Source organism: Pseudonocardia nigra (genome assembly GCF_019396355.1).
In the GTDB taxonomy this organism is placed as follows: Bacteria; Actinomycetota; Actinomycetes; order Mycobacteriales; family Pseudonocardiaceae; genus Pseudonocardia; species Pseudonocardia nigra.
The window spans coordinates 1-56,653 of record NZ_JAHKRK010000026.1; the positions used below are offsets into that span (position 1 = coordinate 1).

Annotated in this window: 54 protein-coding genes and 5 pseudogenes (1 of these 59 cut by a window edge); 12 read left to right on the forward strand and 47 right to left on the reverse strand. The window is 72.3% G+C overall.

All coding sequences use genetic code 11. From position 1 onward, the window contains the following. The 5 genes from KME75_RS09485 to KME75_RS09505 all read left to right on the forward strand — a co-directional run. Nucleotides 1-221: transposase (locus KME75_RS09485; RefSeq protein WP_219414211.1), on the forward strand; the 221-nt coding region annotated here is incomplete at its 5' end. Beyond that, complete coding sequence (locus KME75_RS09490; RefSeq protein ID WP_219414212.1) at nt 221-400, forward strand: hypothetical protein; 180 nt, start codon at nt 221-223, stop codon at nt 398-400. The genes KME75_RS09485 and KME75_RS09490, both read left to right, overlap by 1 nt. An 836-nt stretch (nt 401-1,236) precedes the next feature. Continuing rightward, nucleotides 1,237-1,521: an SH3-like domain-containing protein gene (locus KME75_RS46660; protein WP_219414213.1), complete on the forward strand. Its 285-nt coding sequence runs from the start codon at nt 1,237-1,239 to the stop codon at nt 1,519-1,521. Next, nucleotides 1,514-1,810: an SH3-like domain-containing protein gene (locus KME75_RS46665; RefSeq protein WP_219414214.1), complete on the forward strand. Its 297-nt coding sequence runs from the start codon at nt 1,514-1,516 to the stop codon at nt 1,808-1,810. The genes KME75_RS46660 and KME75_RS46665 overlap by 8 nt, the downstream gene beginning before the upstream one ends. Continuing rightward, nucleotides 1,807-2,397, forward strand: a complete 591-nt coding sequence (locus KME75_RS09505; RefSeq protein WP_219414215.1) for a nitrile hydratase subunit alpha — start codon at nt 1,807-1,809, stop codon at nt 2,395-2,397. Before KME75_RS46665 ends, KME75_RS09505 begins: the two co-directional genes overlap by 4 nt. 220 nt (nt 2,398-2,617) lie before the next feature. Here the strand turns inward: KME75_RS09505 and KME75_RS09510 are convergent. The 22 genes and pseudogenes from KME75_RS09510 to KME75_RS09605 all read right to left on the reverse strand — a co-directional run bounded on the left by KME75_RS09510 (nt 2,618) and on the right by KME75_RS09605 (nt 22,508). Beyond that, nucleotides 2,618-3,611, reverse strand: a pseudogene (locus KME75_RS09510) (NAD(P)H-quinone oxidoreductase). 52 nt (nt 3,612-3,663) lie between these two features. After that, complete coding sequence (locus tag KME75_RS09515; protein WP_281424478.1) at nt 3,664-4,443, reverse strand: aldehyde dehydrogenase family protein; 780 nt, start codon at nt 4,441-4,443, stop codon at nt 3,664-3,666. A gap of 582 nt (nt 4,444-5,025) precedes the next feature. Beyond that, a pseudogene (locus tag KME75_RS46670) lies at nt 5,026-5,796 on the reverse strand (AMP-binding protein); the annotation flags it as partial. Nucleotides 5,797-5,974: 178 nt separating this feature from the next. Continuing rightward, entirely contained in the window at nt 5,975-6,427 is a 453-nt protein-coding gene (locus KME75_RS42915) for an AMP-binding protein (protein ID WP_308282668.1), read from the reverse strand. Between the two features lie 63 nt (nt 6,428-6,490). After that, the gene (locus KME75_RS09525; RefSeq protein ID WP_219414217.1) at nt 6,491-7,837 is read right to left on the reverse strand and encodes an amidohydrolase family protein; all 1,347 of its coding nucleotides are present in this window, start codon (nt 7,835-7,837) and stop codon (nt 6,491-6,493) included. Then, nucleotides 7,834-8,226, reverse strand: coding sequence for an alpha/beta fold hydrolase (locus tag KME75_RS42920; protein WP_219414218.1), 393 nt, complete (start codon nt 8,224-8,226; stop codon nt 7,834-7,836). Before KME75_RS42920 ends, KME75_RS09525 begins: the two co-directional genes overlap by 4 nt. Beyond that, nucleotides 8,226-8,594 (reverse strand): hypothetical protein, encoded by a 369-nt coding sequence (locus tag KME75_RS09535; RefSeq protein WP_219414219.1) that lies wholly within the window; start codon nt 8,592-8,594, stop codon nt 8,226-8,228. Before KME75_RS09535 ends, KME75_RS42920 begins: the two co-directional genes overlap by 1 nt. Beyond that, nucleotides 8,591-9,388 carry an N-acyl homoserine lactonase family protein gene (locus tag KME75_RS09540; protein WP_219414220.1) on the reverse strand — a complete coding sequence of 266 codons (798 nt, stop codon included), beginning with the start codon at nt 9,386-9,388 and terminating at the stop codon, nt 8,591-8,593. Before KME75_RS09540 ends, KME75_RS09535 begins: the two co-directional genes overlap by 4 nt. Nucleotides 9,389-9,455: 67 nt before the next feature. Beyond that, a complete protein-coding gene (locus tag KME75_RS09545) occupies nt 9,456-9,890 on the reverse strand; it encodes a carboxymuconolactone decarboxylase family protein (protein ID WP_308282663.1) in 435 nt (144 codons plus the stop codon). Beyond that, nucleotides 9,887-10,432 (reverse strand): NAD(P)-dependent oxidoreductase, encoded by a 546-nt coding sequence (locus tag KME75_RS42925; RefSeq protein ID WP_246631788.1) that lies wholly within the window; start codon nt 10,430-10,432, stop codon nt 9,887-9,889. Before KME75_RS42925 ends, KME75_RS09545 begins: the two co-directional genes overlap by 4 nt. Then, nucleotides 10,412-10,759: pseudogene (locus KME75_RS42930) on the reverse strand (NAD(P)-binding domain-containing protein); the annotation flags it as partial. The gene KME75_RS42925 and the pseudogene KME75_RS42930, both read right to left, overlap by 21 nt. Continuing rightward, nucleotides 10,645-12,681 (reverse strand): AMP-binding protein, encoded by a 2,037-nt coding sequence (locus KME75_RS09555; RefSeq protein WP_308282664.1) that lies wholly within the window; start codon nt 12,679-12,681, stop codon nt 10,645-10,647. The gene KME75_RS09555 and the pseudogene KME75_RS42930, both read right to left, overlap by 115 nt. Beyond that, nucleotides 12,590-13,591 carry an NADPH:quinone oxidoreductase family protein gene (locus tag KME75_RS09560; RefSeq protein WP_219414222.1) on the reverse strand — a complete coding sequence of 334 codons (1,002 nt, stop codon included), beginning with the start codon at nt 13,589-13,591 and terminating at the stop codon, nt 12,590-12,592. The genes KME75_RS09555 and KME75_RS09560 overlap by 92 nt, the downstream gene beginning before the upstream one ends. Continuing rightward, complete coding sequence (locus KME75_RS09565; RefSeq protein WP_219414223.1) at nt 13,588-14,754, reverse strand: CaiB/BaiF CoA transferase family protein; 1,167 nt, start codon at nt 14,752-14,754, stop codon at nt 13,588-13,590. Before KME75_RS09565 ends, KME75_RS09560 begins: the two co-directional genes overlap by 4 nt. After that, nucleotides 14,751-15,797 carry an acyl-CoA dehydrogenase family protein gene (locus KME75_RS09570; protein ID WP_219414224.1) on the reverse strand — a complete coding sequence of 349 codons (1,047 nt, stop codon included), beginning with the start codon at nt 15,795-15,797 and terminating at the stop codon, nt 14,751-14,753. Before KME75_RS09570 ends, KME75_RS09565 begins: the two co-directional genes overlap by 4 nt. After that, complete coding sequence (locus tag KME75_RS09575) at nt 15,794-16,573, reverse strand: enoyl-CoA hydratase-related protein (protein ID WP_219414225.1); 780 nt, start codon at nt 16,571-16,573, stop codon at nt 15,794-15,796. Before KME75_RS09575 ends, KME75_RS09570 begins: the two co-directional genes overlap by 4 nt. Further along, nucleotides 16,570-17,445: a 3-hydroxyacyl-CoA dehydrogenase family protein gene (locus tag KME75_RS09580; protein WP_219414226.1), complete on the reverse strand. Its 876-nt coding sequence runs from the start codon at nt 17,443-17,445 to the stop codon at nt 16,570-16,572. The genes KME75_RS09575 and KME75_RS09580 overlap by 4 nt, the downstream gene beginning before the upstream one ends. Nucleotides 17,446-17,479: 34 nt before the next feature. Further along, on the reverse strand, nt 17,480-18,358 hold the full coding sequence (locus KME75_RS09585; RefSeq protein ID WP_219414227.1) for a 3-hydroxyacyl-CoA dehydrogenase family protein: 879 nt from the start codon (nt 18,356-18,358) through the stop codon (nt 17,480-17,482). Between the two features lie 46 nt (nt 18,359-18,404). Further along, entirely contained in the window at nt 18,405-19,166 is a 762-nt protein-coding gene (locus KME75_RS09590) for an SDR family NAD(P)-dependent oxidoreductase (RefSeq protein WP_219414228.1), read from the reverse strand. After that, on the reverse strand, nt 19,163-20,434 hold the full coding sequence (locus KME75_RS09595) for an acyl-CoA dehydrogenase family protein (protein WP_308282665.1): 1,272 nt from the start codon (nt 20,432-20,434) through the stop codon (nt 19,163-19,165). Before KME75_RS09595 ends, KME75_RS09590 begins: the two co-directional genes overlap by 4 nt. Then, nucleotides 20,431-21,240 carry an enoyl-CoA hydratase/isomerase family protein gene (locus KME75_RS09600; RefSeq protein ID WP_219414229.1) on the reverse strand — a complete coding sequence of 270 codons (810 nt, stop codon included), beginning with the start codon at nt 21,238-21,240 and terminating at the stop codon, nt 20,431-20,433. Before KME75_RS09600 ends, KME75_RS09595 begins: the two co-directional genes overlap by 4 nt. Then, on the reverse strand, nt 21,237-22,508 hold the full coding sequence (locus tag KME75_RS09605; protein ID WP_219414230.1) for a CaiB/BaiF CoA transferase family protein: 1,272 nt from the start codon (nt 22,506-22,508) through the stop codon (nt 21,237-21,239). Before KME75_RS09605 ends, KME75_RS09600 begins: the two co-directional genes overlap by 4 nt. A 456-nt stretch (nt 22,509-22,964) precedes the next feature. On the opposite strand from KME75_RS09605, the gene KME75_RS09610 reads away from it, so the two are divergent. Together KME75_RS09610 and KME75_RS09615 are read left to right on the forward strand one after the other, a co-directional pair. After that, the gene (locus KME75_RS09610; protein WP_219414231.1) at nt 22,965-24,308 is read left to right on the forward strand and encodes an MFS transporter; all 1,344 of its coding nucleotides are present in this window, start codon (nt 22,965-22,967) and stop codon (nt 24,306-24,308) included. A gap of 235 nt (nt 24,309-24,543) precedes the next feature. Then, the gene (locus KME75_RS09615; RefSeq protein WP_219414232.1) at nt 24,544-25,284 is read left to right on the forward strand and encodes a FadR/GntR family transcriptional regulator; all 741 of its coding nucleotides are present in this window, start codon (nt 24,544-24,546) and stop codon (nt 25,282-25,284) included. 123 nt (nt 25,285-25,407) lie between these two features. Here the strand turns inward: KME75_RS09615 and KME75_RS09620 are convergent, their stop codons facing one another. From KME75_RS09620 to KME75_RS45740, 7 genes and pseudogenes are all read right to left on the reverse strand, one after another. After that, nucleotides 25,408-26,256, reverse strand: coding sequence for a hypothetical protein (locus tag KME75_RS09620; RefSeq protein ID WP_219414233.1), 849 nt, complete (start codon nt 26,254-26,256; stop codon nt 25,408-25,410). A 45-nt stretch (nt 26,257-26,301) separates the two neighbouring features. Then, on the reverse strand, nt 26,302-27,057 hold the full coding sequence (locus KME75_RS09625; RefSeq protein ID WP_219414234.1) for a hypothetical protein: 756 nt from the start codon (nt 27,055-27,057) through the stop codon (nt 26,302-26,304). A 109-nt stretch (nt 27,058-27,166) separates the two neighbouring features. After that, nucleotides 27,167-27,460 (reverse strand): helix-turn-helix domain-containing protein, encoded by a 294-nt coding sequence (locus KME75_RS09630; RefSeq protein ID WP_219414235.1) that lies wholly within the window; start codon nt 27,458-27,460, stop codon nt 27,167-27,169. A gap of 91 nt (nt 27,461-27,551) precedes the next feature. Further along, nucleotides 27,552-29,186, reverse strand: a complete 1,635-nt coding sequence (gene mhpA, locus KME75_RS09635) for a bifunctional 3-(3-hydroxy-phenyl)propionate/3-hydroxycinnamic acid hydroxylase MhpA (RefSeq protein ID WP_219414236.1) — start codon at nt 29,184-29,186, stop codon at nt 27,552-27,554. Further along, nucleotides 29,183-29,698 (reverse strand): class II aldolase/adducin family protein, encoded by a 516-nt coding sequence (locus KME75_RS42935; RefSeq protein ID WP_308282669.1) that lies wholly within the window; start codon nt 29,696-29,698, stop codon nt 29,183-29,185. The genes mhpA and KME75_RS42935 overlap by 4 nt, the downstream gene beginning before the upstream one ends. 94 nt (nt 29,699-29,792) lie before the next feature. Then, nucleotides 29,793-29,954 (reverse strand): annotated as a pseudogene (locus KME75_RS42940) (class II aldolase/adducin family protein); the annotation flags it as partial. 117 nt (nt 29,955-30,071) lie between these two features. Then, the gene (locus KME75_RS45740) at nt 30,072-30,314 is read right to left on the reverse strand and encodes a hypothetical protein (protein WP_308282666.1); all 243 of its coding nucleotides are present in this window, start codon (nt 30,312-30,314) and stop codon (nt 30,072-30,074) included. Nucleotides 30,315-30,382: 68 nt separating this feature from the next. On the opposite strand from KME75_RS45740, the pseudogene KME75_RS09650 reads away from it, so the two are divergent. Further along, nucleotides 30,383-30,679: pseudogene (locus KME75_RS09650) on the forward strand (EamA family transporter); the annotation flags it as partial. Nucleotides 30,680-30,800: 121 nt separating this feature from the next. Here KME75_RS09650 and KME75_RS09655 read toward each other — a convergent pair. From KME75_RS09655 to KME75_RS09700, 10 genes are read right to left on the reverse strand one after another with little or no spacing between them, the layout of a single operon-like run. After that, a complete protein-coding gene (locus KME75_RS09655; protein WP_219414238.1) occupies nt 30,801-31,535 on the reverse strand; it encodes a sulfite exporter TauE/SafE family protein in 735 nt (244 codons plus the stop codon). After that, a complete protein-coding gene (locus tag KME75_RS09660) occupies nt 31,528-32,961 on the reverse strand; it encodes an NAD-dependent succinate-semialdehyde dehydrogenase (RefSeq protein ID WP_219414239.1) in 1,434 nt (477 codons plus the stop codon). The genes KME75_RS09655 and KME75_RS09660 overlap by 8 nt, the downstream gene beginning before the upstream one ends. A gap of 21 nt (nt 32,962-32,982) precedes the next feature. Then, complete coding sequence (locus tag KME75_RS09665; RefSeq protein WP_219414240.1) at nt 32,983-34,062, reverse strand: M24 family metallopeptidase; 1,080 nt, start codon at nt 34,060-34,062, stop codon at nt 32,983-32,985. Then, complete coding sequence (locus KME75_RS09670) at nt 34,052-36,397, reverse strand: glycoside hydrolase family 31 protein (protein WP_219414241.1); 2,346 nt, start codon at nt 36,395-36,397, stop codon at nt 34,052-34,054. Before KME75_RS09670 ends, KME75_RS09665 begins: the two co-directional genes overlap by 11 nt. After that, nucleotides 36,394-37,209, reverse strand: coding sequence for a carbohydrate ABC transporter permease (locus KME75_RS09675; RefSeq protein ID WP_219414242.1), 816 nt, complete (start codon nt 37,207-37,209; stop codon nt 36,394-36,396). The genes KME75_RS09670 and KME75_RS09675 overlap by 4 nt, the downstream gene beginning before the upstream one ends. A 10-nt stretch (nt 37,210-37,219) precedes the next feature. Then, nucleotides 37,220-38,170 (reverse strand): carbohydrate ABC transporter permease, encoded by a 951-nt coding sequence (locus KME75_RS09680; RefSeq protein WP_219414243.1) that lies wholly within the window; start codon nt 38,168-38,170, stop codon nt 37,220-37,222. A gap of 22 nt (nt 38,171-38,192) precedes the next feature. Then, nucleotides 38,193-39,506, reverse strand: a complete 1,314-nt coding sequence (locus tag KME75_RS09685) for an ABC transporter substrate-binding protein (RefSeq protein ID WP_219414244.1) — start codon at nt 39,504-39,506, stop codon at nt 38,193-38,195. A gap of 31 nt (nt 39,507-39,537) precedes the next feature. After that, nucleotides 39,538-40,959, reverse strand: coding sequence for a hypothetical protein (locus tag KME75_RS09690; RefSeq protein WP_219414245.1), 1,422 nt, complete (start codon nt 40,957-40,959; stop codon nt 39,538-39,540). Then, nucleotides 40,956-41,843 carry a hypothetical protein gene (locus tag KME75_RS09695; RefSeq protein ID WP_308282667.1) on the reverse strand — a complete coding sequence of 296 codons (888 nt, stop codon included), beginning with the start codon at nt 41,841-41,843 and terminating at the stop codon, nt 40,956-40,958. Before KME75_RS09695 ends, KME75_RS09690 begins: the two co-directional genes overlap by 4 nt. Beyond that, nucleotides 41,840-42,784 carry a carbohydrate kinase family protein gene (locus tag KME75_RS09700; RefSeq protein WP_219414246.1) on the reverse strand — a complete coding sequence of 315 codons (945 nt, stop codon included), beginning with the start codon at nt 42,782-42,784 and terminating at the stop codon, nt 41,840-41,842. Before KME75_RS09700 ends, KME75_RS09695 begins: the two co-directional genes overlap by 4 nt. Before the next feature lie 89 nt (nt 42,785-42,873). Between KME75_RS09700 and KME75_RS09705 the strand changes: the two genes are divergently transcribed. Continuing rightward, nucleotides 42,874-43,710: a DeoR/GlpR family DNA-binding transcription regulator gene (locus tag KME75_RS09705; RefSeq protein ID WP_219414247.1), complete on the forward strand. Its 837-nt coding sequence runs from the start codon at nt 42,874-42,876 to the stop codon at nt 43,708-43,710. Between the two features lie 113 nt (nt 43,711-43,823). Here the strand turns inward: KME75_RS09705 and KME75_RS45745 are convergent, their stop codons facing one another. Together KME75_RS45745 and glnA are read right to left on the reverse strand one after the other, a co-directional pair. Next, nucleotides 43,824-44,669, reverse strand: a complete 846-nt coding sequence (locus KME75_RS45745; protein ID WP_219414248.1) for a GMC oxidoreductase — start codon at nt 44,667-44,669, stop codon at nt 43,824-43,826. Between the two features lie 306 nt (nt 44,670-44,975). After that, nucleotides 44,976-46,400 (reverse strand): type I glutamate--ammonia ligase, encoded by a 1,425-nt coding sequence (glnA, locus tag KME75_RS09715; protein WP_219414249.1) that lies wholly within the window; start codon nt 46,398-46,400, stop codon nt 44,976-44,978. A 143-nt stretch (nt 46,401-46,543) separates the two neighbouring features. Here glnA and KME75_RS09720 point away from each other — a divergent pair, with 143 nt between their 5' ends. Then, on the forward strand, nt 46,544-47,014 hold the full coding sequence (locus KME75_RS09720; protein WP_219414250.1) for an RDD family protein: 471 nt from the start codon (nt 46,544-46,546) through the stop codon (nt 47,012-47,014). Between the two features lie 563 nt (nt 47,015-47,577). Continuing rightward, entirely contained in the window at nt 47,578-48,351 is a 774-nt protein-coding gene (locus KME75_RS09725; RefSeq protein ID WP_219414251.1) for a MerR family transcriptional regulator, read from the forward strand. 64 nt (nt 48,352-48,415) lie between these two features. Here the strand turns inward: KME75_RS09725 and KME75_RS09730 are convergent, their stop codons facing one another. The 6 genes from KME75_RS09730 to KME75_RS09755 form a co-directional block, all read right to left on the reverse strand. Continuing rightward, nucleotides 48,416-49,147 (reverse strand): DUF4191 domain-containing protein, encoded by a 732-nt coding sequence (locus tag KME75_RS09730; RefSeq protein ID WP_219414252.1) that lies wholly within the window; start codon nt 49,145-49,147, stop codon nt 48,416-48,418. A gap of 24 nt (nt 49,148-49,171) precedes the next feature. After that, complete coding sequence (locus KME75_RS09735) at nt 49,172-50,236, reverse strand: ComEC/Rec2 family competence protein (RefSeq protein ID WP_219414253.1); 1,065 nt, start codon at nt 50,234-50,236, stop codon at nt 49,172-49,174. After that, nucleotides 50,233-52,959 (reverse strand): hypothetical protein, encoded by a 2,727-nt coding sequence (locus KME75_RS09740; protein ID WP_219414254.1) that lies wholly within the window; start codon nt 52,957-52,959, stop codon nt 50,233-50,235. The genes KME75_RS09735 and KME75_RS09740 overlap by 4 nt, the downstream gene beginning before the upstream one ends. A gap of 201 nt (nt 52,960-53,160) precedes the next feature. Further along, complete coding sequence (locus KME75_RS09745) at nt 53,161-54,261, reverse strand: T6SS phospholipase effector Tle1-like catalytic domain-containing protein (protein ID WP_219414255.1); 1,101 nt, start codon at nt 54,259-54,261, stop codon at nt 53,161-53,163. Between the two features lie 86 nt (nt 54,262-54,347). Continuing rightward, nucleotides 54,348-55,349: a lipoyl synthase gene (gene lipA, locus KME75_RS09750; RefSeq protein ID WP_219414256.1), complete on the reverse strand. Its 1,002-nt coding sequence runs from the start codon at nt 55,347-55,349 to the stop codon at nt 54,348-54,350. 24 nt (nt 55,350-55,373) lie between these two features. Beyond that, nucleotides 55,374-56,303 (reverse strand): oxidoreductase, encoded by a 930-nt coding sequence (locus KME75_RS09755; RefSeq protein WP_219414257.1) that lies wholly within the window; start codon nt 56,301-56,303, stop codon nt 55,374-55,376. Nucleotides 56,304-56,363: 60 nt separating this feature from the next. On the opposite strand from KME75_RS09755, the gene KME75_RS09760 reads away from it, so the two are divergent. Next, nucleotides 56,364-56,653: the start of an LLM class F420-dependent oxidoreductase gene (locus KME75_RS09760; protein WP_219414258.1), read on the forward strand. The gene runs 646 nt beyond the window's last position; only the first 290 of its 936 coding nucleotides appear in the window; it begins with the start codon at nt 56,364-56,366; the stop codon falls past the right edge of the window.

Here is a 56,653-nt window from a genome sequence, read left to right on the forward strand (position 1 = left end):
GCAAAGGCGGTGATCACACCCTCGCCGCGCTCAAGTCCATCCGTGCGGCACGCCCGGACGGCGCACCGATCTACGTGATCATGGACAACCTGTCGGCGAACAAGACCCCCGCGATCAGAGCGTGGGCGGCCCGCCACAAGGTCGAGCTGTGTTTCACCCCGACCTCCGCGTCGTGGGCCAACCCGATCGAGGCCAGTTCGGGCCGCTGCGCACCTTCGTGATGGGCGCCTCGAACCACCCCAACCACACCGTGCTGGCCCGCCGGCTGCAGGACTACCTGCGCTGGCGCAACGCCAACGCACGACACCCCGATGTCCTCGCCGCCCAACGCCGCGAACGCGCCCGCGTCCGCAGCGAACGTCAACAACGCTGGGGCCGACCCCGCACCACCGCAGCATGACCACAACCGGCGAACGTATGTGGTCACCGCACTAGCTGCCGGTCACCCACGCGTCCGGCGCGCCGATCCGGACCCGCCGCCGCGGCCGCTTGCGATCGCGTACCTTCGACATCCGATAGGTGTCCTTCCGCCCCGGCCGATGCTCTCTTCGCAAGGCCATCGTCCCAGGCAGACAGGGCACCTATCCCCATCTCACCGGCCGTGTCGCCCGCCTACCTGCGAATCCGGGTCAGAGGGCTGTCCCCCGACGAGTACGAGGACGCCTACCATCGCACCCGGCCCGCCCCTCACAGGTAACGAGGACTCCGGCAAAGCGGGGGAAGCTCATGGAGCACGACTTCCGGGGACTCGCCGGCGCGGGCCATCACCTGCCGCAGGTACTCCGGGTCGTTGGAGATCCGCACCGCCTCCAGCCGCTCCCCGGACTCGTCATCCGCACCAGCACCGACCGCCGCCGATGCAGATCAATCCCGACGATCTGCCGTCCCGCGTACTGTTCGCTCACAGGGCCTCCTCGAATCGTGGAACGTGAGCACCCCGAGCATGAGCCGGGAGTCACGAGGAGCGGAGGCCCCGCTCCTTCATCGCATCAGCGCGGTGCATGAGCGTTGGGTTAGGGTCCAACTCGCCCGGACACCACCGACAGGACCCCACGGGCTCGACCGTGGGGTCCTGTCGTCTGCCAGTGGCTGGGTTCGCCCAGGGCCGGCTCACGCGCTCGGTCGACTCGAACCTTCCGGCGCGATGCGGGACGGCGAGCTCGTCCCGGTGGGGTCCACCGGGACCGGCGTGCTGTGCGGCTGGACGGCGACCACGCGAAGGCGTAGGAATACGGAGTGAGCCGCATCAATGATGTCGGAGGCATGGTCGGCTTCCCCCCGATCGTCGAGGAAGCGGACGAGCCGACCTTCCACGCCGACTGGGAAGCGCACGTGCTGGCCCTCAACGCCGCGCTGATTCGGCGTGGTGTCTACAACCTCGACGAGTTCCGCGACGCCATCGAGCGGACGGCCCCGGCGTCTTACCTCTCGGCCTCGTACTACGAGAAGTGGTTCACCGCGATCACGACGCTTCTCGTCGAGAAGGGCGTCGCCACGCCGGAAGAGCTGGCCGATGCCTGACCAGTTCGCCCCGGGTGATCCGGTGCGCACCAGCACCCACGACCCCGCCGGCCACACGCGACTGCCCCGGTACGCCCGCGGGGCCGTGGGTGAGGTGATCGAGATCGCCGGGCACCATCCCATCGCCGACGACCGCGCCCGCGGGCTTCCGGGGACGGTGCAAGCGGTGTACCACGTGCGGTTCGCGGCCGCGGACCTGTTCGGTGCTGGCGACCACGCCGTCACTGTGGAGCTCTGGGAGGACTACCTGGAGCCGGCCGAGATCCACCGGAGGGAGGCGACACCGTGAGCGGGGACCACACCAGCGCCGTGATCGCCGAGCAGGTCCGGCACGTCGAGGCACTCCTCGAGGAACGCGGCCTGCTCGACGACGGGGAGATCGACCGCAGGATCGACGAGTTCCTGGCCGGAGGGACCCCGGCGAACGGTGCCCGGATCACCGCCCGGGCGTGGACGGACCCCGGGTTCCGGGAACGGCTGCTCGCCGACGCCAACGCCGCCATCCGGGAACTGGGGCTGTCAATGGCGGGAGCTCTGCAGGAGCAGCGGCTGAAGGTGGTCGCGAACTCCGAGCGTGAGCACCACGTGGTGGTCTGCACGCTGTGTTCCTGCTACCCGATCGCGCTGCTCGGACCGTCACCGGCCTGGTACAAGAGCGAGGCCTACCGTTCCCGCGTCGTCCGGGACCCCCGGGGAGTCCTGCAGGAGTTCGGTCTCACGCTCCCCCTCGAGACGCGGATCACCGTGTGGGATGCGAGCGCGGAGTCGCGGTACATGGTGCTGCCCCGCCAGCCGGAAGGCACGGACGGGATGTCGGAGGAGGAGCTCGCCAGTCTGGTCACCCGCAAGGGCCTGATCGGGACCGCCGTCGTCTGACCGGCCACGGCCCCCGGCCGTGGGCCGTGGGCCGTGGGCCGTGGGCCGTGGGCCGTGGGCCGTGGGCCGTGGGCCGTGGGAGGATGATCCGGCCTTGCCGAGGCAGCTCGATGCGCGAGCACACTCGACCGCGCATCCTGCACACGTCAGCGGGCACGCGCCTCGACGACAGGGGCTCTCGGCCCCACCTGGCGCAGGTCGCGTGCCCGGGCGGGCGGGTTCACGCGTCGGGCAGTAGGAGCACCTTCCCGACGTGGCCGCTGCCGTCGACCAGGGCGTCCGCCTCGCCGGCTCGCGACATTGAACATCCGACGGTCCACGATCGGCTGGATCGAGCTCCGCTCGAGGTCGGGCCACACGGCGGCGCGCACCGCCGCGACGATCTCGGCCTTGCTGTCGGGACCGGTGGCGGGCCGGGCGCGCAGCGTCGTGGGATGCACCGCCCCTCGCTTGCGCATGAGGCGCCGAAGTCCAGCTCGGCCCTGGTGCCCCCCTGCATCCCGATGTTCACCAGCCGACCCCCGTGGCCAGGACGTCGATGTTGCGGGCCAGGTAGGCCCCGCCCATGTTGTCCAGGACGACGTCGGCGCCGTGTCCGTCGGCCGCGAGCCGAACCTGCTCGACGAAGTCCTCGTCGCGATAGTTGACGACCACGTCCGCGCCCAGCTCACGGCAGACGTCGAGCTTGGCGGGACTTCCGGCGGTGGTGGCCACCCAGGCGCCGGCCCGGACGGCCAGATGGATGGCGTCGTGCCGATGCCGCTCGAGCCGCCGTGCACCAGGAAGACGTCGCCGGGCCCCAGCCCGGTGAGCATGAACACGTTGGACCACACGATGCAGGTGACCTCGGGCAGCGCCGCGGCGGTCGGCAGGTCCATGCCGGCGGGCCTGGGCAGCAGCTGCCCGGCAGGGACGGCGACCCGCTCGGCGTACCCGCCGCGGGAGAGCAGCGCGCACACCTCGTCGCCGACCGCCCAGCCGGACACGCCCTCCCCGGCCTCGCTGATGATCCCGCTGCACTCCAGGCCAAGGATGTCGCTGGCGCCCGGCGGCGGCGGGTAGTTGCCCTCCCGCTGGATCAGGTCGGCACGGTTGACGGGTGCCGCGACGACGTTGACCAGGACCTCCCCGGGACCGCACACCGGGTCGGGGACCTCGCCCCAGCCGAGCACGTCGGGTCCGCCGGGTCGCTCATCGTGACGACCCGCATCCACGGACCCTAACGACCCCGTTCCGACTTGCCCCTCGGCACCCGGCCGGGCCGGCTCACTCCGCCGTCTCCGCCGTGTCCCCCGCCGTCTGCTGGCTGCTGGGCGGGCCGATCCAGACGGTCTTGGCGTTGGACCTCGTACATGCCAACCTCGGTGAGCGCTCGCGGCGTAGCCGCTCTGCTTGATCCCGCCGAGGGCAACTCAGGGTAGCTGGTAACCATGCGTTGACGAAGGCCATGCCGGACGGGACGCCGCGGATGACCGCTTGCCGCTCGCCGGGGTCCTCGCTCCACAGGTTGGCGCTCAGCCCGTAGAGTTGGTCGTTGGCGATGCCGATCGCCTCCTCGAGGCTGTCCACTGTGTAGAGCGCGGCGACCGGGCCGAACACTCCTCGGAGTACATCGCCATCCCCGGGGTCACCCCGGTGACCAGAGTCGCTGGTAGAGCGGCCCGGCCGCTGCACCCGCTGGCCGCCGACGACGACGGTGGCGCCCTTGGCGACCGCGTCGGCCACGTACCGCTCGACGTCGGCCAGGCCGGACTCGGTGGCCAGCGGCCCGACCTGGCTGCCGGGGTCCATCGGGTCACCGACGGTGAGCACGGCCAGCTTCTGCGCGAACAATCCGGTGAACTCCTCGGCGACCTCGGCGTGCACCAGGAACCGCTTGGCCGCGATGCAGCTCTGCCCGTTGTTCTGGCAGCGGGCGGTCACCGCCACCTCCGGAGCCATGCCGAGGTCGGCCGAGGTTGTGACGATGAACGGATCGAACCCGCCCAGCCCCAGCACGGTCTTCTTCAGCGCGTCCCCGGCGATCGCGGCCACCGACTGGCCCAGCCGGGCCGCTGCCGGTCAGCGTGGCGGCCATCACCCGGTCATCGCGGATCACCCGCTCCACGGTCTGCTACCGATCAGCAGGGTCTGGAACACATCGGCGGGAAAGCCCGGCCTTGCCGAACAACTCCTCCAGGTACAGCCGTCTGCGGCACGTTGCTGGCGCGCTTGAGCAACCCCACGTTGCCGGCCATCAACGCCGGAGCGGCGGCGAACCGCATCGCCTGCCACAGCGGAAAGTTCCACGCATGTCGCCAACAGCAGACCCAGCGGCTGGTGCACGACATAGGCCTCACTGGCCCCCACGGTGCCCAGTCGGTCCGGTGGTCGCGGCCGGCATGGGAGCCGGTCGAGGGGGCGCTCGTCGTCGGTTTCCCCGGCGCCCACCGCCCGCGGGCCGACCGGCGGCCGAGGTCGGAGGTCAGCTGCCGGTTCGACCGCACAGCAGGTTCTTCTGCACCTTGCCGGTGGAGGTCTTCGGCAGTTCTCCGTAGACGAACCGCTTCGGCACTTTGAACGACGCCAGGCGAACGCCTCCAAGTCCTCGTCGTCGATGTCGGCGTCCGCGCGCAGGGTCACGTACGCGACGGGCACCTCTCCCCACTTCTCGTGGGGCTCGGCGACCACGGCCGCCTCCGCGACGGCGGGATGGGCGTCGAGAACCGCTCGATCTCGACAGAAGAGACGTTCTCGCCGCCGGAGATGATGATGATGTCCTTGCTGCGTCACGGATCTCGACGTAGCCGTCCGGGTGGACGACGGGGAGATCGCCGGTACGGAACCATCCGCTTCCGTCGTCCGCCCCGCCGACGGTCGCCGCCGCCGTAGCCTGCTCGTCCCGGTAGTAGCCGAGCATGACGTCGTTCCCGCGTGCCACGATCTCCCCGAGCGTCCTCGCGTCGCGGGGGCACGTCCGTGCCGTCCTCGCGCACCACGCGCAGCGGATCGGCGACGACGTTGCCCACGCCCTGGCGAGCCTTGACCTGTGCCTGCTCCTCCGCCGAAAGGTCGCTCCACTCCGGGTGCCACTGGTTGATCGCGAGCAGCCCGTAGGTCTCGGTCAACCTCTACAGATGCGTGACGTTCATGTTCAACGCCGACATCCGCGCCAGCAGGGTGGGCGTGGGAGGTGCCCCCACCGGTCTGCACCTCGACCCGCGGCTGCACCGGGCCCGCCGCCGCCTCGTCGGCGTTGAGGATCATGTTGAGCACCGTGGGCGCCGCGCTGAAGTGGGTGATGCCCTCGTTGCGCAGCAGCTCCCAGATCCGGTCAGGCTCGACCCGGGGAAGCCAGACGTGGGTGGCGCCGCCGGCCGAGACCGCCCAGGGGAAGCACCAGCCGTTGCAGTGGAACATCGGCAGAGTTCACAGGTACTGGCTGGTGGAGCCCAGACCCGGTGTGCAGCGCCATCGCGAGTGCCTGGAGGTAGGCGCCCCGGTGGGCGTGCATGACGCCCTTGGCCGCCCCGTGGTGCCCGAGGTGTAGTTGAGGGCCAGCAAGGCCCTCTCGTCCGGGCACGGGAGCGCCAGCGGTTCACTCCCGGCCAGCAGCTGCTCGTACTCGCCGCCCTCCCCGGTCGCCCACCACGACGGGGATCCCCGCAGTGGCCGCGACCTCGGTCGCGGTCGCGGCGAACTGCTCGTCCGCGACGAGGAGCGCGGCCCCGGAGTGCTCCAGGATGTATCCAAGCTCCTCGGCTGCGAGCCGGATGTTCAGCGGGACCAGCACCGCGCCGGCCCACGGGACGCCGTTGTGGAGCTCGAGCACAGTCGAGCTGTTCGTGCACAGTGCCGCCGCGCGATCGCCGGAGGCGATGCCACGGGCCGCCAACCCTCCGGCCAGCCGGCGCGACCGGTCGGCGAACTGCGCGTAGGTGAGGCGGCGGTCGCCGTCGATCACCGCGGTGCGCTCCGGGAACACCCGCGCCGATCGCTCGAGGAAGGCCGTCGGGGTGAGCTGACTGAAGGTGAAGGAAGCCGTCCGGATCTCCTCGGTTCGCGGGCGACGGCAACTCCCCGGCCCTGGTCGAGTCCCCCTACGGGTGCCGTCTCATCCCCGCCCGCTCGCCGGTTCGAACCCATACCGGCGCACCGGGTTGTCGACGAGGATCCGTCGCCGGACCGCGGGGTCCGGGATCCAGCGGTCCAGCCGGGCCCGGACCTCTCCGCTGGCCGGGACGGGCAGCCGTACCCCCACGTGCGGCCAGTCACTCCCCCACAGCAGGTTCTCCGGCCGGACATCGACGAACGCGCGGACCCGGGCCGCGATCGCATCCTCGTGTCGCCGCCAGGCCTCGCCGAAGCCCGGGCTGCCGGCATCGGGCTCGACCCCTGCCGGCAGCAGCCGCTCCACCCCGGACAGCGTCACCCAGACCTGGTCCTCGGCGAGCAGCTCGAGCATCAACCGCACGGCCGGGTCGCCGAGACCGACGTCCGAGGGCAGGTAGCCCAGGTGATCGAGGACCACCGGCACGGGACACCGGCGGACGGCGTCCCCGAGCCAGTCGACGTGCCGGCGCACGTCGGTCCACAGCTCCACGTGCCAGCCGAGGGGGGCCACCGTCTCCCCGACCTCGAGCAGGGATTCCACGGGCACGCCGCCGGGATACCCGTCCTGGAGGCGCGTGCCGCGCACACCCGCGGCGTGCATCTCCGCCAGCTCGTCGCGAGACGTCCCGGGCGGAACGCAGGCCACGCCCCGCAGCCGGTCGGGACGGCTGCGCAGGGCGGCCAGGAGGCAGCGGTGGTCGCTGCCGTAGGCACTGGGCTGCACGAGCACCCCTCGGTCGCAGTCCACGGCAGCCAGGTGAGCGGCGTGGTCGTCGACGTCGACCTGGGGCGGCTGGTAGGCAGCCGCGCCCACCAGCCGGGCCGCGATCGCCTCGGCGGTGAAGACGTGGCAGTGCGCGTCGATGCCGGTCATCTCCCCACCCTCCTGGTGTCCGGCCGAACGGTCCGCGGCGAGCTGGGCGAGCGCCGGCAGCAGGTAGGTTCGGAAGTACGAGCAGTTCTCCGCCATCGGGAAGTGGCCGATGCCGGGCATCGCGCCCCCGCGCGCCCCGGGGATGGCGGCAAGCGCCGCCGCGGTGTCGTCCGGCATGCAGGCGTGGTCGTGCTCGCCGGTGAAGAGGTACACCGAGCATCGCGTGGTGTCGATCGTTCCGGCCACGCCCCGCAGGTCCAGGTCCTCGGAGTAGAAGTACGTGTCGCCGCGGTAGATCCCCGGGCCGCCCTGGCTGTAGGTCCACCACACCTCGCGTCGGGAGACCTCCGGGCTGTGCGGCGACATCAAGCTCGCCGTCCACGAGGCCACCGCCTGCTGGGCGTTGAGGTCCGGGTACAGGGGCCAATCCTGGAAGCGGCCCTGGACGTGCAGCGCCCCGGACAGTCCGATCACCCCCGCGCAGCGCTGGGGTTGCGCCGAGCCAGCTCGAGCACCAGGGAGCCGGCCATGGAACAGCCGAGGACGATCGGACGCTCGAGGCCGAGCGCCTCGCAGAAGTCCTCGACGACGGCCACGTACCGGTCCGCGGTCAGCAGGTACTCCTGCATCCACCACCGGTCCGGCGGGAGGGACCGGCCGTGCCAGGGCAGGTCGAAGGCGACCACCCGGTGCCGGTCGGTCACCTCACGGTCGGCCAGCAGGTACCGAAACTGGCGGCCGTCCGAGCCCGCGGAGTGCAGGGCCAGCCGGTCCGGTGCCGACCTCGTCCAAGTAGATGCGGTAGTCGACGCCGGACGACCGGAGGTGCAAGTACCGGCCGACGACGTCCTCGATCGTTCCACTAGCTATGGCCCCTTCCGAGCTCGACCAGTCGGGTGATCACCCGCAGGTGCCGGATCAGGTGGTCCCGACCGGCGACGATCTCGATTCCGTCCGCCGCTTTGGTCAGGGACAGCAGGTGGTGGCGGCGCGGAGCGGCCCGGGGGGTCGACCAGTTCGCGCCAGGCGCTGCGCGGACCGCGCAGCTCAATGCCGGCATCGGCGGCACCGCCGAGGTCGACGGTGACCGTCTCCACTGGTACCGGACGACGTCGCCGTCCGTGTCGTCGAGCAGGCGGACGGCGCACCTCGAGAAGCGGCCGATGTGGGCGTTCTCGGGGTCGGCTCCGACCGCGCCGGCCCAGGCCGCCAGCCACCGTCGGTCGGTCATGCCGGCAGCCTCCCGATAACACCCGCGATCCCTGTCAGGTCGGGGCGGTAGGGCTCGAGCCGGTCCAGCACCCCTGCGTCGTGGCCGGTGAGGACGTGGTCGACCGCACGGGCCGCCACGAGGTCCCGCACGGACTGCAGGCCCCGGTACATCGCCGGCAGGTCGGTGACTGCGACGAAGGGCATGTCCCGCTCCAGTTCCTCGGTGAAGTGCACGACGTCCGACGTGAGCAGCACCACGCCCTCGGAGGTGGGGACGGTCACCATGCTCTGGCCCGGAGTGTGCCCGCCCACCTCGGTGACCACCACGCCGGGCGCCACTTCGACCGAGCCGCTGAACCGCCGCAGGCGGCCTTCGGCGTCGGCGCGGGCCAGGGCGGCCACCTCGTCGGACTCGGTGAAGTGGGCGATCAGTGCCTTGGTCGCCATCGGGGAGGTCCAGAAGTCGATCTCCGCACCGCTGACCACCACCGGGGAGCGCGGGAACAGGCCGACGTTGCCGATGTGGTCGTAGTGGGCGTGGGTGACCACCAGCGGGTGGGGACGGGTGATGTCCACGCCCAGCGAGCGGTAGGCCTCGGCCGGCTCCACCAGGACCGTCCGGCCGCGGGCCTCCGCCGGCCCCCGGGCGAACCCCGTGTCGACCAGGACGGTCGTGCTCTGGCTGCGCAGGACCCACAGGTAGTAGTCGACGACGAAGTCGCCGTCCGGCTCGCCGTACTGCGCGTAGTTCAGGAACACCTCGCTGCGCCGTGCCCGGCGGGTGCCGTGCCGGACGACGATCACCTCGTACACGTCGCCCGCGGCCTTGTCGACTCCCGCGTGGGCCCGCCATCTGCACTCCTCGTCGCCGCCGCGGCCCTCAGGACCCGCCGCTGCCGCCCTCGTGCACCTGGACCGTCGGCTCCAGCCCCTCGGCACCCACCACCTCGCGCCACGCGTCGAAGCCGGTCTGGAACGCCACGATCCCGGCCTCGGGGAGGGTGATCTCGATGGCCTCGAGGATCTCCTGCGGGCTGAGACCGAGGTCGAGCGCGACCCGGATGTGGCTCTGGATGTGGCCCTTGGACGCGCGCATCACCGTGAGGCTCACGATGAAGATCAGTTCCTTGGTCTTGCGGTCTAGGGACCGCTGGTCCAGATAGGCCGCGTTGACCAGGCCGTTGGTGGCCTGCAGGACCGGGAAGTCGTGCTTGGCCATGACCTTGTGGTAGTCTAGGATGTACCCGCGCGAGCGGGCCATGTCGTCGATGTACTGCTGCGCGTCGTCGATGTAGTCCTGCGGGTTGTCGCTCACCGCTCCACCTCGTCCTCGGATCGGGGATCTTCCTTCCGGTCGCCCGGCCCGCCGGCGCTGCGCAGCGAGACGTGGTTGACCGACTCGTAGTAGCGGGCGACCTCCGTGTGGTCGAGACCGGAGCCACCCAGGGCCTCGCGGGCGCGGACCGCCGTGGCGTACGCGGCGTCGGTCACCGGCGTGCTCGCGTTCTGCTCCCGCGCCAGCGACCGGGCGATACCGAGGTCCTTGATCATCAGGTCAATGGCGAAGCCCGAGTCGTAGCTGCCGGTCAGCACGTGCCGCGGGTACTTCACCTCGGTGGCCTGGGACCGGCCCGTGGAGGCGTTGAGGACGTCGACCATCACGTCGGCCTCGATGCCGAAGGTCCGCGCCACCGTCAGGACCTCCGCCGCCGCCGCCAGGTTCGAGGCCGACAGCAGGTTGTTGAGCGCCTTCGCGGCGTGTCCGGCCCCGGAGGGCCCGACCACGAGGACCGACGCCCCCAGCGGCTCCAGGTGCGGCCGCGCCCGCTCGACGTCGGAGGGGTCGCCGCCGACCATGATCGACAGCTCGCCGGTGACCCCCTTGGCGACGCCGCCGGACACCGGCGCGTCCACGTACCCGATGCCCCGCGCCCGCGCGGTCTCGGCCAGCCGGCGGGTGCTGGTGGGCTCCGAGGACCCCATGTCGACGACCAGCGCTCCGGTCGGCAGGCGGGCAAGCAGCCGGTCGGTCAGCAGGACTGATTCGACGACCCGGCTGTCGGGGAGCATCAGGACGACGGTGTCGACGTCGTCGGGCAGCTCGGCCAGGGACCGCAGCACCGGGCAGCCGAGTTCCTCACCCAGCGCGGACGCGACCGCGCTGTCTGCATCGAAGAGCACGGTCTCGTGCCGTTGGACGTGCCGGCGGGCCATCGGGGCGCCCATGCGCCCGAGCCCCACGAACAGGGTGCTGACGAGGCCGTGAACCATCCGCGCAGCGCCACCTTGCGGATCTTCCCGCTCGGGGTCTTGGGCAACTCGTCGACGAGTTCCAGGCGCTCCGGCAGGAAGTGCTTCGACAGGCCCTGCTCGAGCAGGTAGTCGCACACCGCCTCGAGGGTGGGCGTGGCGTCGCCGTGGGGCACCACCACGGCGCAGGCACGCTCGCCGAGGCGGACGTCGGGAACTCCTATCACCGACGCCTCGACGATGTCCGGGTGCTGGAACAGGAGGCTCTCCACCACGGTCACCGGGATGTTCTCGCCCCCGCGGATCACGATGTCCTTCGTCCGGCCCTCGAGGAGGAGGGAGCCCTCCTCGGTCCGCCGCGCGGTGTCACCGGTGGTGAACCACCCGTCGCGGTCGATCTCCGCGGCGGTGACCTCCGGCAGGTGGAGGTAGCCCAGGAACAGGCCGGCGCCGCGGATCCGGAGGGATCCGACGGCTCCCGGCGGCGCCTCCTGCCCGTCGGCGCCCACGATGCTGACCTCGGTGCCCGGCAGCGGGACACCGTCGGTCGCCTGGGCGGCGGCCGGCAGGTGCGGCGCGCAGGAGATGCCGATGCCCAGTTCCGTCATGCCCCAGGCCGGGCAGACGTAGCAGTCGAACATCTCACCGGCGGCCGTCGGCAGCGTGCGCGGCACGGGGGCGCCGGCCAGGACGACCGTCCGCAGCGAGCACTGCTCGTCATGGGCGAGGTCGGTCAGCACGAGGTCCTGCAGGAAGGTCGGTGCCGAGAACATCGTGGTGACCCGCTCCTCGCGGATCACGGGGACGGCCTGGTCGGGGACCCACCGGTCGAGGTACACCGCCGTGCCTCGCAGGTAGGTGGTCAGCAGGACCCCCCACAGGAAGCCTGTGTGGTGCCCGACGGGTGAGGCCACCAGGTTGACCAGCGGCTCGCCGAGCGTGTCGCGGCCCACGTGGGCGATCCAGTTCTCCATGACGGCCCGCAGCGTCTGGTGGGTGTTCATCACCCCCTTCGGGTCGCCGGTCGTCCCGGAGGTGAAACCCACGTGGCACAGGGCCCGGGCGTCGACGTCGGGCAGGTCCACATCCGGCGCCTCGAGCAGGGATGCCAGCGGCCGCACGCCGTCGTCGGTCATCGCGCCGTCGGCGGTCATCGCGGCGTCGTCGCTCGTGCTGCCGGCGACGACGACGTGCCGGAGGGAGGGCAGCGCGCCGCGCAGGCCCTGCACGAGCCGCTGTGGGCTGTTGCTGCCGAAGGTCTCCGCGACCACGACCACCCCGGCGCCCGTGCGGCGCAGGATGACCTCGACCTCCCGCTCGCCGTAGGCCACGGGGATGCCGCTGTAGACGGCGCCGAGCTCGTTGATCGCGAAGATCAGCGCGGCGAAGTCGGCAGAGTTGGGCAGCATCACCGCGACGAAGTCGCCGGCACGAACCCCGAGCGCGTGCAGGCCGCAGGCGTACCGGTGGGCCCGTTCGTCGAGCTCCGCGTAGATCAGCCGGCGCGAGCCGGTCGCGCCGCTCGTCCGGTCGATCGCCGCGACCCGGTCGGGGTGCTCGGCGGCCGCGGCGGACAGGAGGGACCGCAGGGGGGCCGACGCCCATGCGCCGCTGCTCTCGTACTCGCGCACGAGGTCGGGGGTCAGCCGGCTGTCGGGACGGATGCCGGGGTGCGTTGAGGAAGGGGCCGTCTGGAACGGGCCGGTCAGCTGGTCGGTCACTGGGGGTGCTCCTCGGAGAAGGGGGTGCGGTGGGCCATCGGGATCAGGCCAGGGCGGTGACGTCGGCTGCCGGCCGGCAGGTGAGCACCACCTTGCCCGGAACGCTGCCGGCCTGGACCGCCGCGAGCGCGGCACCTGCCTCCTCGAGAGGAAACGTCCGTGCGACCGGCACGGTCAGCCGGCCCTCGAGGTAGAGCTGCAGCATGTGCTCGATCGCGGCCCGTACCGCCTCGGGCTCGCGGTCGCGGTAGTCGCTGACCTGCAGTCCCAGGACGGCCAGGTTCTTGACCAGGATGTGCCCGGCCTTCACCGACGGTAGGTCGCCGGAGGCGAAGCCGATGACGACCAGCCGTCCCTCCCAGGCCGTGGAGCGCAGCGACTGGGCGAACACGTCGCCACCGACCAGCTCGAGCACGACGTTCACCCCCCGGCCGTCGGTGAGGGCCATGACGTCGTCGCGCATCGACGGGCCGGCGAGGACGACCTGGTCGGCGCCCTGCTCCTTGGCGAGGGTGGCCCGCTGTTCGTCCTGGGCGGCGGCGATCACGCTGGCGCCCAGCGCCTTGGCGATCTGCACCGCTGCCGAGCCGACGCCGCCGCCGGCCCCGGTGACGAGGACGATCTCCCCCGGCTGCAGGTTCGCTCGCCGCACGAGCGCGAAGTGGGCGGTGATGGCCCCCAGCCCGAAGGCCGCGGCGTCGACGAAGGGCACGCCGTCCGGCAGGGCCACGACCTGCGGCTCGGGCACGGCCACGAGCTCGGCGTAGCCGCCGTGCTCGACCTGGGCGAGGACCCGGTCCCCGACCGCGAACCGGTCGACCCCGTTCCCCACCGCGCGGACGGTGCCGGCGACCTCCTTGCCGGGGCTGAACGGCCGCTCGGGAAGGATCTGGTAGGTGCCGGCCACGACCAGGATGTCGGGGAAGTTGACGCCGGCGGCGGCCACCTCGATCAGGACCTCCCCCGGCCCGGCGACCGGGTCGGGAAGCTCACCGGTCACCAGGGACTCCGGCGGGCCGAAGGTCTCCACGAATGCTGCTCTCATGCGGGGCTCCTGGGGGATGCGTCGTCCCGGCCGAAGGTCAGCGCTTCCGGACCGGTCCGCAGGGGCGGATAGGGCAGGGATGCGGGCTGGGACCGGAGTTTGTCCACCACGGGGACCGGTAGCGCGCTGACGTCGAACCCCTCCCCCACCACGCGGTGCAGGGACTCGGTGCGCAGGGTCTGGCTGCGCGCCGCCTCCTCGAAGGTCGCGACGACGGAGCAGCACACGTCCTCGCCGTCGAGCAGGCTGCGCCAGTGCTCGGCGGGACGCGCGGCGATCCGGGCCGCGACGGCGGCGACGACCTCGTCCTCACGGCCGGCGTCGGCCCGCAGGTCCTCCGGCAGTTCGACCAGTTCGCAGAAGCGGTGCCAGAACCGGTCCTCGAGCGGGGCGGCGGCGACGTGCCGGCCGTCGGAGGTCCGGTAGATGTGGTAGCGCGGGCTGCCACCGATGAGCAGGTCCCGCCCCGGCACGGGCCATGTCCCGCTGCCGGCGTGGGTGCCGAGATAGCCGTAGGCGAGGGTGCTGAGGTTGGGCGTCATGCCGACGTCGAGGTGGCAGCCCTCGCCGGTGGCGGTGCGCCGGAACAGGGCGAGCAGGATGTTGATTACCGCTGGGTAGGTGCCGCCGGCGATGTCGGCGATCACGGTCGGCGGCAGGTGCGGGTCGCCGCGCTCGTCGACCACGGTGCCCAGCAGCCCGGACTCGGCCAGGTAGTTGAGGTCGTGGCCCGCGCGGCCGGTGGCCGGCCCGGTCTGGCCGTAGCCGGTGATCGAGCAGTAGACGATGCGCGGGTTGACCGCCCGGAACGCCTCGTAGCCCAGCCCGAGCCGGGCCATGACGCCGGGCCGGAACTGCTCGACGACGACGTCCACCTCGGCGGCCAGGGCCAGCAGCCGGTCCCGGACCGCGGGATCCTTGAGGTCGACCGCGGCACTCCGCTTGCCCCGGTTGAGCAGCGCGTAGTTGGCGCTGCTGTGCCCGAGGCGTGGGACGTAGCTGCGCATCTCGTCGCCCCGCGGTGGCCGTTCCACCTGGAGGACCTCCGTGCCGGCCTCGGCCAGTAGCAGCGTCGCCAGGGGCCCCGGCAGGAGGGTGGAGAAGTCCAGCACCTTCACCCCGGCCAGTGGCGGGGCTGGCCGCCCGTGTCCGCCGGCCGTCACGTGCCCGACTCCACGAGGGTGCGCGCCGCCGACCGCGTCGCCTCGGCTGCGCGCGCGGCGGCCCGCAGGGACACCGCGTCGCGGAGCAGACCCTCGACGAGGTACTCGGTCATGTACCCGTACCCCCCGTGCGACTGGACAGCGCCCGCGGCCACGTCGACGGCCAGGTCGAAGGCGGGCCCGAGCGCCGCCGCAGCGGCGTAGGGGTGGTCGAGGTCCGTCCCGATGGAGGTCGTGAGCACCGCGCGAGCGGCCGCCGCTTGCGCCGACAGCGAGCCGCGGACCGTCGGCAGCTCGGTGAGCGGAGCGCCGAACTGGACGCGAGTGGCGCTGTAGGTGAGGGCGGCCTGGGCGGCCGCCTCGGCGATCCCGGCGGCCAGCGCGGCCGCGCCGGCGTCGAGCAGGTTCCGTGACCGCGCGACGTGCGGGCCGCGCACCACGGCGCCCTCGGGCACGGCGGTGTCGATCCGGCAGCTGACGGTCATGGCGCCGGCCAGCCCCGTGCGCCGCACCCGAGATCCGAACGTCACGCCCTCGGGCGGCACGACCACCCCGGTCGTCCGGTCCACCAGCAGGACCAGCAGTGGCTCCCGGCCGGCCGGGTCGATGCGGTCGAGGACGCCGGTGAGCCGGCCGTCGACCAGCTGCACCGCATCACCCTCGGGCGGGTCGAGCGCGCAGACCGCCACCGGTGCGGCCTGGTGCAGGCGCTCGAGCAGACCGGACAAGGCCCCGCCGGCACCGGAGAGCACCAGCGCCGCGGCGTGCGCCTGGACCGACCCCCAGGCCAGCGCCGGCCAGGTTCCGGCGAGCCTGGCGAGCGCCACCAGCGTGGTGGCGGAATCGGCTCCGCCGCCGCCCCCTGCCTCGTCGGCCCCCAGCGTCCAGAGCCCGTGCTCGGCCAGGGCCCGCCGGGCGGCGTCGACCTCGTCGGGGCGGTCGTCGCCGACCGGGGTAAGGTGGCTCGCGGCGAGGTCGTCGACGAGCTCGAGCACCGCCCGCTGGTCGTCGTCGAGCTGCGGGCCCCACCAGGCCCGGTTCACGACCAGAACTTCTCGGGGTCCGGCGTCCGCTTCGCGCCGAACGCGTCGCTGAGCTCGTGTGCCTCGCGCGTGGCCAGGTACAGCGTGAGCTGCTGGTCGTGGGCCATCCGTGCCTGCCCGATGACGCCATTGTGGCGGGCGGAGAAGGCCGCCTTCAGCCCGCCGATGGCCATCGGGCTGCGGGTTGCGATCTCGGCGGCCACCTCCTGGGCCCGCTTCACCGCCTCCCCGGCCGGGACCACCTCGTTCACCAGGCCCCTCTCCAGCGCTTGGGCGGCGGTGTACTTCCGGTTGAGGTACCACATCTCCTTGGCCCGCTTCCGGCCGATCGTGTCCTCCAGGTACCAGGTGCCGTAGCCGGCGTCAAAGCTGCCGACCATCGGCCCGACCTGACGGAAGATGGCGTTCTCCGCAGCGATGGTCAGGTCGCAGACGTTGTGCAGGACGTTGCCGCCGCCCACCGCGTAGCCGTTGACGGCGGCGATGACCGGCTTGGCGATGGTGTCGATCGCCTCGTAGACGTCGATGATCGGCAGGACCTGGGAGTAGTCGAGGGACGTGCTCTCGTCGTGCTCCCCGCCGATACAGAAGAACTTCTCCCCCGCCCCGGTGAGGACCGCGGCGCGCAGGCCCGGGTCGGTGCGGAACCGCTGGAGCGCGTCCTTCAGCTCGAGCAGGGTCCGGGCCCGCAGCTTGTTCCCTGCGTCCGGGCGGTTGATGGTCAGCGTCAGAACGGGCCCGGACGCCTCGGCCAAGATGTCGGTGTAGTCGCTCATCGCACCTCTCCACGCTCGTCGGTGCCGACGCGGAAGCCGCGTCCGCTCTTGTTGCCGAGGTAGCCCGCGGCGACCATCTGCTCCAGCAGTGGTGGCGGCGCGAACTGCGGGTCCAGCGTCGCCTCGTAGGCCGACTCGGTGGCGTGCCGGTGGGTGTCGATGCCGATCAGATCCAGCAGCGCGAGCGGGCCGAGCTTGTAGCCGAGGCCCAGCTGGATGGCGACGTCGATGTCCTCGGCGGTGGCGAGCTCGTTGTCGTACTCCTGGACGACGTCGTTGAGGTAGGGCATCAGCAGCCGGTTCACCAGGAAGCCGGGACGGTCCTTGACCTCTACCGGCGCCTTGCCGATGTCCTCCACGAAGGCCACCAGGTCGGCGATCACGTCGCCGTCGGTCTGCAGGGCGCGGACCACCTCGACCAGCGCCATGACCGGGGCCGGGTTGAAGAAGTGCAGGCCGGCCATCCGCTCGGGCCGGGCCAGGGAGGCGGCCAGGTCGGTCACCGACAGGGCCGAGGTGTTGGTCGTCAGCACTGCGTCGGGGCCGACGGCCTCGGCGACCCGGCCGAGCAGCTCCACCTTGACGTCGCGCTGCTCGACCACCGCCTCGATGACCAGGTCCACGCCGGCCAGGTCTGCGACGTCGGTGGTGCCGCGGATCCGCCCGAGGACGGCGTCCCGCTGCTCCTCGGTGGTCTTGCCGCGGCTCACCCCGCCGTCGAGGAAGCTCCGCACGGCGGCGGTGCCGCGCGCGATGCGCTCCTGCCCGGTCTCCAGGACGACGACCTCGCGCCCGGACGCCGCCACCACCTGGGCGATCCCGCAGCCCATGGTGCCGAAACCCAGCACGGCGACCCGCTGGAACGTGCTCATGCTCGCACTCCGTTCGTCGGTACGGTCGGCCGGCTCAGGCACCGAAGGACTTGGTGCTCTCGTAGGTGTAGAAGCCGTGGCCGGTCTTCCGCCCCAGGTCGCCGGCGGCGATCATGCGGTCCACCAGTGGCGGCGGGGCGAAACGCGGCTCGCGCAGCTGCTCGTACAGCCGCATGGACACCGCCTTGTGGACGTCGAGCCCCACCACGTCGAGCAGTTGGAACGGGCCCATGGGATGGCGCAGCGCGCCGAGCACGGCCCGGTCGATCGACTCCACCGTGCCCAGCCCCGCCTCCAGGGCGCGCATGCAGTTGTTCTCCCAAGGGATGAGGAACCGGTTGAGGATGAAGCCGGGACGGTCCTTGGTGATCACCGTCGTCTTGCCGACGCCGGCGAGGAACTCCAGCGACCGCTTCGTCGCCTGCGAGGCAGTGTGCCGCCCCTCCGCTACCTCGACCAGCTTCATCAGCTGCGGGGGATTGCAGTAGTGGGTCCCCACGACCCGCTCCGGGTGGCGGGAGCCGGCCGCGATCGAGGTGATCGACAGCGTCGAGGTGTTCGTGTGGAAGAGGGTGTCCTGCGAGACGACGTCGTCCAGCTCTCCGAAGAGGCTCCTCTTCAGTTCGAGGTCCTCGAACACCGCCTCGATGACCACGTCCGCCGGCGCGACGTCCTGCAGGTCGGTCGTCCCCGACAGGTTCGCCAGCGCGGCGTCCACCTGTTCCTGGGAGAGCTTGCCGAGGGAGGCGCTCCTGCGCAGGAAGCTCTCGACGGTGTCCAGGCCACGCTGCACGGCGGCATCGTCGAGGTCGCGCAGGATTGTGCGGTGACGGGCACGCGCGGCTACCAGGGCGATGCCGGCCCCCATGGTTCCGGCACCGAGGACGGCGACGGTGAGTTTGTTCGGTGTCATCGGTTCCACTTCCTGGTACGTCCGGCGGGGACTGTGGGCGGAAAGCTCATCGGGCCATCTGGCCGCCGTCCACGACGATCGTCTCGCCGGTCATGAAGTCCGACGCGGGGCCGGCCAGCAGCAGCAGCCAGGCCGACAGCTCGTGGGCCTCGCCCATCCGGCGGGCGGGCACGGCGCGCAGCACCTTGGCCAGCGCCGCCGCGTCGGCGCGCAGCTCGGCATTGAGGTCGGTGGCGAAGTACCCCGGAGCCAGGGCGTTGACCTGGACACCGAACCGGGCCCACTCCACTGCCATCGAGCGGGTGAAGGAGACGACCGCCGCCTTGGAGGCGCAGTAGGCCGCGTGACCGGCCACGCCCTTGAACGCGAAGTTCGAGGCGACGTTGATGATCTTGCCCGAGCCCTGGGCGACCATGTGCGCGCCGCCGGCGCGCGTGGCCAGATAGGTGCCGCGGACGTTGGTGTCCATGACCCGGTCCCAGTCCGCGGGGTCCTGTTCCAGCAGCGGGGTGCTGTCGATGACCCCCGAGTTGTTCACCAGGACGTCCAGCCCGCCGAGCCGGCTGATGGTAGTCTCGACCAGGTGCTGCACGGCGCCGGCGTCGGTGACGTCGGTCGGCACGGCGAGCGCGCGGCGCCCCAGCTGCTCGATCTCGGCGGCGACCGCCTCGAGCTGGTCCTTGCTGCGGGCGGCCAGGGCCACGTCGGCACCGGCGCCCGCCAGTGCCACCGCCATGGCCCGGCCGAGGCCGCGGCCGGCGCCGGTGACGACGGCGGTCTTTCCCAGGAGGCTCTGCTCGCTGCTCACCAGAGCACGTCCTTCAGCCGTTCGGCGGTGTCGCGGGCAACCAGGAGTCGCTGCACTTCGTTCGTCCCGTCGTAGATCTGGGTCACCTTGGCGTCGCGGAGGTAGCGCTCGGCGCCCAGCACGGCCAGGTCTGCGAAGCAGCCGAGCACCTTCGTGGCTGCCACGGCGACCTGCCAGCCGATATCGGTACAGGTCTGCTTCATGAGGCCGATCGCACCGCCGGTCGCTCCCCCGGACCGGTCGACCTCCCGGGCCACCGCGAGGAGCATCAGCCGGCCGGAGAGGATCCGCCCGCGCATGTCGGCGAGCACGAAGGCCACGTCGGGCGGCAGCTCCGGGCCGTGGACGCGGTGCAGGGCGGCCAGCGCGTGGGCGTAGGCGCCGCGCGCCAGTCCGACGCCCTGGGCCGCCGCGCTGATGCGGGACTTGGTCACCGAGCTGACCACAATCGCCCAGCCCTCGCCCTCGCCGCCGAGGCGGTGAGAGGCGGGCACCGGCGTCTGGCCGAAGAAGAGCTCCGCCGTGCTGGACGCGTGCATGCCCATCTTCGAGAAGGGGGCGCTGCGGGTGAGGCCCGGTGCGTCGCCGTCGACGGCGAAGGCGGTGATGCCGCGGCGGCCGGCCCGGGGGTCGACCGTGGCGAAGCAGATGATGACGTCGGCGCGGTCACCAGTGGTGATGAAGGTCTTAGACCCGGTGATCAGGTACTGGCTCGTCTCCCCGTCCGCGCCGCTCTCGGAGGTCGCGAGGGTGCGCAGCGAGGAGGCGTCGCTGCCCGCGCCCGGCTCGGTGACGCCGAGCGATCCGTACCGGCTCCCGTCGACGAGCCCGGGAACGTACTGCCGCGCCAGTTCCCGGCTCCCCGAGTGGAGGACCGGGTAGGCCGCGTGCATCTGGGTCATGTAGACCAGACTGGTGGCCGCGCAGCCGGCGGTGATCTCCTCCATCGCCGCCGCGTAGGCGACCGTGCTGTCACCGGTCCCGCCGTACTCCTCCGGCACGAGCAGGCCGGCGAGCCCGGCGCGGGCCAGTGCCTGGTAGCTGTCGTGCGCGAAGGTGTGGTTCCGGTCGCGGGCGGCCGCACCCGGGGCGACGTGCTCGGCGACGACCTGGCGGATGCGCATCCGCACCTCGCGCTCGCGGTCGTCCAGCAGCGCGTCGGCGACGTCCTCGTCCAGCGCTGCGTGCAGGGCCAGGTAGGCCGCCGGATCGGTGTCGACCGCCAGCGGTTCGTGCATGCCGGCGGTGACCGCGGTGGGCTCGTTCACGCGTCCTCCCTCGTGGATTCGCGGGTGGCGTCGAACGCCGGCGCCCGGCGGGCCTTGAACGCGGCGATGCCCTCTGCCGCCTCCTCGCCGCCGGTGACCAGTCCGGCCAGCGCGCTCTCGAACGCTAGCCCCGCATCCAAGGGGACGTCGGCACCATGGCGCAGCGCGAGCAGGACCGCTCGGACCGCCCGCGGACCGCGGGCGGCCACGCGCAGCGCCAGCTCACGGGCGGCCTGCACCACGTCCTCGACCGGGACCGGCGGGACCGGAGTCAGGCCGAGGGTGTGGGCGCGCTCGGCCGGGATCCGCTCGCCGGTGAGCATGGCGTGCGCGGCGACCGGGTGACCGACCCGGCGGGCCAGGCGCTGCGTCCCGCCGTACCCGGGCATCAGCCCGAGGCCGGCCTCCGGCAGCCCCAGCTCAGCGCGTTCGGCCAGAACGGCGAAGGTGCAGGCGAGCACCACCTCGAAGCCGCCACCGAGCGCGAGGCCGTTGACCGCGGCGATGACCGGGACTGGCGAACGCTCGATCCTGGCGATCACCGTCTGGCCCGCGCTCAGCACGTCGTAGGCCCGGTCCGCGGACAGGCCGGCGAGCTCGTCGAGGTCCGCGCCCGCGCTGAACGCGCGGGTTCCGGTTCCGGTCAGCACGATCGCCCGGACGTCGTCGGCGGCGAGCTCGGCGAGGGCGCCGTCCAGCTCCCGCAGGACACGGGCGTTGAGGGCGTTGTGCACCTGAGGACGGTCGATGCGCACGGTGGCGACCGGACCGGGCCGGTCGACGACGAGGACCGCGTCGTCGCTCATGACGCACCCTCCCGCGCCGGGGTGAGCTGCGCCGACACCGCACCGGAGTCCCGGAGCCGATCGATGTCGGCGCGGTCGAGACCGCTCTCCTCCAGGATCTCGACCGTGTGCTCGCCGAGCTCCGGGAACCGCTCGTTGCGCGGCTCCGGGACGGACTCGAGCCGGAAGGGGCTGCGGACGCCGTTCAAGGCGCCACCGGAGCCGGGAACGGGAAGGATCGCCTCCCGAGCGACGACCTGTGGGTCGGTCGCCACCTCCGAGAGCCCCTGGACTAGCGAGGCCGGCACTCCCGCCTCGCGCAGGACGGCGAGCCACTCCGCGGCCGGCCGGGTCACCATCAGCTCGGAGATGGTGGCGACCAGCTCGCCGCGGTGCGCCCGCCGACCGGCGTTGTCGCCCAGGCGGTCGTCGTCGATGAGGGCGGGGAGCCCGACCGCGAGGCAGAAGCGCCGCCAGATCACGTCGTTGCCGATCGCGATGACGATGTCGCGATCGGCCGTCGAAAAGGCCTGGTACACGGCCAGCACGGAGTCGGTGCCCCCGCACGGCGCCGGCTCGGGCTCCCCGGCCAGGTAGGCGGCGATACGGGGGGCGAGCAGGGCCACGTCCGAGTCGAGCAGGGAGACGTCGATGAGGTCCCCCCCACCGGTCGTCCGCTGCCGGACCGCCGCGGCCGAGATCGCCAGCGCCGCCGCCATGCCGGTGACGATGTCGGAGAGCGCCGTCGACACCCGCTGGGGAGGCCCCCCGGCCGGCCCGGTGACCGACATCAGACCCGAGCGCGCCTGGGCCACGAGGTCGTATCCCGGCAGGGCGGAGTCGGGGCCGGTCAGGCCGACACCGGACATCGCGCAGTAGATGAGCCTGGGATAGCGGGCGCGCGTCTCGTCCGGCGCCAGGCCGAGCGCCTGGAGCTTCGCGGGATTGAGGTTCTCGACGAGGACGTCGGCGCGCCGCAGCAGCCGGTGGAGGACCGCGACCCCGCCCTCGGAGCGCAGGTCGAGGGCGATGCTCCGCTTGTTGCGGTTGGCCGAGGCGAACCAGGCCGACGCGCCGTCCACCGAGGGCGGGCGCCACGCCCGGGCGTCGTCACCGGTCCGTGGCCGTTCCACCTTCACGACGTCGGCACCAAGGTCGGCCAGGTACATCGAGGCGGTCGGCCCCGCGTAGGACGTCGACATATCCACGACCCGCAAACCGTGGAGCGGGCGGGCGGAGCTCGACCGCTCTGCATTCGATGGCACGCCCTCTCGGGTTCCTGCCGCCATGTCCGTAACGTAGGCAGACGACCGACGGGGTGTCAATGTCGGACAATTGGTTTTCGCGGCGCGCGTCACTGGCGACGCATCAAGTGCCAGACCCGGTGCCCGTCCGGCGCGGTGGAGGCCGAGCCAGCCGCAGTCGCCCCGGCGCCCCAGCGGTCGTGGCCCGCCCCGGCGCCACGGGCAAACACCGCCCGACTGTAACGCTTGACACACCTGCCTAATGACCGACATTCTTCCGGAGTCGCCGCTCGCCGCGCTCGCCGAGGTGGAGGCGGCACCTGAGTGCGACCTGACAGGGCTCCGTCCCGGAGACCGCGCCGAGGTCCGTCGACCAGACGCCTCGGCCTCCGGCCTCGACGGAAGTTCTTCAGTACCGGCATGACAGCCGACGGGGTCATCCGACCTCCCGGCATCAGGGGCCGCGTCCGCGGAGCCTGTCTCTGAGATGGAGGAAGAGGTATGACGAGAGCCGAGCAGGCCGCCGCCGAACACGAGCGCCACCGCAAGCACGCCCAGCGCGGCGCCTTCCTGGGCTTCTTCGTCGACATGTTCGACATCTATCTGCCAATCATCGCCCTGGCGCCGGCGATCCGTTACTTCATCTCCCCCGACCTGCCAGCTTCCACGACGGCGATCGTGACGGGCATGATCTTCGCCGCAACGCTCGTCGGCCGGCCCCTGGGGGCGCTGATCTTCGGTCGCTACGCCGACACTACGGGCCGCAAGAACGCCACCGTCGTCGCCGTCGGGGGCTTCGGGATCCTCACAATCGTCGTCGGCCTGCTGCCCGGCTACGAGACCTGGGGAATCGCGTCGGTCGTCGTCTTCGTCCTGCTGCGCTTCGTCATCGGCATCTTCGTGGGCGGTGAGTACACCGCGGCCAGTCCGCTGGCGATGGAGTACTCCCCCAAGGAGAAGCGCGGACTCAACGGCGGCCTGATCATGACCGGCTTCCCGCTCGCCTACGTGGCGGTCGCCCTAATCACGCTCGTCATGCTGCAGATCGCCCCGGCCGGCAGCCTCGACTCCCCCTACGTCCAGTGGGGCTGGCGCATCCCCTTCTTCCTCGGCGGCCTGCTCGCGCTCGCCTTCGTCGCCTACTACCTGCGCAGTGTCCGGGAGTCCGAGCTGTTCGAGGGCAGCGGCGGCGGCGGCACGCCGGTGAAGGACCTGTTCAGCGGCCAGAACCTCAGGAACTTCATCCAGGTCTTCGTCCTGATGACCGGGTTCTGGCTGTCCCTCAACTGCGTCACGGCCATCCTGCCCGGCATCCTGACCGGCGAGTTCGGCCTCACGGGAACCGAGAACAGCGCGACCCTCATCGTGGCCTACCTCGTGGTCGCTGTCGGCTATGTGCTCGCCGCCGTCACCAGCCAGCGCACCGGCCGGCGTCCGTTCCTGATCGCCTGGGGGCTGGTCGCTGCTATCCCGGGGACGGCGGTCTACGCCGTGCTGCTGGCGATGCGACCGGACAACCTGTTCGTGGTCATGCTGCTGGTCACGATCATCGCGGTGCTCGTCGTCTCGGTCTGGGGTCTGGCGACGGTGTACATCAACGAGCGCTTCCACACCGGCGTGCGCGCCACCGGCTTCGGGCTCGGCTACAGCCTGGCGGTTGTGATCCCGTCGTTCTACGCGTTCTACCAGTCCGCACTGTCGGCCCTGATGCCGTTCGAGTGGACCGTCCTGCCCCTCCTCGTCATCGGTGGGCTCCTCATCACGGTCGGCGCCGCGATGGGGCCGGAGACCAAGGACGTCGACTTCGCCGCGGCGGACAAGGAGGAGAAGGCGCTCGGCCACTGACGCCGACGATCCGACTCCTGGCCCTGGCTGCCGGTCCCTTACGGCCGGCAGCCAGGGCCACGAGGGTGTCGGCCCCTCGGACCGGGCGCGTCCGGTCGGTCCTCGGGCCGGCGGGCCTCGCACCCCCGAGCAGTAAAGTTGATCATGTTGATTCATGTGCCCGAGCAGGACGACGCCGGGTCGGGGCGGCAGCCCCGGGGAACGAGGTAGGACTGCAGTGGCGGAGTCGGTGAAGATGCCCAGGGCGGAGTCGGTGGAGACGCCCAGGGCGATCGGTAAGAAGGTGCTGCGCCCTCGGCAGCAGGTCGAGGACCAGATCAAGGCGGCCATTCTGTCCGGGGCCCTGCACCCGGGCGACCGGTTGCCGGGCGAGGTCGAGCTGGCCCGGCAGTTCGCGGTCAGCCGAACGACGGTGCGCGAGGCACTGAGGTCGCTGTCGACCCAGAACCTCATCACCAAGACGCCGGGCGCGGGTGGCGGCAGCTTCGTCCGGAGTGTCGACCAATCCGCCCTGCGCAGCGCTCTCGTCGACTCCGTGCACAACCTCCTCGCGCTGGGCACCATCGAGTTCGAGGAGGTGGCGATCGTCCGTCAGCACCTCGAGGTGCCCGCGGTGCGCCTGGCGGCGGTCAACCGCACCACCGAAGACATGGCAGAGCTGCGGGAGATTGTCGCCCTGCAGCGGTCGATCTCGGTGGACGACCCGCGCGTCCCGGCTCTCGACGAGCAGTTCCACGGAGCCATCGCCCGCGCCTCGGGCAACCGCGTCCTCGCCTCGTTCGTCAGCGCGCTGCACACCGAGACCGAACCCGTGCACTACCTGGACCTCTCCCCCGAGGTCGGCCGGACGACAGTGCGCCAGCACCAGCGGATCGTGCGTGCCATCACCGAGGAGGACCCGGCCGCCGGCGAGGAGGCCATGATCGAACACCTCACCTATCTCCGGGAGCACCTCCTGGCTTACCAGCAGCGCTGAGCAGGGGTAGCGTCTCCCGGCTGGTCGGCCTATAAGGGCGGGTTCAGCTGCGGAAACAGGTCTTGGCCCAGTGACGGGGCGTGTCACTAGGCGCTTACGAAATCCCGATCGACAAGATGTTGTCTATGCCGCGGGGACAGCGACGTTGATGCCGAGGTCGCGGAAGAGGGCCTGCACGTCGACGCGGATCTTCTCGTAGTCGCGGTCGATCGGGGTCCAGGTGGCGGGCTTGCGGCCGCGGCGGGGGCTGCGGGCGCCGGCGAGAATCGGTGCGAGAACGTGTTCGCGGAGGGCGAGGAGGGCGGCGATGGTGCCCGCGGCCTGGGGCGAGATGCGGTAGCGCCGGGTGCGGCCGGGTTTGCTGATCAGTTCCTTGCCGCGCAGTTTGCGCAGGTCGTAGGCGGCCTGGCGGACGGTGTAGTCGTTGGCCCCGGTCATGGTGTGCACCTTGGCGGTGAAGTCGGCGACGGTGAAGCCTTCGGAGGTCACCGACAGGGCGAGGACCGCGGCCAACGCGGCCCGGATCCGGGTCTTGTTCAGGTCGAGCCCGCCGACGCGGGTGGCACCGACCTGGGACGGGGCCGGGAGTCGGTCGAGCAGTCCGTCGCCGATGAACGTGTGATCGACGCAGTCCAGGGTGGTGGTGAACCGGTCGACCATGCCGGCCAGCCGGGCGATGATCTGCGGGAAGCGGTCCAGGACGCGCCCGCAGCGCAACGCCTTGGTGTTGTGCACGACGGCTTCGAAGCGCAGCACGTGTTCGCCTTTGGTGTAGGCCGTCAAGTTCCCGAAGTGGAGCTTGAACAGGGTCAGGTCGTACCGAGGTGTCTCGATCTCGGCTGCGAGCTTCAGGGACAGGTCGGGGGTGCCGTTGCGGCCGGGGCGTTGCTTGGCGCCGAACAGCGTGCGCAGGATCGGCACGTCCAGCCGGGACCGGGTCCGGTCGACGATCCGGTCGAACACCTTGTCCATCTGGGCGCCGACGGTGAACAGCAGGTTGCGGCTGTACTCGGCCTGCTAGACCGAGTAGCCGTAGCGGAACCCGCTGCGCTGTTGCTCGGCCAGGTCGAGGCCGAAACACAGGCAGGCGGTGTAGATCCACCGGTCGCAGACCTGGGTCAGGCGCCCTATCGTCGCCGGCTGCGACAAGGTGTCTGCGACCTGGGCCAGGGCGGCGGGGTCGGCGATACGGGTGAAGCAGTTGGCGTCCTTGGCGAATCCGATGCCGGTCGCCCGGGCCGCGGCGGCGACGTACTCGTGGCCGTTGAGGATGACCTGCGCCCCGAACGGTGGATGCCCGGACATCTTGATCGTCAGATGCCCCCACTCCGGGTCCAGGATGTGGAAGGAGTAGTGGTTGACGAAGGCCCGTTTCTTCGCCAGGTTCGCGATCTTTCCGGTGGCCGTGCGGGTGACCTCCCATACCGGCGCGATGGCGCGGGCGACCAGGATCAAAAACACCCCGCGGTCGACGTCATGAGTGGCGAGGTAGTCCTCGGCGATCTGATGCTTGCGTTCCCCGCGCTTACAGTCGATCACCGGGATGCCGTGCGCCGCGGCCGAGGCCCGCACCCGGCGGGCGAACCGACCGGCCATCCGCATCAGGTGCGCGTTGTCCAGCAGCTCATCATCGCCGTGCAGCCGCCGCCACCAGGTCCGGAACCCACCCGGCTGGTAGCACAGCGTGTGGTAGGCGTTGAGCACGATCCGGTCCACACAGTCGTAGCTGCCGAACAGCAGATCGCCGTACCGCGCACTGAACCCATCGACCACCACCGAAGGTTCCCAGCAGCTGCCCCGAAGGGGCCACCCGTTCCGGGCGGGGTCCCGGAACGGGACTGGCGATCCTTGGTCGCTAGGGCTTTGGCACTTGAGCAGTGTTTCAGGCGGTCGCCTGCGGTAGTCGCGTGTCGGCGAGTCGGGCGTTGACGTGCTGGTCGATGGTGCGGAAGGCCGCGCGTAGTGGTGGCGGGGCCTGGGGTCTCTTGGTGGCAAGCAGCGGTCGCAGGACCCGGTTGTGGACCTTGATGTAGAAGATCGCGAAGGCGAGACCGTCGTCGGTGAGCCGGTAGGTGTTGCGGCCGGGGACGCGGGCGATCAGGCCGTTGCGGCGTAGCCGGGTGAGGTCGTAGCTGGCCCGGGCCGGGCTGTAGGGCTGGCCGAGCAGTCCGGTCATCAAGGCGCGCAGGCTCTTGTTGGTGATGCCGGTCGGCGTCCACCACCACCCGAGCAGCCGGGTGTGCTGCGTCCATACGTCGTTCCGGGGTCTATGCCGTGGTGTCGGCCAGCGGGGTGGCGGCGGTCGCCGGGTTGCCGAGGGCGGTGAGGAACCCGTCGACGAGGGCGGTGACGTCCCCGCCGCGGGGTGCGGTGCCGTGGACGGCGAAGTCGGGGCGGACGAGTACGGCATCGGCGGCGAGTTCGGCGAGCCAGTCGGAGTAGGCGCCGGTGTCGTCGATGACGGTGCCCTCGACGGGCGGGCTCTCGGCGGCGGTGCCCGTTGTGGTGTGTGGTCGGATCGCGACCACGGCGATCCCGACGTCGTGCAGCGCCCGGCGACGGCGCTCGTCGAGGTCCACCGATGGCGAGGCGAGGATCAGCGCTCCGCCACCGATGACATCGTCGAACAGGCCGCGGCCGGCGGCGGTGGTGACCGGCGCCTGGATGGACATCAGGCCGGCGGCGGGGTCGTCGTCGTGGGCCAGTCCGGGCCCCAGGCGCGGCGGCGGCGGGGGTGGCGGGGCGAGCGAGGGGTCGTCGCGCTCGGCGAGCATCCGGGCGTCCCGTTCGGCGGCGGCGTTGGGGTCGGTGATGCAGATGAGCCGGCCGAGTTCCATGGAGAAGTCGATGAAGGCGCGGACGTGCGTGGTGCGTTCGGAGCCGTAGGTGTCGAGGACGGTCTCGGCGGCCTTGCCGCGCAGCACCAGGTCCAGTTTCCAGCTGAGGTTCATGGCGTCCCGCAGCCCCGCACACATGCCCTGCCCGGCGAAGGGGGGCATCAGGTGGGCGGCGTCGCCGGCGATCATCAACCGGCCGCGGCGCCAGGTCTGCGCCCAGCGGGCCTGGAAGGTGTAGACGGCGTGCCGCTCGATGGTGGCGTTGTCGTGGCGCACGTCCCAGGCGTCGAGGAGCTCCCAGGCACGCTCGATCCGGTTGAGGTCGTCGATGCGCTCGTGGGGCAGCCGCATGAACTCCCACCGCCGGCGTCCGGGCCCGCCGGGCACGAGCGTGGTGGGGCGGGCGGGATCGCACAGCTGCCAGGCCGGCGGGTTGAAGGTGTGTTGCCCGTGCAGGACGACGTCGACGACCAACCAGTCGTAGAAGTAGCCCAGGTCGTGCAGGGGTGTCCCGATGACCGAGCGGACGAAGCTGTTGGCGCCGTCGGCGCCGACGACGTAGCGCGTGGTCAGAGTTCGCTGCTCGCCGGTGCGCTGGACGCCGTCGGTCGCCTCGACGACCAGGACGACCGGCTCGCCGGGTTCGTCCTCGACGGCCACGACCTCCCAGCCACGCTGCACGGAGACGGTCGGCTGCTGCCGGGCCAGTGCGTCGAGCTGCGGTTCGAGCAGTGGCTGGGAGAAGAAGTAGGAGGTGTGCCATCCGGTGGGTTTCACGCCGGACCAGTCGACGAGCAGGAGGTCCTCCCGGTCGGCGTTGCGCCAGGCGTACAGGGCGTCGTAGGGCTCGATCGCGGTGCTCTGGTCCGGGCGCAGGCCGATGTTCTGCAGGATCCGGGCCACCTCGTGGTCGAAGTGCGCCGCCCGGGGCATCGGGTAGAAGGTGGGCCAGCGCTCGAGCACGGCCACCCGGTGCCCGGCGCGACCCAGCAGGGTGGCCAGGAGCTGGCCTACCGGTCCGTACCCGACGACGGCCACGTCGTACTGCTCGTACTGCTCGTTCATCGAGCTTCCCCCAGGTGTTCGGGAAGACGGGTCGGGGCGCCGGCGCGGTCGTCGCCCGCCTCGAGCATGCGCACGAGGTAGTCCCACGCGGCCCGGAGCATGCCCGGTGCGTGGATGTTGCCGCGCTTGCTGAGCGACTCCTCCTCGGACGACCAGGTGGCCCAACCGCCGAAGGACATGGTGAGCAGCTGCTGGCGGGCGGCCTGTTCCAGCAGGATCGCCGCGACCGTCGCCGACTCGACGTCGGGCCCGGCGGTGACCAGGCCGTGGTTGACTAGGAACATCGCCCGCGCGTCACCGAGGCATGCGGCCAGCTGCTTGCCGAGCTGCGGGGTCTGGATCAAATCCGCGGTGTCGGTGAACCGCGGCACCTCGGGTGGGACGAAGAAGTTCGCCGCGTGGCTGACCGGGCGCAGCGACTGGCCCGCGGCGGCGAGTGCGATCACATGCGGGGCGTGCGTGTGCACCACGCTCCCGACGTCCGGTCGCGCCGCGATGATCTCGGTGTGGATCGGGTACTCGTTGTGCGGAGGGCCGTCCCCGTCGAGGACGGTCCCGGTGGTCCCCGTCGAGGACGGTCCCGGTGGCGTCGAGGAGGTGCACCCGGTCCGGGGTGACCTCCTCCATCCCCCATCCCGCCGCCTTGATCCACACGCCGGCTCCGCCGGGGTCCCGGGCGGAGACGTGCCCCCAGATCAGGTCGCCCTGACCCTGGGCGGCGAGCACCCGGGAGGCGAGGGACACGAGCCGGCGGACGTCGCTGGACATGCTGCTCTCTCTTCGGTTCGGCGGGGCGACGGTCCCGTCCGGGTGCTCGGCGAGGGACACCCGGAACTCCCGGATGTCCTCCTCGGCCCGGGCGGCGTCCGGCTCCGGGGGTACCGCTCACGTGGTCGCGTCCTGTCGGTTCACGAGCTCGGTGTCGGTGCCGATCGCGCCGATCAGCTCCGCGCCGCCCGGGGAACCGAGGGGCGCGTCACGACCGGGCAGGACCGCGGTGAAGAAGCGCGCGTTGTCCTCGGCCCGCTCGGGTACGCCAAGGGCGGGCGGCTGGCCAGGACGATGCCCGGAGCGCAGGTGATCGCGCTCACCCCGTCGCGTGCGGGCCTCCGACAAGTGGTACGGCATCAACGACTGGTACTCCGCCGGAGCCGACAACTCCCGAGCTTGCGCACCATGCTTCCTGCCGCGCGAGCACCGCGGTGATCGCGATGTTCATCGGATACGTCGCCTGGTACCGCGGGCTCGCCGCCGTGGGGGTGGCGCGGGGCAGCCAGATCCAGCTGCTGCAACTGCTGCTCACCGTGCTGTGGTCGGTGCTGCTCCTCGGTGAGCAGGTCACCCCGCTGCTCGGGCTGGCGATGCTCGCGACGACCGGCTGTGTCGTGCTCGCGCAGCGCGGACGCAGGGCCGGTCCGCCCTCACGCCGGGGCGTGTGTCGCGCGGCCGACCAGCTCGGTGTCGAGGCCGATCCGCCGCGACGGCGCACATGACGATCGCCGGCTCCGCGGGCCGCGGTGGGGCGCGGGACGGCGCCCGCTACGCCCTTGTCGAGGCCGGCGTGCTGGCACCGGGGCGGCTCGCCGACATCACTCCCGGTCGTCGCGAGCCCGGCTACAGCTCGACGAGCGCCTTCCCGACCGTCGCGGCGGACCCGAGGATCGCGAGGAAGGCGACGAGGGCCCGGGCGCGGTCGGGGGGGACGAGGCGGGCGAGGCGGTGCCCGGCGGCGGCGCCGAGGGCGAGGGCGCCCCCGGCGACGACCCACGTGGCGGGGGAGAGGTCCGGCCAACCCTTCGCCGCGATGGACGCCGCGTTGAGCAGCACGAAGTAGAGCTGCACGGTGGCGACGAACGAGCGGTGCGCCCAGCCGGTGGACAGTGCGTACAGGCTGATCGCGGGCCCTCCGACACCGGCGGTGACGTTCATGAACCCGGACATCACCCCGGCGGTGACGGCGCCGGGGGTGCCGCGCAGCACGCGGGCGCGTTCGCTGGCGAGTACCGCGATGAGTGCGACGAGGACCAGGCCGCCTGCGGTGATCGCCAGCAGCGGTGCGGGGAGCGTGCGGGCCACCCACGCGCCGGGCACGATCGCGATCAGCGCGGGCACCGCCAGCAGCAGCGCTCTGCGCGTCTCGACCGCCCGCCGGGTCTGGGCCAGGACGACGAGGTTGCTCACGAGGCTGAGTGCGTTGGCGAGCAGCACGCCGGTGAACGGGCCCAGGAGCAGCACGAGGAACGGCGCGCTGACCAGCGCGAAGCCCAGCCCGGTGATCCGTTGCGTGCCTGCCCCGACGAGGACGGCGACGGCGATCAGGGCCAGTCCGACGACTCCTGGATCAGCCACGGTGGGCGGGTCCGGACAGCTCCCGCCAGGCCACGTAGCGGACGTCCTGGAACTCCTCGAGGCCCAGTGCGGCGCCCTCGCGGCCGAGCCCGGACTGCTTCACCCCGCCCATGGGGGCGAACGCCACCGACGGCAGCGGGTCGTTCATCCCGAGGATTCCGACCTCGAGCCGTTCGGTCATGCGCCAGCAGCGGCTCGCGTCGCGCGACCACACGTAGCCGGCCAGGCCCATCTCGGTCGCGTTGGCGAGCGTGACGGCCTCCTCCTCCGAGGAGAACCGGAAGACCCCGGCGACCGGGCCGAACACCTCGTCGCACGCCAGCGCGGTGCCGTCCGGGACGTCGGCGAGCAGCGCCGGGGCGATGTAGGTGCCGGTCCGCGGCAGCTCGCGCTCCCGGGTGAGCAGGCGTGCGCCCTTGTCCCGGGCCTGCTCGACGGCCCCGCCGACCGCGGACACCCTGGCCTCGTCGATGACCGGCCCCAGGTCGGGGCAGGGGTCGGCGAGGCCGTCGCCGACGCTCATGGCGTCCACCCGCTCCACCAGCCGCGCGACGAACTCGTCGTACACCCCGTCCTGCACGAGGAACCGGTTCGCGGCCACGCAGGACTGCCCGGTGTTGCGGAACTTCGCCAGCAACGCGCCCTCGACGGCCGCATCGAGGTCGGCGTCGTCGAAGACGGTGAACGCGGCGTTCCCACCCAGCTCGAGCAGCGGGCGCACCACCCGCCCCGCGGCCGCGCCCATGATGTCCCGTCCGACTTCGGTGGAGCCGGTGAAGCTGACGACGCGCACGGCGGGGTGGCCGAGCAGCTCCCGGGTGGTCTCGCGGGCCGGGCCGTGGACGAGGTTGACGACGCCGCGCGGGACACCGGCGTCGGTGAGGCAGCGGATCATCTCGGTGACGGCCAGCGGCGCCTTCTCCGAGACCCGCGCGACCACCGTGCACCCGGCCGCCAGCGCGGGGGCGAGCTTGCGGGCCTGGATCGAGCACGGGAAGTTCCAGGGCGTGAGGCTGGCGACGACACCTGCGGGGCGGCGGAGCGTCAGGTGCCGCCGCCCGGGCGCCTCCGCGGTGTGCACGTCCCCGTGCGGGCGGCGGGCCTCCTCGGCGAACCAGCGGAAGTACTCGGCCGAGAAGGTCACCTCGGCGACGGCCTCGGGCAGCCGCTTGCCGGCCTCGCGTGCGAGCAGCCGTCCGATCGTGTCCGCGCGTTCGCCGATGAGCCGGGCGGCCTCGAGCAGCAGGTCCGCCCGTGTGCGGGCGGTGGTCGCCGCCCATGCGTCGAAGGCGCGGGCGGCGGCGTCGGCGGCCCGGCGGGCATCCGCGGGCGTTCCCCAGCCGATCGCGCCGACGGGCGAGCCGTCGGCCGGGTTGGTGACGTCGAGGGAGGCGTCCGGGGTCTCCCAGCTGCCGTCGATGAGCACGAGTTCCTCCGCGTTCGGGGTTCAGGGGCGTTCGAGCAGGTCCGGACGGGGGCGGCCGCCGACCGTGACGGTGGGCCAGACGCCGTCGTCGACCAAGGGAACCGGCCCGTCCGGGCCGACGAGGCAGGTGTCCTCGACCTTTCCGCCGTCGCCGCTGGGGTTCCAAGCCACGACGGATCCGGCGGGGACGACGTCGGTCGATCCGGGGTGGGCCGGGTACTCGCGGGGTTGCCACCCGGAGAACCCGCCCTGGTGGTGGCGGTGCCACTCGTGCGGGTCGAAGCCGTGGGCGGCGTAGGCGGCGGTGCCCGCGGCGACGACGTCGCCGAGTCGCGCGCCCGGGGCGGTCGCGTCGAGGAACGCGCGCTCCACCTGCAGCAGCCGCGTATACGCGGCGCGCTCGCGCGCGTGCACGCCATCGAAGACGACGGTGCGGGTGACGCTCGCGATCAGACCGTGCCGGCGGGCGCAGCAGACGAGCATCGCCCGGCGCCCGAGCGGCTCGGGCGTGGGCAGCGGATGCCGGTGTGCCGCCATCCGGGCATCGCCCGCGACGAGCAGCACGACGGGGTCGAGCGCCCGCTCGAGCAGCTCGGCGGCGAGCACGCCCGCGGCCGCGTACTCGGTCGTTCCGGGGGAGATCCGCCCCGCCGCGGCGGTGGTCGCGGCAGCGGCGTCGGCGCAGACCGTGCGCAGCAGCGCGGCCTGGTGCGCGGTGAGCGTGCGGCGCAGCGCCGCGATTTGCCGACCCGCGCCCGTGACGTCCGCGTACGGCCGGTCCGCCGCGACGGCGGGCCCGGTCGGCAGGGCCGCGTCCCGGGCCTCCCACCAGGGCACGACGGTCCATTCCGCGTCGACGTCGGCCAGTTCGGTGTCGCGCAGCCGCGGCGCCTCGATCGCGTTCGTCACGACGGTGAGCGTTGCGGCGACCAGGTCGACCACCACGTCGAAGCAGGCCGCGTCGAGGGTCTGCGGGACGTGCGAGCGGCAGCCGAGCAGCCACGACAGCGACGCCTGCTCCCGCAGTACGACGGTGGACACGCCGAGCTCACGGCCGAGCGCGGTGAGCCGGTCGAGCTGCTCGGTCAGGTCAGCACCCATGCCGCACGACCGTCCCCGTGATCGGCTGCACGCCCGTCGCGCGGGCCGAGTCGCCGTCCACCTCGACGCGGGTGGTGCTGCCGTCGAAGCCGAGCAGCTCGTGCGACCCGTCCGCGTCGCCGATCACGTGGAGCGTCCAGGGGGCGTCGAGGAGGTCGTCGGTGCGCCGGACGCCGTCGCCGACCTCGACCCGCGGCAGCACCGCGCCGACCCGTGCGAGCAGCGGGATCCGCTCCAGCGGCACCTGCACCTCGTGGAACGCCGGGCCGTGGAACGCGGCCCCGGTGAGCAGGTCCACCCAGTCGCCGGCGGGCACGTAGAACCGGCGGGTGACGGTGTCGAGCCCGTCGTCGAAGACCGGCACGACGAGCAGGTCGGAGCCGAGGAGGAACTGCCCGTCCAGGCCGGGCGCCACCGGGTCGGTGGGGTACTCCAGGGCGAGCGGACGCAGCACCGGCCAACCGCCCCGAGCCGACTCCGCGGCCACCTGCCACAGGTGGGGGAGCAGCGAGTAGCGCAGCCGGATCCAGTCGCGGGCGACGGCCAGCGCGCGCTCGCCGAACTCCCACGGCTCCCGCGGACGCAGCCCGTGCGCGCGCATCAGCGGGGACAGCGCGCCCAGCTGCGTCCAGCGCACGTACAGGCCCGGTGTCAGTTCTGGTCCGAAGAAGCCGCCGATGTCGTGGCTCCAGAAGCCCGGGGCCGACATGGCGTAGGACAATCCGCCGCGCACGGTCGCCTGCATTCCCGCGACCGTCGACTCGGCGTCGCCGCCCCACTGACCGGGGTAGCGCTGCGACCCGGCCCAGCCGCTGCGCCCCCACACCAGCGGGTTGCGGCCGGTCCGGCGGGCGATCACGTCGCTGACCGCGCCGTTGTAGCGCAGCGGGTAGAGGTTGTGCGCGTGGTTCGCCGGCGTGCCGTCGGCCAGGGCCACGTCGTCGGGGAGACCCTCCCCGAAGTCGGTCTTGAACACGGCCACGCCGTCGTCGAGGAACGGCTCGTGCATCCCCTGCCACCACGCGCGCGCGTCCGGGTCGGTGAAATCGACCAGCGCGCGGTGACGCCCGTCCGGGGTGGGGGTGCCGCGCACGTGGGCGGCGGTCGACCCGTCGGAGCGCCGGACGAGGTACCCGTTCGCCTCCGCCTCCGCGTAGCGCGGCGATGCCGGGTCGAGGTAGGGCAGCTCCCACACCGAGAGCCGGCATCCGAGCTTCTCCAGTGCGGCGACGAACTCGCGCCGGTCGCCGAACCGCTCGGTGTTCCAGATGAAGTCGGTGTTGAGCCGGTCGACGACGAGCCAGTCCGGGTCCAGGTGCAGCACGTCGCACGGCACGCCGTGGTCGCGCATGCCGCGGGCGACCTCCTCCATCTCCTCGCGGGAGTGGTAGCGGCAGCGCCCCATCCAGTAGCCGAACGCCCACAGCGGCGGGAGCGCGGCCCGCCCGGTCAGCGCGGTGTGATCGGCCAGGCGCACCTTCGGGTCGTCGGACACGGTGACGAACAGGTCGATCGCCTCGTCGGCGACACTCAGCCCCAGCACGCTGGGCCGGGTGTGGCCGACGTCCGCCGTCACCGTGGCGCCGGTGTTGAGGAAGCCGGTGTAGCCGAGGCCGGAATGCCAGACCGGGACCGGCTTGTAGGCCATGCCGGTGCCGGTGCCCAGGGCGTCCTCGACGCGCAGGACCAGCTGTTGGCCGTTCTTGACCAGCCGGCCGAACTGCTCACCGAAGCCCAGCACGTCCTCGTCGGTGTCCAGCTCGAGATGCAGGGTGGTGCCGCGGTCGTCGGCGAGCACCGGCGGAGCCATCGGGAAGCCCGCGACCTGTCGCAGTCGCTCGGCGGTGCGCAGCACCGTCCGTCCGCTGCGCAGGTTCTCCACGCGGAGCGCGAACGGGTGGGTCCCGACGTGGACCCGGATCTCCGGCCCCGTGACGCTCACGCCCGCCTCGTTCTGCTCGACGTGCAGCTTCGCCGCATCGGGCCGCGGGTCGGTGACGATGCCGAGCCACGTGGCGTCCTCGTGGTGCACGCGGGCGTCCGGGCGTGCGATGACGATGCGCGCGGTGCGCGGCCCGGCCAGGCTGATGCGTACCTCGAACGGCTCGTCCTCGACGTTCGGCAGTGCGAGTTCGCGCGGCAGGTTCGGCATCTCCACCTCGACGCCCTGCTCGCGCAACGGCTCCCCGGTGAGCCAGCCCGGGGTGCCCGGCAGCTGCACCGCCGGCAGCGCCCGAACGCTGATCCGGACCTCCTCGCCGTGCTCGTGGACGTCGGTGACGTGCCGGAGGACGTAGGCGCTCTGCGTCGATGATTCGCTCGCAAGCTCGCTCACCCCTTCACCGCCCCGGAGGTCATCCCGGCCACGAAGTAGCGCTGCAGCAGCACGTAGGTCAGGACGATCGGCAGTGAGGCGATCACCACGCCGGTGAACAGCAGCGGGTAGTCGGTGAGGAACTCGCCCTGGAAGTCCAGCAGCGCCACCGGCAGCGTCTTGAGCTCCGGGGACCGGATGAACAGCAGCGGGTAGAGCAGGTCGTTCCACTGGATGACGAACAGGAAGATCGCGGTCGCGGCCACCGAGGGCAGCGACATCGGCATGATGACCGAGCGGTAGGTCCGCCACGGGCCGGCACCGTCGACCGCGCTGGCCTCGTAGGCCTCCCGCGGCAGCGTCTTCATGAAACCGCCGAGGATGAAGACCGCAACCGGCATCCCGACGACCACGTTGATCACCACGAGACCGATCCGGCTGTCGAGCAGCCCGAGCTGGTCGAACAGGACGTACTGGGGGATCATGTTCGCCTGCGCCGGGACCGACATCCCGAGCACCAGGAATCCGAAGATCAGCCAGCCCTTCCAGCCCGGTGTCCGGGCGATTCCGTAGGCCGCGAGGCTGGCCAGGAACAGTGTCAGCGCGACGGACGCGCAGGTGACCAGCACGCTGTTGAGGAATGCGCGGTCGAGGTTCTGCTCGTTCAGCACGATGTCGTAGTTCTGCAGGGAGAACGACGACGGGAGCCCGAACGGCGAGTCGAACAGCTCCGGTGTGGTCTTGAACGTCCCGAAGACGACCACGGTCAGCGGCACGACGATGAGGACGGCGTAGACCGCCAGGATGATGCCGCGGGTCGGGTTGAAGCGCATGAGAGGCCCCTCAGACGTCTTTCTGCGTGAGCTTGAGGACGCGGCGCTGGGCGACGACGATCGCCGCGATGACCGCCATGAACACGAGCGACTCGGCGGCGGCGTAGCCGAACTCGGAGTTCGCGAACGACGTGTAGATCCGGGTCGACAGGATGTCCATCGAGAACTTCGGCGGGTTCCCACCCAGGCCCAGGATCAGGTCGAACGCCTTGAACGACTGGATCGTGGTGTAGGCGACGACGATCGCCGTCGCGGGGGCGATCATCGGCCAGGTGATGTGCCGGAACTGCGTCCACTTGCCCGCGCCGTCCATCTCGGCGGCCTCGTACAGCTCCGCGGGGACGGCCTGCAGGCCGGCCACGAAGATCACCATCATCTGGCCGGCGTGGAACCAGACCTGGGTGACCGCGACCCAGTAGATCGCGGTTGCCGGGTCGCCGAGATACGACAGCTGCATGCCGTCCAGACCGACCCCGTCGAGCACCCGGTTGCCCAGGCCGAAGTTGGGGTCGTAGATGAACTTCCAGATGAAGGCCACCGAGACCGAGGACAGGATGGTGGGGAAGAAGAACAGCGCCCGCAGCAGCACCGAGCCGCGCGAGTTCTTCACCAGGAAGACGGCGAGCAACAGGGCGAAGAGCGTCTGGAACACGACGACGATCAACATGAACTTCAGGTTGTTCGTCAGGGCGTTCATGAAGAGGTCGTCGCCGGTGAGGATGCGCCGGAAGTTGTCGATTCCGACGTTCTCGAACGTGGCGCTGAAGCCGTCCCAGTCCGTGATCGCGTACTGCACCGCCTGCACGGTGGGGATCGCGAAGAAGATCACGTAGATGACGAGCGCCGGCAGGGGGAAGAGCAGGAGCGCCGGGTGGGCGCGGGTGGCGCCCCGGCGCCGCCTTCGGCCGCGCAGGACCCGGGGCAGCGCGTGGGCCTTCCCTGGTTCCACTGTGGTGGTCACGGGGACTCCTGGGGGTGCGGGGTCAGTTGCCGACGCGCTGGTCGACGATGCGCTGGGCGTCCTCGGCGGCCTTGCGGGGCTCGGTCCCGCCGATCACCTGGATGCACGAGTTCTCGACGGCGTTGCGGATGTCGAGGTCGGTGAACTGGAACCGCGGGGCGAGCAGCGTCTTGCGGTCCAGCCAGTCCGCCGTCGCCGCCAGGTCGGGGTTCTCGTAGGTGACGCCCTTCACCGTTAGGTGCTGGCCCGTCCCGTTGGCGTAGACGGCCGCGTTGGCGGGGTCGCTGAGGAACTCGACGAACGCCAGTGCGGCGGGGCGGACGTCCGACGCGGTGTTGACGCCGAGGATGAAGGTGGCGTTGTGAATGCCCTCGTAGGTCGCCTCGGCCGCGGAGGTGGTGATCGGCGACAGCAGCCCGACGGGGAACTCCGCACCGAGGGCGCGCACCGCCGCGATGTGGTAGGACCCGGTGGCCAGCAGGGCGGCCTGTCCCGTCGCGAACAGCTGCTGGGCGGGCTCCACCGCGGTGCCGGTGGCGTTCGGCTGCACGTAGGGCCGCAGCTGGGCGTACTGCTCGAGGGTGCGCACGAACCAGTCGTCGGTGCACTTGTACTCGCCCGACTCGATCTTCGTGCACATGTCGGGCGACGGCGCGTTGTTCATGACCATCGAGTTGAACAGCTGCCCGGCGTTGCCCGGCTCGCCGCCGGGCCAGGCCATCGGTACCAGCCCCTTGCCGAGCACGGCCTCGCAGAACGCGAGGAAACCGTCCCAGTCCTTCGGCTGCTCGGTCACGCCCACCGACTCGAGCACGTCGAGGTTCGACACCGGCATGTTGAACACGAGCTGGTAGGGCAGGCCGTACTGCTTCCCGTCGGCCGCGCCGGGCTCGATGAGCGCCGGGGCGTAGTTGCCGACGACCGGCAGCCCGGACAGGTCGGAGAACAGGCCCGCGCTGACCATGTCGGTGAACTGCGCACCGCGGAAGGCGGTGAACACGTCTCCGACCGCGCCCCCGCGGATCCGTTGCAGCGCGGTGCTCTGGTAGTCGTTGGACGGGGCGATGTCCTGGCGGACGCTCACCCCGGCGTGCTCCCCGACGAACCGGGCGATCAGGTCCTCGAAGACCTTCTGGTCCTCCGCGCGCCAGTGGGCGAACGAGATCTCGCCCTCGACGGGTCCGGCCGGAATGGGGTCGACCTCTGCACCGCCTCCTGCACCGCCGCCGGAGCCGGGGCCGGCGCACGCCGCGGTGGCGGCCAGCCCGGTGAGCCCGAGGAGCTGGAGCAGGCGCCGCCGGTTGATCGGCTGACGGCTCGCTGCATTTCCGATCATGGTCTGTTCTCCCTTGAACGACGGCTGGGGGTCACCACTCGGTGACGGGGATTCCGAGGAGGTCGGCGGCCGCCCGAAGCTCCGGGCGGACGTCGGTCCAGGCGAGGACCGTGTGGTGCGGGAAACCGCCGGTGACGAGACCGTGGACGAAGGTCGTGGCGTCGGCGTCCAGACGCACGTCGGCGGTGTTGCCCTGGAAGCGGTTGACGGCGGGCAGGGACTCGCCGGAAGCGATGAGCAGGCGCAGGCCGCTGCTCCCCGCACCCGACATGTCCTCGGTCAGCCGGGCCATCACCACGCGACCGGGCCGCAGCGGGAAGTTCCCGGCGACCCCGATCTTGCGGTTGCAGTGCACGAACTGGGTGGCCCGGGCCGGGTCGGCGGCGAGCTCGGTGGCCGCCGAGCCGCAGTGCCACAGCCGCACCACGTTCTGCTCGGCGTCGAGCTCGACGGTGTCCACGAGGTACGTCGTGCCGGACCCGAGAGCCTCGAGCAGGAGCATCGTCACCGCGCCGTGGACGTCGCGTTCGCACTGCGTCGGAACGCCTTCGTCGGCCAGCCGGGACAGGGAGGAGCAGGGGCACACGCCCATCTCGGTCGGGAACTCCGGCCAGCAGCGCACGGCGACCGCGGACAGTGCATCGTGGACCGACCAGTCCCGCAGGGCCGAGGTGACCGCGGCGTGCCGGCCGACGACGTCGCGATCGAGGTCGTCGAGGCTCGATTGCCGGGCGGTGGCCTCCGCGAGCTCGCGGTCGCGGTCCCCGTCCCCCACCGACCGCACCCGGTCGAAGATCTCCTCGACCGTCAGCGGCTCGACGGTCAGGCCGAACAGCGACTCCAGCAGCTGCGGATCGAACTCGCTCGGGGTGAAGCCGGGCGGGGCGTCCCCGATCGCGCCGATCCGCTTGCCGCGCAGCGAGTCGACCGCCGCACGGGCTCGTTCCCGATCGCCGCGGGCACGACGGCGGTCCGGCAGCTCCGGAGCCGGCGGCAGCTCACCCGCCAGCGCGGCGCGCAGTGCGTCGGCGACGTGGCGCTCGTCCGGATCGCCGTAGACGAGCCGGACCTGCCCGCCGGCGCGGACCAGCGCGTGCCCGAAGAGGTTGGCACCGCACAGGGAGTTGAGCCACAGCCGGTCCCCGACCGGGCCCGGCTCGCGGAACGACCACAGGAGCACGGGCCGGTCCAGGTCGCGGTAGAGCCGCAGGGCGGGGTTGGCGTCGGAGAAGGAGGCGCAGACGTTCACCACCAGGTCGGCGGCGCCGTCCAGGTACGTCGCAGCCTTCTCGACGTCGTCGGCCGTCATCACCAGCTCGTCGGGGCCGGTGACCTCGGCGCCCAGCTCGGCCAGCAGGGCGCGGGCCGCGTCGGCCCGCTGCCGGGCGACATCCACGACGAACGTCGGCCGCGCGGTGGCGATGACGACGGCTCGACGCACCGGGGCGCTCACTTCGCGACCGCCGCGTCGACGACGTCGCACAGCCGCTGCAACCGGGCGACCGCGGACTCCCGCAGTTCCTGCTCGACGTCTCCCGCGCCGATGCACGACGCCCACACGGCGCGCCCGGCGAGGAACCCGGAAGCACCCGCGGAGCAGGCCAGCTCCACGGCGGACGGGAACACGTCCTGCAGAACACCGGAGGAGAGCACGACCCACGGCGAGTCGACGGCCGCCGTGATCTGCGCACAGCGCCTGCGGATCTCCTCCGGGTCGCCCTGGCCGCGCAGCGGCACCTCGGCCTTGTACAGGTCGGCGCCGCGGGACCCCAGCTCCTCGGCGGCCGCGAGCACGCCGGCGTCCCAGTCCCAGCCGCCGCCGCCCAGCGGGGCGCGCGAGACCGGCTCGACGATGCTGAGCAGGCCAGCGCCGCGGCAGCGCTCCACGAACTCCTCGACCATCGCGATGCGCTGCTGCGCCCCGCCGTCCGGGCGGTACAGCACGAGGAGCTTCATCGCCACGGCGCCCTGCTGCCTCACCCGGAGCGGGTCGACGGCCCGGTCGATCTCGACCTCGCCGACGAGCTCGCCGTGTGCGGAGATGAAGTGGTCGGCGGCGGCGATGAGACCACAGCCGGGCGCCACGGCCGACTCCTCGACGACCCGGTCGAAGGCGAACTGCCGGTCGACGAGGACCGCCGACGCGTACGGGGTGAGGATCCGGGTGGCCGCCAGCTTGAACGCCATGACCTGCTCGTCGCCGACGGGCTCGGCCTGGTGCTCGGCGAACATGGCACGCATCGCCTCGCGCTGGTCCACGGCCAGCATGGCGTAGCCGCCGGACGGGCGCTGCAGGGCGGACAGGGCCGGAGCGGGGGCCACGGGTCCAGAACTCACGAGATCTCCTCGGATCGAGCGGACGAGGTGCTTGCGACGGGCACGGCGGCCAGCACCTCGCGGTGGGTGGGAATGGCGGACCGGCCGTCGAGGCCCCGGCAGGACAGGGCGGCGGCCACGTTGGCGTAGTGCAGGCAGGCCTGCAGGGGCATGCCGTGGGCGACGGCGGCGAGCAGCGCACCGTGGAAAACGTCCCCGGCACCGAGGGTGCTGACCACCCGGACCGGGTGGCCGGGTGCCTCGACCCGCGTCCCGTCGGCGGTGGCCGCGACCGAGCCAGCGCCGCCCCGGGTGGCCACGACGGTGTCGGCGCCATCCCGCAGCGCCGCGTCGAGCAGATCGTCGACCGCGAGATCGCCGTAGGCGCGTACCAGCGCCTCGACGGTCGGGACGTACAGGGCGACCCCGACCGGGCGGAAGCCCGCGATGGGGTTCCCGGCATCGACCGAGATCCGCGGGCGGGACGGCCCGGCGGCCGAAGCGATCCAGTCCTCCACCGGCTGCCAGCCCAGGTGGTCCACGTGCACCCACGCGGCGTCCGCAAGCAGCTCGGCGGCGCGGCCCGCGGCCGGGATGACCAGCGGCGGCACCGGGCGGGTGCAGATCGCCCGCGTACCCCGACCCGCGTCGACGATCACGACGCTCGCTCCGGACGCGCGGTCGGGCACGACCTGCACCCCCGAGACGTCGACGCCCTCGGCCCGCAGCGCGGCGAGGATCTGCTCGCCCTCACCGTCCGCACCCACCACGCCGACCAGCGCTGCCGGCACGCCGAGCCGGGCCGCGGCCACCGCGGCGGTCGCGGCGGGACCGCCGCCCGCATAGCGGACCGCGCGGGCGATCTGACGCTCGTCGACCTGGGGAAAGTGATCGACGAGCGCGATCGCGTCCAGCGTCACCGCACCGACGAAGACGATGCTCGGTGTGTGCCTCGACGCCATGGACCCTCCGGACCTCGCGCTGCTACGTTGGTGGGTAGTAAACACGAAATGTTGGAAACTCAACACCCCCTGTTGGAAGGTGCTCTGCGATGACCGAGACCGGGCTGCCTGCCACGGGCGTGCGGGGAGGCGCCGCACGCCGGGAAGAGATCATGCGGCGGCTGCAGGCGGCCGGGTTCGTGTCGGTGACCTACCTGACCGGCGAGCTCGGTGTCTCGGACATGACGGTGCGCCGCGACCTGAAGCAGCTGGCGAAGGCCGGGGAGCTGCGGGTCGTGCACGGCGGGGCCAGCCTGCCGCACGGCACCCTGCGCACCGCCGATTTCGCCAGCAGGGCCGAGCACGAGCGGGAGGCGAAGCGGCGGGTCGCGCGGCAGGCCGTGGAGCTGGTCGGGTCGGGTGCGACGATCGCCATCGACGCCGGCACGACCGCGTTCGAGCTCGCCGCCACACTTCCCGACGACTTCCGCGGGTGCGTGATCACTCACTCCGTCCCGGTGCTGCAGCACATGCTGCACCGGCCGGACGCGCGGGTGATCGGGCTCGGTGGTGAGCTCCTGGCCGACAGCCAGGCGCTCGTCGGAGCGCTCACGATCGAGGCACTGTCCGGGCTCCACGCCGAGGTCGTGTTCCTCGGGGCCGCCGCGGTGAACGAGCGCGGGATCTACGTCGCGACCGATCTCGAACGGCCGACGAAACAGGCCCTGATCGACGTCGCGGACCGGGTCGTCCTCCTCGCCGAGCGCTCCAAGTTCACCGTCTCGGCCCCGGTCCGGCTCGCCCCGCTCGACGCGGTCGACATCCTGGTGAGCGACGGCGAGCTCCCCGCGGGGATGGCCGACGTGCTCGCCGCCGCGGGAGTCGCCGTGCACGCTGCTGGACCGGTCGTGGCATCAGGAGACGGCGACGCGGGGGACCGCGGCTGAGTGAGGCCCGCCGTCGGGTCATGGCGTCGAAGTGGCGCCGGGCGGCCGTGCGGCCGGCCGGCGAAGATCACCTCGGACCGGTGACCGGTGCGACGTATCTCCTCGACGGCCGATCACCGAGAAGGCCGTGGATCAGCTGCTCGGTGGCTCGGGCGGTGATGGCCATGAGGGTCAGGTGCGGGTTGATCCCGGTGCAGGTGGGGAAGGTGGCGCCGCTGAACACGTACAGGGCCCGGGGTGTCGTGCACCTGCAGGTCTCGGCTCACCACCGAGCTGCGCGGATCGTCGCCCATCCGGGCGCCGCCGAGGTCGTGGCTGCTGGCGACGCCCCGGAAACGCGGCCCGTTCCACGTCTGGACGGCCCCCATGCGCTCGAGGATCCGGGTGCACTGTTGCTGCATGTGGTCCTGGAGCCGGTGCTCGTTCGGGCGCATGTCGGTGGTGACCCGCAGCACCGGGATGCCGAGCCCGCTCCGGTCGCGGTAGCGAGGGTCGAGGTCGAGGTGGTCGGTGGTGTAGGACAGTGAGTCGGGCTGGATGCGCACTGCCATGATGTGCGGCCAGCGGCGGAGGTGCTCCTGGTAGGGGCGCCTCCAGGCGGCGACGTCGGGAGGCACCGGGTCGCGGGCGATCTGCAGCGGCAGCTGCTGGTTCTCGACGTTGAGGCTGGCCCCGCCGACGAAGCCGTTGGCCACGCAGTCGAAGTCGGCGGCGTTGAAGTCGTCGAGGGTGACCATCTGGGCGGCGGGGCCGGTGTGGGCGTTGAAGACGGTGTCGGGGAAGTGGGCGTACACGTCGCCCCACTGTTTGACCATGAAGTGCTTGCCGAGCTGGCCGGTCGCATTCCCCAGCCCGCCGGAGAGCAGCAGGAGCCGGACGGTCTCGAAGGTGTAGCTGGCGACGATGACGGTGCGGGCGTGGTCGGTGCGTACCACGCCGAGGGGGTCGACGTACTCCACGCCGTCGGCTTGGGCGTTGCGCTCGGTGAGGATGCGCAGGACCCGGCAGTGGGTGCGCAGGTCGCTCCGTGACCGCGGTCACGGGCACGGCGATGGCCGCAACCTCCGCGTGGGCTACGACCACCGCCGCTGCCTCCGGGGGGGCGGCGGCGGAGCCGACACCACCGTCCACATGAGACCTGCGGGGGCACATCGGGGGCACATGAGACCGAAAAACGGCGATTGACGCTGTGAGACGCCGGAAGGCATTTCCGCAGGTCAACCGTCGTTTCCGAGGTTGCCGACCAGGTCAGCGACGGGTGTGGATCACACGTCGTAGTACAGCGCGAACTCGTACGGGTGCGGGCGCAGCCGCAGCGGGTCGATCTCGGTCTCCCGCTTGTAGTCGATCCACGTCTCGATCAGGTCGGGGGTGAACACGCCACCCTCGAGCAGGTAGTCGTGGTCGGCCTCGAGGCGGTCGATCACGGCGTCGAGGCTGCCCGGGACCTGCGCGATGTCCTTGGCCTCCTCCGGCGGCAGCTCGTACAGGTCCTTGTCGATCGGGGCGGGCGGCTCGATCTTGTTCTTGATGCCGTCGAGACCGGCCATCATCATCGCGGAGAACGCGAGGTACGGGTTGCCCGAGGAGTCGGGGCAGCGGAACTCGAGGCGCTTGGCCTTCGGGTTGTTGCCCGTGAGCGGGATCCGGATGCAGGCCGAGCGGTTGCGCGCCGAGTAGACGAGGTTGACCGGGGCCTCGAAGCCGGGCACCAGGCGGTGGTAGGAGTTCACCGTCGGGTTGGTGAACGCCAGCAGGCTCGGCGCGTGGTGCAGCAGGCCGCCGATGTAGTAGCGGGCCAGGTCGGACAGGCCGCCGTAGCCGGTCTCGTCGTGGAACAGCGGCTGGCCGTCCTTCCACAGCGACTGGTGGGCGTGCATGCCCGAGCCGTTGTCGCCGAACAGGGGCTTCGGCATGAAGGTGACGGTCTTGCCGGCGTGCCACGCGGTGTTCTTGACGATGTACTTGAACAGCATGACGTCGTCGGCCGAGTGCAGCAGCGTGTTGAACCGGTAGTTGATCTCGGCCTGGCCCGCGGTGCCCACCTCGTGGTGGCCCCGCTCGAGCTTGAACCCGCTGTTGGTCAGGTTGGTGGCCATGTCGTCGCGCAGGTCGGCGTAGTGGTCCACCGGCGGCACCGGGAAGTACCCGCCCTTGAACGGCACCTTGTAGCCCAGGTTGCCGCCTGCCTCGTCGCGCCCGGTGTTCCACCAGCCCTCGACCGAGTCGATGTGGTGGTACTGCTGGTGCGGGTCCGACCCGAACTTCACCGAGTCGAAGATGTAGAACTCGGCCTCCGCACCGAAGAAGCACGTGTCGGCCACGCCGGACGCGGCCAGGTACTCCTCGGCCTTGCGGGCGACGTTGCGCGGGTCACGGCTGTAGGGCTCGCCCGTGATCGGGTCGTGCACGAAGAAGTTCAGGTTGAGCGTCTTGTGCTTGCGGAACGGGTCGAGCCGCGCGGTGGCGGCGTCCGGGAACAGCGCCATGTCCGACTCGTTGATCGCCTGGAACCCGCGGACCGACGAGCCGTCGAACGCGACGCCGTTGTCCAGCAGGTCCTGGTCGAACGTGGACGCGGGGATGGTGAGGTGCTGCATCACGCCGGGCAGGTCGCAGAAGCGGATGTCGACGTACTCGACCTGCTCGTCGGCGATGTACTTCAGTACCTCGTCGGAGTTGCTGAACACGCGCGTTGACTCCTTAGATCCGTCACGTGGCTTGGCAGCGACGGTATGGCGGTCGTGTTGCCCGGTCGTCACTCGTCCGTTTCACAGAGGTTAACGGGCCCGCGGCCCGAGGGCATCGCCCATGCGCGGCATAAGCTGACGTCATGGCCCGCTGGATCGAGTCGTGGATGCCCGGAGCGGCCCCGGTGGGCGGGGGCGACCCGCAGGACCACCCCGGCGAACGGCTGGGTCTGCCCGCCGAGGGCGTCAGCTCGGTGGCGGGCCTGGGCAGGCGCTTCGCGGCACTCGCCGTCGACTGGATGCTCGGCTACCTGATCGCGCTGCTGCTCACCGGCCCGGACGCGCTGGGTCGACCCAACTTCTCCTGGACCGTGCTCGGGGTCTGGTTCCTGCTCACGGCCGTGCCCGTCGCGGTGTTCGGGGCCAGCGCGGGCATGACGGTGCTGGGCATCCGGGTGGCGTCGCTCGGGTCGGCGTCGGTCATCGGGGTGCCGCGGGCGCTGCTGCGCACGGCCCTGATCGCGCTCATCGTGCCCCCGCTCGTCCGTGACGCCGACGGGCGCGGCTGGCACGACCGGGCCACCCGCACGGTCGTCGTCCGCACCCGGGCTTGACCCTCCCCGTGGGGGAGAGCGGAGCGTTCCGGTCATGGACATCGACCCCATGACGCTCGACACACTCACCCCCGCCCTCGCCGACGTGCCCGCCCGCAGGGTCCTCACCGCCGACGGAACGGGCGCCCCGGAACACCCGTCGTTCGGCGCGGCCGTCCGCGCCCTGTTCGCCGTGCGCGCCGCGCTCGGAGCGCACGAGGACGTGCCGCTGGAGGGCAGCTACCAGTCCGGCGACGACCCGCTGCGGTTCGACCTGCACGCCCCGCACGGCTGGCGGTGGCGGCTGCTCGTCCCCGCCCCGCCGCACGCCCGGGCGGACGCCGTCGCCACCGCAGCGGCGCGGTTCGGCGCCCCGGTGCACCTGCGCGTGCCGGCCGCGCAACGGGTGGCGCGGCTGCTGCACCACGGCCCCTACGCCGACGAGGGCCGTCGCTCGCGGCGCTGTACGCGTTCGTCACCGAGCAGGGGCTGGTCCCGGCAGGGCCGCACACCGAGATCTACCTCACCGACCCGGGCTCGACGCCGCCCGCCGAGCTGCGGACCGTCCTGCAGGTGCCGGTGGGATGACGGGCGGGCTCATGCCGATCGGCGCGTTCGCGCGCCTCTCCCGGCTCACGGTCAAGGCCGTGCGGCACTACGCCGCCGAAGGCCTGCTGGTCCCCGCCGAGGTGGACCCGCATTCGGGCTACCGGTACTACCGGGCCGACCAGATGCGCACCGCCACCACGATCGCGCTGCTGCGGGGCCTCGACGTGCCGCTGCCCGTGGTGCGCGACGTCCTCGCCGCGGACGACGACGAGGCGGTGGCGGCCGTGCTCGCGCAGCAGCGCGACCGGATGCGCGCCGAGCTGGCGCATCGGGAGCAGGTGCTGCGGTCGCTGGAGGGACTGCTGCGCTCGCCCGAGCGGGTGCGCTACGACGTGGTGGTGGCCGAGCGGGCGGCGCGACGCCTCGGCGGGGTGCGCGGGCCGGTCCGCGCCGACGCCCTCGACACCGGCACCGCGGCGCTGTGCCGGGCAGCACTGCGGTCGGGCGGCGTACCGGGGCGCGAGCCCCTCGTGGCGGTGTTCCCGCTCGACCTGACCGAGGAGTTCCCGGTGACCGTCGGGGTGCCCACACCCGACGGGGACGTCGTGCTCCCGGCCGGGCCGTGGGCGAGCACGCTGCACGTGGGGCCGTACCCGCAGCTGCCGCTTGCCTACGCCGCGCTGCTCGAGCACGTGCGCGAGCACGGCCACGAGGCCCGCGGACCGGTGACCGAGACCTACCTGACCGACCCCGGCGTGGCCGCGCCGGAGGAGCTCGTCACGCGGCTGGCGGTGGCGCTGGCCGAATAGTGGCGCCTGCCGGCCGGCGGCACCGGCGGTCGGTCGTGGGTGGGGACAGCGCGGAGGCGGCCGCTCAGCGCCGGCGGACCGTGCGCTGGACGCTGCGCATCTTCGCGCCGGCGGGCATCGGGCCCTTCGGCATCGCGGCGGCGCGGGAGCCCAGCGCGGCGAGCTTCGCCTCGACGGACTCCATCTGCGCGCGGTCGATGTTGCGGGGGAGCTTCATGAGGTGGCGCTGCAGTTTGGACAGCGGCACCTGGCCCTCCTCGTTGCCGACGATGACGTCGTAGATCGGCAGCGAGCCGACCACTCGGGCGGTGCGCTTCTTCTCCTGCGCCAGCAGGCCCTTCACGCGGTGCGGCGCGCCCTCGGCGACGAGGACGATGCCGGGGCGGCCGATCACGCGGTGCACGGCATCGAGGTGGGTGGTGCCGGCGACGCCCGGTGTGACGCGCCATTGGCCCTTCATGTTGTCCAGCGCCCAGCCGGCGGCGCCCGGCTGGCCGTCGGCCTTGGTGTACACCGACCGCTGCACGCGGCGGCCGAACACGCTCACCGCGGCGAGCGCCCCGATCGCGATGCCCACCGGCAGCAGGATCCAGTGGATGTCGAAGATCAACCCGATGCCGAAGACCACGACCACCGACAGCAGGAAGACGCCGAGCATCCACGGGATGAGCGCCTTGTCCTCGCGGCGCTGCATCTTGAACGCCTCGAAGATCTGCCTACGGCGCGCCTTCGCCGCCTCGCGCTTCGCGCGCTTGGCTTCCTGCTTCGCTGCCTTGTCGGGCTTCCCACCGGCCATACGGCCAGGATACGGGCCGGCCCATCAGAGTGCGGCAAGCAGCCACGGCTCGGGGCGGTCGGGGAAGCGGATGTCGTAGCGGAACCGCCGCCGCATGCGCGCCGACTCCCATGGTTCGGTGAACTCCGACCGGTAGTTGCACTCGAGGACCGTGTCGTCCCGCGACGTGACGATCCGCGAGACCGTGACGCGGTCGGGGTGACCGAACACGTGGCCGCTCGTCGAGAACAGGAAGCGACGGCAGTCCACGAGGTCGAGGAGCTCGGCGCTGAGGTTGTGCCGCGAGCCGTGGTGGGGCAGCTTGAACGCGTCGACGGGGACGGTCGCGACCCCGCGCTCGGCCGCGAGCCTGCGCAGCCCGTCGGCGAGGACGCCGGCGTGCGCATCGCCGGTCAGCAGGAGACTGCGGCCATCGAACTCGGCGAGGAACGCGATGCTGGAGCCGTTCGCCGCGGAACCGTCCTCCTCGAACGCCTCGCCGGCGAGCGCCTCCGGGTCGAGGGCCCCCGCGCCCAGCAGGTCGGGCTGGCGGGCCCGCTCCTCCTCGGCCGCGGCGCCCGGCACCAGGCCGGCCTTCTCGACCTCCTTCTTCCAGACCGGACGCAGGTCGGCGAGGGCGCGCCGGGTCGGCGACAGCAGCGTGAGCCGCATGCCGCCGGGCAGGTCCACCACGGGCAGCGGGCCGTCGTCGGGCAGCACGACCGCCGTGCCGGCGAAGTCGGTGTTCCACGGCAGGCCACGGGCGACGATCGCCGCGCCCAGCCGCTCGCCCTGCTTCGCGCCCAGGAGGTCGGCGGGCAGGTGCTCCCACCCGTTGAACCAGACCTCGCGCGGACGCAGCCCGATCGCCCGGTTCTCGAGCAGGCCGAGCACGCCCGTGATGTGGTCGGCGTCGATGTGCGAGACGACGAGCAACTCGACGTCGCTCCCGCGCTCGGCGACGAGCCCCTCGATCGCGGTACGCGTCACCGTGCTGCGCGGGCCGCCGTCGACGAGGATGCGATGCGGGCGCCGCGGGTCGCCGTACTCGATCCAGAGCGCGTCACCGTGCCGGGCGGGCAGCAGCTCGATCGTGAACGTGGACGTCACGGCGCCGCTCCCGTCACGAGCCAGTCGGCGTCACCGAAGACGGCGAGGGCGAGCACCATCGGCACCCCGTCGGCGAGCAGCCTGCGCCGGAGGCGGACCATGACCTCGCCGATGCCGTGCGGCTCGTCGGCGCAGAACGTGTAGAGCTCCTGCACGAACCGCTCGGCGACGGGCGCGGCGTGACGCCCGAGCACCTCGGTGAGCGTGGCGATCACCACCTCGGCCCCGGCCCGGCGGAGGATGCCGGGGAAGAACTCGTACCCCACCTCGCCCGCGCGGGCGGTCTCGCAGCCGAGCAGCGTCACGATCACCGGCCGGTCCTGCGGGACGAAGCCGTCGATGAGCTGCGCAGCCCACCGCCGCGCCCCGCTGCCGATCTCGAGGCCGAACACCTCGTGCCCGTCGTGGAAGACCGTGTGCGGCAGCAGCATCAGCAGCGCCGGGCGGGTCGCCACCGCCGCGGGCCAGTCCTCCCACACGGCCACGCGGCGCGGGTCGCCCCCCGCCATCTTCAGCGACGTCACGACGCGGTCGATCGAGCCGGCCGCGAAATCGTCGACCTTGTCGCTGGCCGCGAGGACGGCCGGACCGAGCGGGATGCGGTTGCGGTCCCGGGTGGGTCGTCCGCGCAGCAGGAACGCCCCGGACACCTGCGTCTCCGGCTGGAACGCGTGCCGCTCGATCACCCGGGTGAGCCCCCAGAAGCCCAGCGGGCACACGGTGCCCGGCCCGTGCGCGCCGGGGCATCCGGCCTCCAGGTCGTCGGCGGTCAGCGCGGCCCGCGCCTCGGGACAGAGCGTGAGGGGGAGGTTCGGATCCGGCGGCGGGAAGTCGTAGGCGAGTTCGAACGGGAAGAACGCGTCGGCCTTCGCCGACACGATCTGCAGGTAGCGCGACCCCGAGAGGACCTGAGCGAGGTGCGTGTCCTTCACCAGCACGTCACGCATCAGGGCCCCCCGGGTGGCCAGGAAGCCCAGCAGCTCGACGGTGCCCGGGTCGTCGAGAGCGGCGAAGTCACCCGGCCGGTCGGCGATCTCGGCGAGCCGTTTGGTGATCTTCTGCACCGCGGAGGCGAGCGTGACGTCGTCGAGCTGCACGGTCGCGGTCGCGGTGCCGGCGACCGCCGTGATCGCGCCGCCCGCGCCCGTGTCGACGACGAACGCGGCGTCGAAGGTCCGCCGGTCGGCGAGGTCCCCCGCGGGCGGGGCGACGACCGTCTCCACGTGCGCGACGCTGCGCCGTGCGAACCGGGCCACGGGGTCCCGGCCCCACCGCTGCCCGCCGGGCGTGGCGACGGTCTGCGGCAGCCGGGCCGTCTGCAGCACGCGGTTGCCCGACAGGACGATGATCCTGGCGTCGACGCGGACCGTGTCGGACCGGGTGACGAGCGGGAACACGGCCACGGTGCTCGGGCCGTCGACGGGCAGCTCGATCTCCCGGGTGACCGGGCGGGCGAGCAGGTGCGGTTCGGTGAGCACGACGGTGAGCCGGTGCGGCCCCGTCGGCGGCAGCCGGTCCTCCGGGAAGGGCGCCGCGGACGTGAGCCAGTCCGCGCCGCCGGCCGCGATGCGCACCGCGACCCGGTGCTCGGTGGCGGGGTGGAACCCCGTCAGCGCCGTCTCCGGGTCCTCCGCCGTGGTGATGCGGGCCTGCAGCCTGCGGGCCACGGGCGCCTCCTCGAGCAGCGGCGCGGCGCGTCGCTCCAGCTCGACGGCCTCGCTCGCCTCGCCCTCCTCGCTCTCGAAGACGTCGCCCGCCGCGATGGACTCGAACCGGGACGTGAGCTCGTCGACCTCGGGGTGCGGCAGGAGCGAGGGGACGACCCCGCGCAGCGCGTCGGCGACCGACCGGGCGCGGCGGGCCATCCGCTGCTCGCCGACCACGTCGGCGCGGGCCGCGAGCACGCCGCCCCACCGGGCGGTCGTCCGGGTGAACGCCTGGTCCAGCGAGAGGTTGTGCGACAGCTCGCGGGTGAGCTCGACCAGCCAGGCCGCCTCGTCCGGGACGTCGGAGAACCCGACGGCCCACGCGCCGGTGGCGGCGACCAGGTCCTCGGCGAGGTCGCGGTCCCATGCATCGATCCCGCGCATGTCGAGCACAGCCCCTGCACGCACCTCCCGGATGCCGCGCAGGACGTCGAGGACGTCGTCGGGGCGGTCGGTGAGGGCCAGCAGGTCGCACGTCACGCGCTCGCGGCCGAGGACGACCGGCTCGATCAGTCGCGCCCGCCACGCCGACCCGGCGAACCGGTGGACCAGGCCGTCGCGCAGCGCCCGGTCGAGGACGCCGATCCGCAGCGGGAAGCGCCACGGTGCAGCGGCGGCGGCGCGCTCCAGCACGACGAAGGAGCTCGCGTACACCGGGGGCCGGGCGAGCGTGGCCGTCAGCCACTCCGCCGACGGCTCGTCCGGCCGCAGCTCCAGCGCGAACCGCACCGGCCAGGACGTCCCGACCTCGGGCCAGACCGAGGCCCAGGTCGCCGCCGCGGAGGTGGTGGCCGGGTCCCACGTCGCGACCAGCTGCGGATCGCGCCACGGCAGCGCGGCCCCCGGCTCGCGGCCGGGCAGCGCCGCGCGGAGCCGGTCGGTGAGCTCGCTCGCGGGGCGGTCGTGGCGGAGCATCTCGGGCGCGACGGCGGCCGCCACCCCCACCGCGGCGAGGGCACCGGCGAGGACGTCGTCGGCGACGCCCTCGCCCCACGGTCCGAACCGCTCGCGACTCATCGCACGGCCTCGCTGGCGCTCGGCCGGCGCTTCGCGCGGGCGCTGTGACACTGATTCGCTCGCTGACGCTCGCTCATCGCACGGCCTCGCTGTGCTTACCCACCCCGCCGGCTCCGCAGGCTCCGCCGGCTGCCGTCCCCCGGGTGCTCGGCCGGCGCTTCGCGCGGGCGCTGTGTTGATGATTCGCTCGCCGGCGCTCGCTCATCGCGACACCTCCGGTGTCGCCGCGACCGGGGGAGCGGGGACGGCGGGCCGGTACGGCCGGTCGTCGCCCCGAGTCGCCTCGATGCGCTCCCGGACGCTCGGGTGGATCTCGTCGGGCTCCAGGACCCGGCGGCGGTGCCAGCCCAGGACGCCCCACACCGATCGGTTCCGATGAATGCGACCCAACGCGCGGTCCGGCGGCAGCTCCTCGCCCGGCCGCACCCCGACGTGCCGCTCGTAGGCGTCGGCGTCGATGACGAGACCCGCCGCGGCCGCCTCGTCGAGCATCCACCGGAGGGCGATGTCGGACAGCCGATGGTCGTCCGGGAAGGTGCCCCCGACGTCGCTGTGGACGCCGGCGAACCACATCTCCCGCAGGCGCCCATCGGCTCGCGCCGGATCCTCCTGGTCGAAGCGGTACTCCCGGTACGGGCGCCGCCGCTCGTCGATTGCGAGCGCGTGCCGCCCCACGCGCACGTTCGGGAGCTTGCGCGTGAACGGCCACCGCGCCTGCTCGAGCTGTGCCCGCCAGTTGAGCCAGCCGACGGACTTGACGGTGTCCCACACCCCGAGGAACTCGATCTGCGGCTCGAACCGGCCGGGGAACGCCGGGTTGCCGAAGCTGTCGGCGAACTCGGCGCGCGGGCGCCAGAACGCCTTCTCCTCGTCCGGGCTCGCATCCCGCTCCCCGCTCCGGGCGTACAGCTTCAGGGCGTACGGAACCAGGTTGTCCGCGCCTGCGCGCAGCAGGCCGACGGTCCGGAGCATCCCGGCGAGCGCGCGTGCGGTGTAGGCACCCCGGCTGAACCCGAAGACGAAGATGCGGTCGCCCGGCCGGTAGGTGCGCATGAGGAAGGCGTAGGCCTCCTCCACGTTCTCCCGGACGCCGTGGCCGAGGACGAGGCCCGCGACCCGGGTGAGGGAGCGGCCCACCCGGGTCGTCGCGCTGCGGGCGCCCATGGTCCCGACGCCCGGGTCGTAGTAGACGATCTGATGATCGTCCTTCACCGCCACCTGGTAGAGGCGCACGACGTTCGTGCGTCCGGTCTCCGGCTCGTTGCGCGTGCCGTCGAAGCAGACGACCAGATTGCGGTTCACGGTCCCTCCCCACCTCCAGGTGTGGGGACGGTCGCAGCGCGTGAAGAGCGTGTTACCCCTCGCCGCGCCGCTTCACCCGCTTGCGGCTACCGCGCCAGCAGCGAGCTCGCCTCCTGCGCGGCGGCGCCCTCGGTGCCCAGGTGCTCCAGGCCCTCGGGGAGCTCCTCACCGCGCTTGCGCACGGTCTGGGCGTACAGCCGCCCGGCCCGGTAGGACGAGCGGACCAGCGGCCCGGCCATCACCCCGGCGAAGCCGATCTCCTCGGCCGCCTGGGCGTGCTCGACGAACTCCTCGGGCTTGACCCACCGCTCCACCGGGTGGTGGCGGGCCGAGGGGCGCAGGTACTGCGTGATCGTGATGATCTCGCAGCCGGCCTCGTGCAGGTCGCGCAGCGCGGCGGTGACCTCCTCGGGGGTCTCGCCCATGCCCAGGATCAGGTTCGACTTCGTGACCAGCCCGGCGGCGCGGGCCTTCGTGATCACCTCGAGCGAGCGCTCGTAGCGGAACGCGGGCCGGATCCGCTTGAAGATCCGCGGCACCGTCTCCAAGTTGTGCGCGAGCACCTCCGGGCTGGACCCGAAGACCTCGGCGAGCTGGTCGTCGCGGGAGTTGAAGTCGGGGATCAGCAGCTCCACGCCAGTGCCCGGGTTGAGCGCGTGGATCTGCCGCACGGTCTCGGCGTACAGCCACGCCCCGCCGTCGGGCAGGTCGTCGCGCGCCACGCCGGTGACGGTGGAGTAGCGCAGGCCCATCGTGTGCACCGACTCCGCGACCCGGCGCGGCTCGTCGCGGTCGAGCTCGGCGGGCTTGCCCGTGTCGATCTGGCAGAAGTCGCAGCGGCGGGTGCACTGCTCCCCGCCGATGAGGAACGTGGCCTCACGGTCCTCCCAACACTCGTAGATGTTGGGGCAGCCGGCCTCCTCGCACACCGTGTGCAGGCCGCCGGAGCGCACCAGCGACTTCAGCTCGGTGTACTGCGGCCCGGTGCGGGCCTTGGTCCGGATCCACGGCGGCTTGCGCTCGATCGGGGTCTCGCTGTTGCGGACCTCCAGGCGCAGGAGCTTGCGACCTTCGGGTGCGATCGTCACGTCGCCCAGGCTACGCCGCGGCATTCACGCCGGGTCGGGTTGGACCGACGTCGCGGCGGCCGTCACATCCCACAGCCGCCGGGCCAGTTCGACATCCTGGGCTGCCGCGCTCCGCCTGGCCGGGGCGGGGTACCCGCGGGTCTCGGCGAGCCGGCCCGGACCGATGTAGTCGCCGCCGCGGACCTGCGGCGCCGTCGCCGCGTAGAGCTGCGGCAGCACGCCGATCCGCAGCGGCTGCGTCGCGAGCCGGTTGACGGCCGCGGCCGCTCCTGCGAGCCACGCCCCGCTGCGGCGGCGCATCGAGTTGGCCAGCAGCTCGGTGTCGGTGAGCCCCGGGTGCGCCGCCACCGAGATCACGTCGTCGCCCGCCGCCCGCAGCCGCCGGTCGAGCTCGGCGGCGAACAGCAGGTTGGCGAGCTTCGACTGGCTGTAGGCCCGCGCGGCGAGGTACGGACGCCGGGCGAAGTGCAGGTCGTCGACGTCCAGCCCGGGGCCCCGGTGGGCGAGGCTGGACAGCGTGACGACGCGGGCCGCGCCCGCCGTCCGCAGCGCGGGCATCAGCAGCCAGGTGAGCGCGGCGTGGCCCAGGTGGTTGGTGCCGATCTGCAGCTCGAAGCCGTCGACGGTGACCGCGGGCGGGGTGCCCATCACGCCGGCGTTGTTCATCAGCAGGTGCAGCCGGTCGCCGGTGCGCGCGCGGACGTCTGCGGCGGCCTTGCGGACCGACTCCAGGTCGGCGAGGTCGAGGTCCACCAGCTGGGCAGCGGATCCGCCTGCGGCGCGCACCCGCTCCAGCGCGGCCCGTCCGCGAGCGACGTCCCGGGCCGTGAGCAGCACGGTCGCCCCGGCCCGCGCGAGTGCCACGGCCGAGGCGAGGCCGAGCCCGGATGTCGCGCCGGTGACGAGCACGGTGCGGCCGGACTGGTCGGGCATCGCGTCGAGGGTCCACGGCATGATCGGATTTCTACCGCCCCGCGCGGCGGCGCGCCAGTCGTCCGACTAGCGTTGACGGCCGTGGACCTGCGGATCTTCACCGAGCCCCAGCAGGGGGCCAGCTACGACGACCTGCTGCGCGTCGCCCGGGCCGCGGAGGCGGCGGGCTATGACGCCTTCTTCCGGTCCGACCACTTCCTCAAGATGGGTGAGGTCTCCGGGGAGCCCGGCCCGACCGACGCCTGGCTGACGCTCGCCGGGCTGGCCCGCGAGACGTCCCGCATCCGGCTCGGCACGCTGGTGAACTCGGCGACGTTCCGGCTGCCCGGCCCGCTCGCGGTCGCCGTGGCCCAGGTGGACCAGATGTCCGG

Excerpts from the sequence above, each read along its gene's own strand:
- KME75_RS09490 (WP_219414212.1), top strand. The coding sequence starts at position 221 with ATGGGCGCCTCGAACCACCCCAACCACACCGTGCTGGCCCGCCGGCTG.
- KME75_RS46665 (WP_219414214.1), top strand. The coding sequence starts at position 1,514 with ATGCCTGACCAGTTCGCCCCGGGTGATCCGGTGCGCACCAGCACCCAC.
- KME75_RS09535 (WP_219414219.1), bottom strand. The coding sequence starts at position 8,594 with ATGACCGACCGACGGTGGCTGGCGGCCTGGGCCGGCGCGGTCGGAGCC.
- KME75_RS42925 (WP_246631788.1), bottom strand. The coding sequence starts at position 10,432 with ATGGTCGGCGGCGACCCCTCCGACGTCGAGCGGGCGCGGCCGCACCTG.
- KME75_RS09560 (WP_219414222.1), bottom strand. The coding sequence starts at position 13,591 with ATGAGAGCAGCATTCGTGGAGACCTTCGGCCCGCCGGAGTCCCTGGTG.
- KME75_RS09575 (WP_219414225.1), bottom strand. The coding sequence starts at position 16,573 with ATGAGCGACTACACCGACATCTTGGCCGAGGCGTCCGGGCCCGTTCTG.
- KME75_RS09580 (WP_219414226.1), bottom strand. The coding sequence starts at position 17,445 with ATGAGCACGTTCCAGCGGGTCGCCGTGCTGGGTTTCGGCACCATGGGC.
- KME75_RS09585 (WP_219414227.1), bottom strand. The coding sequence starts at position 18,358 with ATGACACCGAACAAACTCACCGTCGCCGTCCTCGGTGCCGGAACCATG.
- KME75_RS09600 (WP_219414229.1), bottom strand. The coding sequence starts at position 21,240 with ATGAGCGACGACGCGGTCCTCGTCGTCGACCGGCCCGGTCCGGTCGCC.
- KME75_RS09605 (WP_219414230.1), bottom strand. The coding sequence starts at position 22,508 with ATGGCGGCAGGAACCCGAGAGGGCGTGCCATCGAATGCAGAGCGGTCG.
- KME75_RS09610 (WP_219414231.1), top strand. The coding sequence starts at position 22,965 with ATGACGAGAGCCGAGCAGGCCGCCGCCGAACACGAGCGCCACCGCAAG.
- KME75_RS09615 (WP_219414232.1), top strand. The coding sequence starts at position 24,544 with ATGCCCAGGGCGGAGTCGGTGGAGACGCCCAGGGCGATCGGTAAGAAG.
- KME75_RS09620 (WP_219414233.1), bottom strand. The coding sequence starts at position 26,256 with ATGGACAAGGTGTTCGACCGGATCGTCGACCGGACCCGGTCCCGGCTG.
- KME75_RS09630 (WP_219414235.1), bottom strand. The coding sequence starts at position 27,460 with ATGACCGGACTGCTCGGCCAGCCCTACAGCCCGGCCCGGGCCAGCTAC.
- mhpA (WP_219414236.1), bottom strand. The coding sequence starts at position 29,186 with ATGAACGAGCAGTACGAGCAGTACGACGTGGCCGTCGTCGGGTACGGA.
- KME75_RS45740 (WP_308282666.1), bottom strand. The coding sequence starts at position 30,314 with ATGCCGTACCACTTGTCGGAGGCCCGCACGCGACGGGGTGAGCGCGAT.
- KME75_RS09665 (WP_219414240.1), bottom strand. The coding sequence starts at position 34,062 with ATGGGTGCTGACCTGACCGAGCAGCTCGACCGGCTCACCGCGCTCGGC.
- KME75_RS09675 (WP_219414242.1), bottom strand. The coding sequence starts at position 37,209 with ATGCGCTTCAACCCGACCCGCGGCATCATCCTGGCGGTCTACGCCGTC.
- KME75_RS09685 (WP_219414244.1), bottom strand. The coding sequence starts at position 39,506 with ATGATCGGAAATGCAGCGAGCCGTCAGCCGATCAACCGGCGGCGCCTG.
- KME75_RS09700 (WP_219414246.1), bottom strand. The coding sequence starts at position 42,784 with ATGGCGTCGAGGCACACACCGAGCATCGTCTTCGTCGGTGCGGTGACG.
- KME75_RS09705 (WP_219414247.1), top strand. The coding sequence starts at position 42,874 with ATGACCGAGACCGGGCTGCCTGCCACGGGCGTGCGGGGAGGCGCCGCA.
- KME75_RS09720 (WP_219414250.1), top strand. The coding sequence starts at position 46,544 with ATGGCCCGCTGGATCGAGTCGTGGATGCCCGGAGCGGCCCCGGTGGGC.
- KME75_RS09725 (WP_219414251.1), top strand. The coding sequence starts at position 47,578 with ATGACGGGCGGGCTCATGCCGATCGGCGCGTTCGCGCGCCTCTCCCGG.
- KME75_RS09730 (WP_219414252.1), bottom strand. The coding sequence starts at position 49,147 with ATGGCCGGTGGGAAGCCCGACAAGGCAGCGAAGCAGGAAGCCAAGCGC.
- KME75_RS09740 (WP_219414254.1), bottom strand. The coding sequence starts at position 52,959 with ATGAGTCGCGAGCGGTTCGGACCGTGGGGCGAGGGCGTCGCCGACGAC.
- KME75_RS09755 (WP_219414257.1), bottom strand. The coding sequence starts at position 56,303 with ATGCCGTGGACCCTCGACGCGATGCCCGACCAGTCCGGCCGCACCGTG.